Origin of the sequence: Bacillus cereus group sp. BfR-BA-01349 (genome assembly GCF_022663795.1) — a bacterium.
GTDB classification, from domain to species: domain Bacteria; phylum Bacillota; class Bacilli; order Bacillales; family Bacillaceae_G; genus Bacillus_A; species Bacillus_A cereus.
The window spans coordinates 56,895-114,565 of record NZ_JAKUGE010000002.1 but is presented as its reverse complement, the minus strand read 5'-3'; the positions used below and the strand labels follow the sequence as shown (position 1 = coordinate 114,565).

The window sequence follows — 57,671 nt, the reverse complement described above, 5'->3', positions numbered from 1 at the left end:
GGAGTGCGAAAGTTGCTTGTCAAAAAATCGTCCATCCATATGTATCTCCGCGTATTTTTCCTTATCGAGAAGGAGCGAAAACATTACCGTGCGATTATATAGTAGATCAGGGAATGATAACAAAGTTATTTCCGCATTTTTCGATAGAGAAAAGCTCAAATAATCAGTTATGGAAGGAAGGTATAAACACTATTTCAGAGAATAGTTTTCAGCAAATAGTAAATGAATTTCTTCTTTGGTGTTATGAACTGGGTGCTGAAAGAATTTGCATTGTATCTCACGATGGAACAATTACAGCATATAGGCAATATTTACAGAAAGTCGTTTTAACTAGATCAGATTTTTTGAAAGAAACGGGCATATATGAAATGGATTTATCCCATAAAATTCTGATTGATAAGGGCTGATTATAGGATGGGGGTTGTATGTTGAATATTGCATTAGTAGTTGGTTTTAATTCGGATTTAGAGGCGCAATCAATCCGAGCATCTCTTGAATATTTTGGTGCAAGGGTTGTGACATATTGGATTGGTAGACCGAAAGATTTTGTGGAAGTTCTTTCTGGAAAGAACTTATTTAACGATATTAATTATATTATTTTTTGCTTTCATGGTGAAGAAGGGAAGTTTGTCATGGAAGAGTTAGGCGAAGAAGTATATGAACAAGATGAACCGAGAGGGTATTTTGGTACAGAAGAAATTTATAAATATGCAAAATTGCATAATACACATATTGTAAATAGCGGGTGCACGTTAGGGGAGAAAAATCTAGCAAAATCTTTTTTACATAGTGGGGCGAAATCATATATTGGATCGATTGATTATGTAGATGGAAATGCAGCACTTATGTTTACTATACGCTTATTTTATGGGGTTATTAACCATGGGAAAACGTTAGAAGAAGCGTTTCAAGAAGCGAGTTTAATTGATGAGGAGACACATACATTTCGATTCTATAATTAGTGTTTCACATTTAACTCACATTTTTTTACATTTTTTCAATGAAAATGATTATCACTTGTGGTATGATATGTTCAAGTTTTTACAGGTAATAAAAGTTACTATATAAACATTAGTTTTTAATGTTTCATACGCATGTCACAGATTATTCATAATTAACATTTGAAAAATAAGTAACTAATGTTATTATATTATATGTAACTAACTTAATTACAACTTTAGGAGGAAGATATGGTTATTCAATTTTTAAGAGAAAACAAAGCAGTTTCTTTTGTATTAGCAGTAATTCGAGTATATCTTGGTTACACATGGTTAATGGCAGGAATCGGTAAACTACAAGGAAAAGGATTCGATGCAACAGGTTATTTGCAAGGGGCAATTGAAAAATCTAAAGGTGCACAACCGGCTGTTCAATCTTGGTGGGCATCATTCTTACAAGAATTTGCAATTCCAAATGTAGATTTGTTTAATACACTTGTAACATGGGGAGAAATTTTAGTCGGAATTGGTTTAATTGTAGGCTGTTTAACAAAAACAGCGGTCTTTTTTGGCCTTGTAATGAACTTTTCCTATATGTTTAGTGGGTCAATTGGTGTGAACCCTGAGATGGTTATCTTATCTATGTTTGTTCTTGTTTCCGGTATGAACGCTGGGAAATTTGGAATGGATGGCTTCGTTATCCCGAAAGTATTAGGATCAAAAACTCAAAAACGCCAAAAGCAAGCTGCTTAATATATGAAAACGGGTATCTCAAAATGAGATACCCGTTTATGTTATTTTTCAACTTTGATCGGATTGTTCTTAAAGAAATCTTTTACATACCCGACAAATTCTTGTGGTTCTTGGCGAAATGGTGCATGATAACCTTTTTCAATAATATGTAAAGTGCTATTTTTTAAGAAATGATGATACGTTTCTCCTTCTTTCCAGGATACGCTACTATCATTTCTGCCCCATATAATTAAAGTTGGCTGTTTTATTTCATTTGCATTAATTTTAAGACGTCTAGGCCATAATTTCATTTTATTATAATGCTCTTCATTATTACGTTTGAATTTCACTTTGCTTTCATCATAATCTGTAATAGAAGAAACGGCATTTAAATCAGTCGACAATTGTGGTTTTGGTGAGCCTTGTTTATTAACGAATGTATGAGGGCCACCTGTAGCATCAGTTAAAATAAGGTGAGTAACTGCTTCAGGATATAAATATGTTAAATTTAGAGAAATTTCTCCCCCCATGGAATGCCCCAGTATTGCGAATGAATCATACCCAAGTTTTTTCATTAATTTATAATACAAATTTGCATGAGTTGGAAAAGAATAATAAAAATCCATTGGCTTAGATGAGCGCCCGAATCCTAAAGCATCTACAGAAATAATTGTATGATCTTTTGCTAAATCGGAATAAATCTTTTGAAAACCATCTGATGACCCTCCAAAGCCATGAATCATAAGTAAAGGTGGTTTTTCATTACCAATCTTTTTAAAGTAAATGGTTTGACCATCTATTTCTACCATTTTTTCCTCGGTAGCTAGTTTCGCTGTAATTGTATTTTTAACTTGTTTTACTTGTTCTACTGGCTTTTCTGCTGCACTACATCCTACTAATAGTGTAAGAGTAAGACAACCTACCATAAAATAGCTAAATCGCTTCAATTAGGTGTCTCCTTTCTAACATAACGCTGTATCTATCATAGCAAATAGCATATTACGATTTCCAGGAAGTTGGCTACCATTTTTTATCATAAGAGGTGAAAGGAGCGTTTCTTGGAAATTTTCTGTTTGAAGAAATTTACGGAATGTAAATTGTGAGTGTGGGACATCAATTCGTACTATACCATTCCAACATTCACATATCTTTTTTAATAATTGAATAGCATCTTCTTCTTGCTTGGCGATAAGTGGATTGATACATAATATATTGCCCTTTTGTATGCATAATGAAAAAGCTTCTATACAGTTATTTCTTTCAATTTTAAAAGAGTGTACGGCCCTTGGTAATAGCAAAGAGTAAAGTAGAGAACGATTCATACCAGATGCAATTTGATCCAGAGAAGTAAGAGATATAAGGTCTTCTTCTTGTACTTGTTGTAAGTGAGAAGGGTACGTCTTAATAGTTTGCTTTTCAAAACGATGAATCGTTGTTGCTGTTTGAAATCCGCATGATGTGTATAGAGGTTCGCCAGCTTTTGTCGCAATAAGTGCAGTGGGTTGTTTTGGATGAATTTGTTCCAAGCAATGATTTAGCAACATGCGCCCTATTCCGCGTCCTTGAAAATTAGGGTGAACGATTAACATACCAATGGAAGCGAAGTTACTTGTAAAGGGAAATACTCCTCCAGTCGCAATGAGTTTGTTTTCATGAATGTAACCTACAAGTGTGCCGATAGAAAGATACATTTCGAATTGTTTTTTCATAAAAATTTCATCGTGTAACCATCCAACAGATTTGCAAAGATTAAGTAATTCAAAAATAAAAGACTCATTTAGCTTTACTATTTTCATAAAGGCTCACCGCATTTCTATTTATTTTCATAAACATAGAGTCAAAATGTAAAAAAAGAGATTTACGTTAAATGAAATCCAACTTGTTTATATTTAAATTGTAAAGGGCGGAATGATTGATACAAAAAGACAAACTTATACAAATTATAACTGATATTTACATAAGTTAACAAAAAATTTACATACAGCTAATTTTCTCTTAATAGTCTTCCATTAAATTTGATAGTGGGAAATGAATAACCTAATTAGGGGGACAAGACAGTGAAAAAGTTTGTGAAAAAAGCATGGCCATTTGCAGTTGTGGCATCATTAGCAGTTACTTCGGTAGCAACATGGAATTTTACTCGTTCTAGTGAGGTTAATGCAGATGAGAACGGAAGCAATGCAAAGATTAAAAATGTTATCGTATTAATTGGGGATGGTATGGGCCCTTCATATATGACGGCTCACCGTTATATGAAAGATAATCCAAAAACCTTTGAAATGGAATCTACAGAATTTGATAAGCATCTTGTAGGAACACAAAAAACATACCCAGAAGATGAACATGAAAATATTACAGACTCTGCATCGGCAGCAACAGCTATGTCAGCAGGAATTAAAACATATAATGCTGCAATTGCAGTTGATAATGATAAAGCGGAAGTGAAAACAGTTCTTGAGCAAGCGAAAGAAAAAGGGAAATCAACGGGACTCGTTGCAACTTCTGAAATTACACATGCAACACCAGCTGCTTTCGGTGCGCATGACATTAGCCGTAAAAATATGGACGCAATTGCAAATGATTATTTTGATGAGAAAATTAAAGGGAAGCATAAGGTAGATGTTATGCTTGGCGGCGGCGTAAAGAACTTTGTTAGAAAAGATCGTAATCTTACAGAAGAGTTTAAGAAATCTGGTTATAGCTATGTAACGGATCGAGATCAATTGTTAAATGATAAAAATGATCAAATTCTTGGTTTATTTGCACCAGGTGGATTAGATAAAATGATTGACCGCAATGAGAAAACACCTTCATTAGAAGAAATGACTAATGCAGCAATTGAGCGTTTGAACAAAAATAAAAATGGTTTCTTCTTAATGGTGGAAGGAAGTCAAATCGACTGGGCTGGACATGATAATGATATTGTTGGTGCAATGAGTGAAATGGAAGACTTCGAAAAAGCTTTCAAAGCAGCGATTGAGTTTGCGAAAAAAGATAAAAATACGTTAGTTGTTGCAACGGCAGATCACGCTACGGGTGGCTTATCTTTAGGTGCCAATGGCGAGTATAACTTTAAAGTAGATCCAATTAAAGCTGCAAAACGCACACCAGACTTTATGGCAAATGAGATTGCAAAAGGTGCAAATGTAGAAGAAACATTGAAAAAGTATATTGATTTACAATTAACTCCAGAAGAAATTCAAGCTGTAAATGATATAGCTCCGTCAAAAGATGTAACAAAGATTGATAATGCAATTGAAGATATTTTCAATAAGCGCTCGGTTACAGGCTGGACAACAGGTGGACATACAGGGGAAGATGTGAACGTGTATGCATTTGGTCCAGGTAAATACTTGTTCTCTGGTGTTCAAGAGAATACAAATATAGCGAAACGTGTCTTTGATATTGTTGGCGGTGGTGATCCGAATAAAGGAAGACGCTAATTAAGAGCGAAAGTGAGGCGAACTGCCTCGCTTTTCTTTTTAGGAGTTGGAAATATGAAAAAAATATTTGCGAAATTAAGATTCCTTCTAGCATTTGTAGTATTACTAGTTGGATGTCAACAAGAAGAGAATAATGTAGCACAAAAATCTACTACTAAAAAAACTGAGGAAAAGGTACAAATAACAAAAGAAGAAGAGAAATCTATTCAAGATGTTATTCATACATTTGTGCGAACGACCAATGAAAAAAATCTTGCAGAACATATGGAGTTATTTTCAAAGAAGATGCCTAGTGCTGAAGACTTAAAAACACAAAAAGAAGCCGTATTTCAAAAGGGAAATAAGAAAATTGAATTGGAACATATAGATATGAAAGTTAGTAAAGTAGGGTATGTTATTGTTGAAACGAAAGAAAAGGAAGTAGACGACAGTATTACTCTTCAAAAGAAAGTACAGTATGCCCTTGGAAAAGAAGAGGGTAAATGGAAGATTGAAGAGGTTCGAACGATAGAGAAAAAATAACGTGAAACTTTAATAAGTGTGAAGTCGTACTTCCCAAAAATAATAGAAAAAAGGTTCTCATTGGCGAGAACCTTTTTTTATAGTGGTAGCATAATTTGATTTGAACATGCCTCAATATCATCAATATCTTGACGAATTGTGGCCATTTTATTATCCAGATCTTCAGCTTTCATTGCTGCATCATGTAGTTCATCTTTTAAATACTCCGGTATTTTTCCTTCATATTTATAATAAAGTTTGTGTTCTAAACTTGCCCAAAAGTCCATTGCCAGTGTACGTAACTGAATTTCTGCAAATACATCTTTTGTACCAGAATTTAGTGACAAAGGGTATTTAATGATCATGTGTAAACTTTTATATCCGTTTCGTTTTGGGTTAGCGATATAATCTTTTACTTCTATGACTTCCATATCCTCGCGTTTTTGAATGACTTCTTTCAAATGATAGATATCTTCTACGAAGCAACATGTAATACGAATACCAATAATATCTTGTAAATGTGTTTGAGCATTTTCAACTGTTGGTAATAAGCTTTTGCGCTCTAGTTTTTTAATAATACTTTTAGGTTGTTTTAGTCTTGTTTTTATATGTTCAAACGGGTTGTAATCCTCTAGAAATTGAGCTTCCCGGTTCATAATTTCAAATTTAGTTTTTAACTCTTCTAAAGCAAATGTATATGGTAATACAAAAGCTTTCCAGTAGTTAACTGTTGATTGATTATATTCCATTTATATACACACCTTTTCCTATTTGCAAGTGAGGTCGTTATTATACTAAATACCAAATCATATAAGCGCAAGCAGCAAATGATGAGATCATAAAGCGATATTTAGTTTTCATACTTTCAACTCCTTTCGAGTAAGATTTTATATAAATAAACGTGATTGTTAATAAGTTCACTATGTACAGTTTCTATAGTAATAGATTCGTGTGAATTTCGTATGAACTAATTGTTTCAGCTTTTTGTCTTTTTTGCTGTTAATCATAATTATTATTCGGATTTAAAGTGTTTTTATTTGATTTATCTATTTGGATAAATTAATGTATATTTAAATTTACAGTTATCGAGGAGGATATATGGTGAACTTTGAAGAATTAGCAATTGCTAGACGTTCTGCAATGAAATTTATACAAGGTATAGAAATCTCTGATGAGGATTTTAAAAAAATATTTGAGTTAACTAAGCTTTCTCCATCTTGCTATAATTTGCAGCACACACATTATGTTGTAATTCGTGATCAAGAGCGAAAAGAAAGATTAAAAGAATTAGCTTTTGGTCAATATAAAGTATCGAGTGCATCAGCGGTAGTGCTCGTTTGTGGTGATAAAAAAGCATACCAAAATGTTGAAAATATTTACTTCGGTATGAAAGTTTTAAAAATGATTGATGAATGTGAATATGAAGATACAATTAGGCAAACGAAAGGTTTATATGAAGGAAAAGGAGAGCGTTTCATGGAGGATGAAGCGATTAGAAATGCTTCGTTAAGCGCGATGACTTTTATGTACGCAGCTAAATATTATGGCTATGATACATGTCCAATGATTGGTTTCAATGAAAAAGCAGTACAAAGTGAATTGAATATGCCGGAGCATATAGTACCTGTTTTAATGATTACGATAGGAAAAAGTGATACGACTAAAACTCGCCCACGAGGATATCGAAAGCCGATTAGTGAGTTTGTTACATACGAATCGTTTTAATAAAGTGAAACTTTTAATCAGTGGGGGTCTTACTGCTCGTTAATGCGGGAGAAAATTTATTTAACTATAAAAACAAGGGGGTTCTAAATGGAATCTTCTTGTTTTTGCAATTGACAAATAGAATGAAGTTTTATAATATATAAATCGTAATCATTACGTTTTAGTTGCGATCTTTGAAAGAAAGGAGAAATAAATATGCGTGTAAATATTACATTAGCTTGTACGGAGTGCGGCGATCGTAATTACATTTCTAAAAAAAATAAACGAAACAATCCAGAACGCATCGAACTAAAAAAATATTGTCCACGGTTAAAGCGAGTAACGTTACATCGTGAAACGAAGTAGAAGACTAGAGATATCTCTAGTCTTTTTTGTTAATAAATTTTAGTTTTCTTTGTTATAATTACCTTAAATTGTAAGATTGAGGAGGGGAATAATGAATCAAAAAGATAAAGAGAGAAAAGAGCGAGTGGCTCATATTATTGATATTCCAGGTGATTATAGGCTTGTTGTAGATGATCAAGAAGGGGTTGATGACCCGTATCATTTATTGTGGTGGGCACATAAAGATGATGAGGAGAAACAGATACAAATTACATTAAATAGACATACTGGTAATTTAATTGAATTTAGGATAGATGATGAAAATTCTTTTTCAAGTGGCAAGGAAGCGATAGAGGAGAAGAAGGCAAGAGAGATTGCAAATGCGTTCTTGAAAAAATATACAAAAGAAGGATATGAATTCTATACATATGTAACGGTTAAGGACGACGGGCACGGTTGGAAAGAAGTAAATTATATGCAAGAAGTGAATAGCTATCCATTGCCGAATACAGGGTGCGTTGTGCGAGTGCACCCTTCAGGTAATGTTGTGCATTTTCATTACAATGGACAAAAAGCTATAGAGAAAAAAACGTTATGGCCAAGTGAAATTGTTGAGGAGAATATCGTTTTAGAAAATTTGAAAGCTAGACAAGATATGAGACTTGTATTTGTAGATTTAACATACTCTTCATGTGAGTATGAAAGCGGGGAAGAAGTAAAAGGGTACCATCTTGTATATGAACCAGAGCCTAGTCATGCGTTTATTGATGCAAGTACAGGTAAAGATTTATTTGGACCAGATCATTATAGATTACCTTCGGTTGTAGCTGTTGAAAAATCGAAAAAAGGTAACGAACGAGGTGATGTATTCGAATTATTTGACTGGAATAAAGAAGGTTTTACAAAAGTAGATGAGACAGAAAATGATGATGAAATAAGGATGAAATTTGTTCCGAAAGAGGAATTACAAAAACAGAAAGAAGAAAAGGATCCATATTTAATGAATGAATTCTTTAAAAAGCATTTACCGATGTTGAAATATAATAATTTAGTTAGCGTTAAAATTGATAAATTAACCAATGAATTAACTGGTTTTATAAAACTGACAGATGATAAAGAAGTAAAGCAAATACTGTCTAGAGAGGAATGTTTACAAAAAGCACTTCAATTTTTAGAACGAGTTATTCCAGATATCACACAATATCTGCGTCTTTGGGAGGAACGTGAAGAAGCAGAAGATGGGATTGAAAGATTTATCTTTTCTGTATATATAAATGATATTCCGGCAGAGTATAACCAATTTATGATTAACATCAATGCAGAAAATGGTGCTGTTATGCACTACTCGGGGGAGTCTAGCAACTTTATAAAAGAATTGCTCACATATGAAATAACACCAAAAGTAACTAAAGAAAAAGCGTTAGAAATATACAGAGAGGCTATCCGAGTTAAATTAGAATGGTTTTTAGATCATGATGCAGAGGAAACGAAATACAAACTACTTTACAAACAAACGACAGATGAAAAACATAAAGAACCTTTTAATTGTAGGCGGGAAATTCGTTATATTGATGCCCAAGCGGGGAGAAAGATTTGGAGTAAGTAAAATAACTCTTTTTATTTTTATACTTTGCCTGTTCGTTTTTCAAAAGTAAATGTGATAGGAAGATTGGAATGAGAGCTATCACTTTTAAATATTACTTTCCATTCTTTAGTATGGGCTTTAATTTCAAAATTAAGAAGATTCATCGCTCTACGTTTATCTATTTCTAAAAACATATTATGAATTTCTGGTTCTTGCTGTAAATTAAGAGCCTTTAGTGTGACTGTAAATGTGAAAAAATTCTGCCCTTCATATACTATTTTTGATATTTTTGTTTTTTGTTTATTTAACAGCACATAAAAACGGTCTGATGGAGTTAATTGTACAGAGTCATCAGTAATTTCATTTTCGCTATTATGAAGTTCAACTAAGAAAGATGTACTATGGGAAGAATCTTTTTTGCTTGTAATCTGTAATTCAGTAGGAATCATCGGTATTTCATAAAAATCATTCCTTATTATGTTGTTGTAATCCTCTGAAAATTTACGAACTTCTTTTGGAAAAGAGTCTTCTTGTGTACTTAAAAAAGTTTTGTTTTGCTTTGGAATTTTTTTACTAAAGTTTAATGTTTCTTTAAAGTAATAATTGGATCCAGTTAAAAATAAACAACTACAGATTAATAAAAAAATTCGATACGGATTTTGAAAGTGAAAGAATAATAGTATACATGTAATAATTCCAATTACATAGAAAATAAAGATAAGTAGTTCTAGTTTTGAGTGAAAGGAGAAACCATAGTTATGAAAAAATTTTATTCCAGTTATAATTTGAGCTCCAAAAAATAAAGAAATTCCAAATTGAAAAAATAATAAATCAGGCCCTCTTTTAATAACAAAAGTAATGAACGAAATGAAAAGTAAAAATACCCCTAAATAAATTGTTACATTTAATAATCGTTCTAATGTAATCATGAATAGTGTCCCCTTTAATAGCATATTCATATATAAATAACAATTTTATTTAATTATAATATAACGATAAAATATTTTAAATGTTAGAAGTGTTGAGTTTTATAAATAAACTGTACAGACACAAACAACCTCACGCCCACATACACATAATAAAGACCACTATTTTGGCGGAGGTGAAAGGTTTGAGTCTATTCGCCGCAATTGGATATATGGTTCGAGAAGTGTTTGTCTTTGTTTCTTATGTGAAGAACAATGCGTTCCCGCAGCCGTTATCATCAGATGATGAGAGAAAGTACTTAGAGTTAATGGAGCAAGGTGATGCTCAAGCGAGAAATCTTTTAATTGAACATAATTTACGGCTTGTAGCTCATATCGTTAAAAAATTTGAGAACACAGGAGAAGATGCAGAAGATTTAATTTCAATTGGTACGATCGGGCTCATTAAAGCGATCGAGAGCTATTCTGCAGGAAAGGGAACGAAGCTTGCGACGTATGCAGCACGCTGTATTGAAAATGAAATTTTGATGCATTTACGTGTACTAAAGAAAACGAAAAAAGATGTTTCACTTCATGATCCGATCGGGCAAGATAAAGAGGGCAATGAAATATCGCTTATTGATATATTAAAATCAGAGTCTGAAGATGTAATTGATATGATTCAGCTTAGTATGGAGTTAGAAAAAATTAAAGAGTATATCGATATTTTAGACGAAAGAGAAAAAGAAGTGATTGTGAAACGTTTTGGACTTGGGCTAGATAAGGAGAAAACACAGCGGGAAATCGCTAAGGCGCTTGGTATTTCTAGAAGCTACGTATCACGGATTGAAAAGCGTGCTTTAATGAAAATGTTCCACGAGTTTGTAAGGGCAGAGAAAGAGAAAAAAGCGAAAGAGTAAAGTGTATTAGAAGCAGCCATATTTAAAATGGGCTGCTTTTCTTATTGTAAATAAGAAAAGAAAACGCGTTATGCTAAGAAGAAATACATGTTCACTGTTGAAAATGACGGATTCTATCTGTAATATTAGAAGGTGCTAAATAATTTAAGAATAATACCATACTTAGTTTTCTGTATATATAATAAGGCTGCTTTATATGATATGTGGGAATAAGAACCAATTTTACATATGATATAGAAAGAAAAGAAGGGAAAACTAAAGTTATAGACTGATTAGGGGGTTTCGCAATTTGCGACGTACATTATATCGACTTATGATAGAACTTACAAATGGTCGCTTTACTTCTTATATATTACGTAAATTTGCACAATCTCGTTTGAGCTCTATCATTATTCCATCGTACGCGAAAGTTTTTCAAATTAATCAAGATGAGATGGAAAAGGGTTTGAAGGAATATAGAACATTGCATGAATTATTTACGCGTAAGCTAAAAGAAGGAAAGCGTAGTATTGATACAGATGCATCGAGTATCGTTAGTCCTGTTGATGGTGTTTTTGCAGATCATGGTCCTATTGAGGATGCAAAAACATTTGATATTAAAGAAAAGCGCTATTCAATTGTGGATATGCTAGGTAATGAAGAACGTGCAACGCGATATGCAGGCGGTACATATATGGTAATTTATTTGAGTCCAAGTCATTATCATCGCATTCATAGTCCGCTTTCTGGTTCTGTGACTGAAAGATTTGTACTCGGTAGAAAATCATATCCGGTAAATGCAGCTGGTATGGAATACGGGAAAGAACCACTGTCAAAAAATTATCGTTCTGTTACAGAAGTAAGCAGTGATGGCGAGCATATGGCTCTTGTAAAAGTAGGTGCTATGTTTGTTAATAGTATCGAGCTTTTGCATGAGAGAGACACTGTTCAAAAAGGTGAAGAAATGGCATACTTTACATTTGGTTCAACAGTTGTGTTATTGTTTGAAAAAGATATGATAGAAGTAGTGCAGGAATTAAAGAGTGGACAAGAGCTTCGTCTTGGTGAAAAAATAGCTACTCGCTTAGCTCATAAATAAAGAAAAGCTTTTATAACCGTAAGTAAGAGTTATGGGCAAAGATACTTAATGATGAAATCCCCTAGATGGGAGTACTTGTTTATTCGAGAGCCATCGTAGATGGCTCTTTTTACAAGGCATCTAATAATTTATCCTGTAACTGTTTGATTGGTAAGGGCTGATTAAACTTTCACTTTATATGTAATCAAGATGATTTGACAAGCTTGTCCTCTAATGAGCGTCTAATGATTTCTTGTTTTATAAGTAAAATGAAGTCGGGATTTAATTTTAGTTCTTTTGCTTTATAATAAGACTCAGTGAGTAACTCAGTGGATAACTGTTCCATATGTTTTGTTTTCAAGGTGAGTCACCTCCTAATAATATAAGGATTGATTCGTTGATGCATTTAATGTACCAAAAAAATATGACAGTCACAAACGAGTGGTTATCCACATACCTAGGTGGATAAAGTGTGTATAGTTTGTTAGTAAATTCCAAATTAACTGAAAAATTAATGTGGAAAATGTGTACAATTTTATCCACAGGTTATATATCGAAAAATGTTGTCGAAAAATTTTATGAAAAATCCTCAAAGAGGTGAAAGAAATTGAAACTATTTTTACCAAATGAATATGTGAAAAATGTATATCATGTTCAACCAGAAGATTTAAAAAAACGTGGGATTAAAGGCGTTATTACTGACTTAGATAACACTTTAATTGAATGGGATCGTCCCAATGCAACGCCACAACTTGAAAAATGGTTCTTGGAAATGAAAGAGCAAGGCATTCAAGTAACGGTCGTTTCAAATAATAATGAGCAACGTGTGAAAGATTTTGCTGATCCATTAGGTATTCCATTTATTCATAGTGCACGTAAACCATTTGTTCGCGCATTTAAGCGTGCGATACAAGAGATGCGTTTGCAGCCAGATGAAGTTGTAGTAATTGGAGACCAGTTACTGACTGACGTGCTTGGTGGAAACCGAGTAGGCCTTCATACAATTTTAGTTGTACCGGTAGCACAAACGGACGGATTAGTAACGCGCTTTAATCGGAAAATTGAACGAAGAATTATGAAAAATATGAAGAAAAAAGGTTTAATTAACTGGGAGGAATAAAGTTTGACTGAAACAATTAAATGTATTGGTTGCGGTGTAGAAATTCAAACAGAAAATAAAAACGAAGTGGGGTATGCTCCTGCCTCATCTTTAGAGAAAGAACAAGTCATTTGTCAACGGTGTTTTCGCCTGAAGCATTACAATGAAATTCAAGATGTATCGTTAACAGATGATGACTTCCTACGCATTTTAAATGGAATTGGAAAATCAGATGCATTAGTAGTCAAAATTGTAGATATTTTTGATTTTAATGGTAGCTGGTTACCTGGCTTACATCGTTTCGTAGGGAATAATAAAGTATTACTTGTTGGAAATAAAGCTGATTTAATTCCAAAGTCAGTAAAACATGATAAAGTAAAACATTGGATGCGCTATAGTGCAAAGCAGCTAGGATTAAAACCAGAAGATGTCTTTTTAATTAGTGCAGCGAAGGGACAAGGAATTGCTGAACTAGCAGATGCTATTGAGTATTATCGCGGCGGCAAAGATGTTTATGTTGTTGGATGTACGAATGTAGGGAAATCGACATTTATTAATCGTATGATTAAAGAATTTAGTGATGAGACTGAAAATGTAATTACAACATCTCATTTCCCAGGAACAACACTGGATTTAATTGATATTCCATTGGACGAAGAGTCTTCTTTATATGATACGCCAGGTATTATTAACCACCACCAAATGGCTCATTATGTTGGAAAGCAAAGCTTAAAGCTTATTACACCAACAAAAGAAATTAAGCCGATGGTATTCCAATTAAATGAAGAACAAACGTTATTCTTTAGTGGATTGGCACGTTTTGATTATGTAAGTGGTGGTCGTCGTGCATTTACTTGTCACTTCTCGAATCGCTTAACAATCCATCGTACAAAGCTTGAGAAAGCAGATGAATTATATAAAAATCATGCCGGGGATTTACTAAGCCCACCAACGCCAGAAGAATTAGCAAATATGCCTGAGCTAGTGAAATACGAATTTAATATTCGTGAACCTAAAACGGATGTTGTATTCTCTGGATTAGGATGGGTTACTGTGAACGAACCAGGAGCAAAAATTGTTGCACACGTACCAAAAGGAGTAAGTGTTTCACTACGTAAATCTTTAATTTAATATGGAGAGGGATTTATGAAACAATTATATGGTGTAATCGGAAATCCAATTGGACATTCATTATCACCCGTTATGCATAACGATGCATTTGAACACTTGAATATGGATGCCCATTATCATGCGTTCCTTGTTGAAGAGGAATTGCTAGGGGAAGCAGTAAGAGGTTTAAAAGCATTAGGTATTTCAGGATTTAATGTAACAACTCCGCACAAGGTTGCTATTATGGAGTATTTGGATGAGATTGACCCATTGGCAAGGAAAATCGGTGCAGTAAATACAGTGGTTCATAAGGATGGAAGATTAATTGGCTATAACACAGACGGGATTGGTTTTGTTCGAGCGCTGCAGTCAATTAGTAATGAACCACTTCAAGGGAAACGTATTTTGTTACTTGGTTCAGGTGGTGCTAGCCGAGCTATTTATTTTTCTCTTGCTGATGTAGGTGTAAAAGAGATTGATGTAGCCAATCGTACAGTAAATAAGGCGAAGGAACTTATTGCTGCACGTACGGCCGATGTTAATTCTATTGCTTTGTCGTTAGAAAAAGCGACAGAAGAACAAGGAAATTATGATATTATCATTCAGACGACAACGATAGGTATGCATCCGCACGTAGAATATACGCCATTACAAATTTGTTCGTTAAAAAAAGGAACGATTGTATCAGATATAATTTATAATCCATTTCAAACGAAAATTTTATGTGAGGCAAAAGAGCAAGGTGCAATCATTCAAAATGGTATTGATATGTTTGTTTATCAAGGAGCACTTGCATTTGAAATGTGGACAGGACGCACGCCAAATATCGAGAGAATGAAACAATTAGTTATAGAAAAGCTTGGAGGCTAACATATATGTTAACAGGAAAACAAAAAAGATTTTTACGTGCACAAGCACATCATTTAACACCAATTTTTCAAGTAGGAAAAGGCGGAGTAAATGAAAATATGATTAAACAAATTGCAGATACTTTAGAAGCTCGTGAGTTATTTAAAGTAAGTGTATTACAAAACTGTGAATTTGATCGCCGTGAGGTTGCGGAAGAACTTGCAAAAGGTGCACGTGCTGAAATCGTTCAAGTAATTGGAAGCACAATCGTTTTATACAAAGAATCAAGCGAAAATAAACAAATTAAGCTTCCTCGATAAAAAGATTAGCATGCGCTATTTTTATCGCTGATACGTAATGATGTAGAGAGCGAAACCAATTGAACTTTTATTAATAGCAACTCTCTTCATTCCTAACCGAGGAGAGTTGCTGTATATAAAAGGAAGGGGCGTTTCTTTTGAGGAAAATTGGCATCATTGGCGGTACATTTGATCCGCCTCACTATGGACATTTGCTAATTGCAAATGAAGTATATCACGCTTTGAACTTGGAAGAAGTATGGTTCTTGCCAAACCAGATTCCGCCACATAAACAAGGGCGGAATATTACAAGTGTAGAAAGTCGTTTACATATGTTGGAGCTCGCGACTGAGGCAGAAGAACACTTTTCTATTTGTTTAGAAGAGCTAAGTAGGAAGGGCCCATCTTATACGTATGACACTATGTTACAATTGACGAAGAAGTATCCGGATGTGCAGTTTCACTTTATTATTGGTGGGGATATGGTTGAATATTTACCGAAGTGGTATAACATTGAAGCTTTACTTAATCTTGTAACGTTTGTTGGAGTTGCAAGACCTGGGTATACATTGCATACACCATATAAGATTACTACAGTGGAAATTCCGGAATTTGCAGTTTCTTCATCCTTATTACGTGAGAGATATAAAGAGAAGAAAACGTGTAAATATTTACTTCCTGAAAAAGTACAGGTATATATCGAGAGGAATGGGTTGTATGAATCGTGAGAATGCACTGCATATTGTCAAACAACAAATGCATGAAAAACGTTATATACACACGATTGGTGTAATGGAGACAGCGATTGAGCTTGCTAAGTTATACGGTGTGGACGAGAAAAAAGCAGAGATGGCAGCTATATTCCATGATTATGCGAAATGTAGAGCAATTTCAGAAATGGAAGAGATTATTAAACGTGAAGATTTGCCGAAAGATTTACTTTGCTATAACAAAGAGTTATGGCATGCACCTGTTGGGGCATACTTAGTAGAAAAAGAAGTAGGCATTACGGATTCTGAAATTTTGCAAGCTATTACATATCATACAAGTGGTCATGAGAATATGACGATGTTAGATAAAGTGATTTATGTAGCTGATTACATTGAACCTGGGCGAAAGTTTCCAGGAGTGGAAGAGGCTCGTAAACTCGCATATACGGATATAAATCAAGCTTTATTATTTGCGTTAAAGAGAACAATTCAATTTTTAATGGAAAAAGATCAGACGATTTATCCATTAACATTCCAAACATACAATGCAGTTATCAAGGAGGAAATGAGTAAATGAACGATAAAGATTTATTAGTATTAGCGGCAAAGGCAGCTGATGATAAGAGAGCAGAAGATATGGTTGTCCTAAATATGCAAGGTATTTCACCAATTGCAGATTATTTCATTATTTGTCACGGTAATTCAGATAAACAAGTACAAGCAATTGCACGTGAAATTAAATCAAAAGCACATGAGTTCCAAATCGACGTACAACGTATGGAAGGGTTTGACGAAGCACGTTGGGTATTAGTTGATCTTGGAGATGTAGTTGCTCATGTATTCCATAAAGATGAGCGTAATCACTATAATTTAGAGCGTCTATGGGGCGATGTGCCACGTGAAGATATTACAGAAGAGTTAGGCCAATGAAATACGAACAATTTGCATTGTTGTACGACGAACTAATGAATGATGTCCCTTATGATAAATGGGTGGAATTTACAGAGGGAAGTTTACAGCAGGCAGGTATGAAAGAGGCAAAAATTCTTGATGTAGCATGCGGTACAGGTAATGTAACCCTGCCGCTTGTGCAAAAGGGTTACGATTTAATAGGTGTCGATCTTTCAGAAGAAATGTTAACAGTCGCTCAGCAAAAACTAGGCGGAGAAGGGCATTTTATTCCTTTTTACCAACAAGATATGCGCGAGCTTGATGTTCCGGGTGAGTTTGACTGTGTAACGATTTTTTGTGATTCATTAAATTATGTATTGCAAGAAGATGGAGTACAAGAAACATTTAGAAGAGTATTTCACCATTTACGTCAAGATGGTTTGTTTTTATTTGATGTACACTCTTTATATAAAATACATCATGTATTTCAAAATGAAACGTATACAGTGAATGGAGAAGAAATATCTCTTATTTGGAATTGCTTCCCTGGTGAAGAATCAAATAGTGTAGAGCATGATTTAACATTCTTTGTTCAAGATCCAGAAGAAGATGTGTACCATCGGTTTGACGAATGTCACGTGCAACGTGCATATCAAGTGGAAGAGTTAACGAAATGGCTTGAAGAAGCAGGCTTTACAGTGCTTCGTGTAACAGGTGATTTTGAGCGACTTGAAGTTACAGAACAAACAGAGCGTATTTTCTTCATGGCGAAGAAAAACGGATAAAAACAAAAGCAACCGAGAAGGTTGCTTTTGTTTTATAAAGAAGATGTATTTTTAGTTCTAGCATAATCTAAAGATCGTATGCGTAAAGTGTGGGAATAGTAGTTGAAGTGAAAATGTATTGTAAAAAAGTAAGTATTTATAAAAAGGATTTGGAATGAAAATGACGTATTTATTATGTGTGTTTATTGAATTGCTGATCAACGCATTCTAAATCTTCATCAAATTTTTCATGTGTTCGCTCGATTAACTTATGGAACATATCTCCAACGTGTTCTTCTAAAACCCGAATGCCTTCCCCAGTAACGCCGCCTTTCACGCAAACCTTTTCTTGTAAGGTAGGTAATGTGAAGATTTCTTTTTCAAGTAATTTCCCCATCCCCACGACCATTTCACTTACTAAAGTAGTAGCCTCTTCGTGTGTAATATTTGTTTTATCTACAGCAGCGTTAATGAAGCATTGTAGTAAATAACTAAAGAAAGCAGGACCGCAACTTGCTATATCAGATGAAACGCGCGTTATATCTTCTTTTATTACAAGAGGTGTAGAAATGTTTTTAAATAGACGAAGTAGTTTTTGTTGCCATTCTTCAGAGCAATTATCTCCAAATGTAAATAGTGAGGCGCCAGAGAGCGCGCGATTTGTGATACTTGGAATGATACGCGCGACGTGGCAAGGTACGAGAGTCTCTAATTGTGATGGAGATATTGGACTTGTAATAGAAACTAAGCACGTTTCATCAGAAAAATGTTCAGCGTATTTTTTTAGGATAGGGTATATATCTATCGGCTTAACACAAATAAAAATAAGTTGTGATTGTTCGATTACTTCCGGGATTGTTTTTGCTATCTGAACAGAAGGGTATTTTTCTTTTATATGATATGCTTTTGCAGGCGTCCGATTAATGATTGTAAGGCAAGAAGGTTTGACAGCACGGGTTTCTAAAAATGCATCGATTAGTATATTTCCCATGTTTCCTGTCCCTATAATTCCTATGTTCAAAGTTTCATCCCTCCTTCGTAACAGCTTTCTCCTAAACAATATGAATGATGTTATAAATTTATGATTAGAGGTGTAAAATGATGTGGGATTTTCCGAAAAAGTGGTTAGGTTTAGTAGCTATTATTGGAACTTTACTTTTTCTTGTTTTTTGGAAAACGAATCAGAGTGTAGAACGAACGCCTATTACAATGAATGTACAAGAGAAGGAGATAGAAAAAAAGGGTAAACCGAAAATATCGGATACAAAGGAACAGAAAAGAACAATTATAATTGATGTGAAAGGAGCGGTTAGTAAAGAAGGGGTATATGAAATGAAGGAAGGAGATCGCGTAAAGGATGTGGTTCAAAAGGCGGGTGGTTTTTTATCAGAAGTAGATATGAAAAAAGTAAATTTAGCACAAATTGTACAAGATCAAATGCTTCTTTATATACCGAGTAAAAATGAGTCAGAACAAGGGGTGCTTACTTCTTCTAAGGAAGATGGCAAGATTCGAATAAATACAGCGGCGAAAGAACAACTAGAAAAAATTACAGGGATTGGCTCTCGAAAGGCAGAAAGTATTTTGAAATATCGAGAAGAACATGGTCCGTTTCAGAAAATAGAAGATTTATTAGAGATTGATGGGATTGGTGCGAAGTCTCTTGAAAAGATAAAAGATCAAATTATTATTCCGTAAAAGATTGACGAAGTTTTTCTTCTTTCGCTACACTACAAGTAGACAAAAAAGTAGGTGAAAAATATGGAACGAATTTCATGGGATCAATATTTTATGACGCAAAGCCATCTACTATCTTTGCGTAGTACATGTACAAGGCTTGCGGTAGGAGCGACAATCGTTCGCGATAAACGAATTATTGCTGGTGGGTATAATGGTTCAATTAAAGGTGGCGTACATTGTATAGATGATGGTTGTTACGTAATCGATAATCATTGTGTTCGGACAATTCATGCCGAAATGAATGCTTTATTACAATGTGCCAAGTTTGGTGCGAAAACAGAGGAAGCAGAAATTTACGTTACGCATTTCCCTTGTTTACAATGTTGTAAGGCGATTATTCAAAGTGGTATTACAGCGGTTTATTATGCACAGGATTATAAAAATCATCCATACGCCATAGAGTTATTTGAACAAGCGAACGTAACAGTGAAGCACGTTCCGCTAGAATATGATATTGCTGCATTAGAGGAGCAAAAACGTTATACAGAGTTGAAAGAATTATTTGCGTCTTTAGAAAAAGATAATTTATCAATGGAAGAATTACAGCATGTATTCACGAAAGCAAAAATGATGCTATAAGGAGTGAGTATAAGTTGCAGGAACAATGGGGGTATGTTGCAATCTCGTTTATAATAGGGGTTGCAATTGCTTTTTCCTCGTCACTTTTATTGATAGTTTTTTGCCTCTTTTTAAATGTTTTCTTCTGTTTATATCGCACTTCGCGTAAAACCTTCATTTTTTGTATTGTAGCGTGCTTTAGTAGCGCTATATACACTTCCTATGTTCAAACGTGGAATAAGCCTCTAGGGGAGTCCTATGGAGTTACAAGAGGGGTTATACAAAATACACCGCTTGTTAATGGGGATCGCCTATCTTTTCAATTTGAAGATCAGAATAAAAATATAGTGCAGTTAAGTTATAGAATCAAATCAGTCTTGGAAAAGAAAAAAATGCAACAATTATACGCAGGGATATCATGTGTATTCGAGGGTGAGAGGAAAGAACCGGAAACAGCTCGGAATTTTCATGGTTTTAATTACCGTGATTATTTATACAAACAACATATTCATTTCACATTTGAGGCTACATATATTTCTGAATGCTATAAAACATCACTGTCGCTCACGCAATGGATTCTTCTTTTGAGGCAACAAGCAATCTCGAAAGTTACAGAAATGTTTCCAGAGCAATCAGGTGCTTTTATGAATGCATTACTATTTGGTGATAGACAACAAATGACGTTTGAAGTGGAAGAGCAATATCAACAATTTGGTCTTGTACATTTGTTAGCAATTTCAGGTTCGCACATTGTATTGTTAATGGTGATAGTATATTTTATTTTGCTAAGAAGCGGTGTGACAAGGGAGGTAGCAACAATTTGCCTTATCGTTTGTATTCCTTTGTATATGGTTTTAGCAGGGGCGTCACCCTCTGTTATAAGAGCTTCTATAACAGGAGTTTTGATGTTGATTGCTTTTATGTGCTCGATTCGTTTATCTAGTTTAGATGCTTTAAGTGTAACAGCTATATGTATGCTTATATATGACCCTTATCTTGTTTTTAATATTGGATTTCAGTTTTCATTTGTAGGTAGCTTCGCTTTACTTTTGTCTGCTCCGTTATTGTTAGGGGGTAGCAACGGAGTAATCCGAAATTCTATTTATATTTCTATCATTTCACAGCTCGTTAGTACTCCGATTTTGTTATATCACTTTGGTTATTTTTCTCCATATAGCATTCTCCTCAATCTCTTATACGTTCCGTTTTTATCTATCATTGTATTACCATGTAGCATTATTATTTTACTGTGTATGCCAATTGTCCCGTTTCTCGCAAAAGGATTTGCGGATGTATTATCAATAGGCTTGAGTATGTCTAATGATTTTCTGAGTTATTGTGAAAGTTTACCATTTACCCAGCTTATCTTCGGGGAAACGCCCTTCAATCTTGTAGCTGTATATTGCGCGAGTATTGTCAGTATATTGATGGTTTGGGAAAGGAGAGCGCCGAAAAAAATAGTTTGTATAGTTGCGAGTGTATTTCTTTTTATTAGCACATGTCATTATATATATCCATATTTTAGAGGAAGCGGAAGTGTAACATTTATTGATGTTGGACAAGGTGATGCAATATTAATTCGCCTTCCGTATGATAAAGGGATTTATCTTATTGATACAGGTGGAACGCTTCGTGTGAATAAGGAAGAATGGCAACAAAAAAAGCATGAATTTTCTGTTGGAAATGATGTATTAATCCCCTTTTTACAAAAAGAAGGTATTAAAACAATTGATAAATTAATCGTAACGCATGGAGATGCAGATCATATAGGTGCTGCGCAAGAATTATTATCATATATACCTGTAAAAGAAGTGGTATTTGGCCGAAAGGGAAAAGATGCAGTATTAGAAAAAGTAGTAAAGAAACGGGCATTAGAAAAGGAAATGAAAATAACTGAAGTGGGGGAAGGGGAGAGTTGGAGTGTAAATGAAGCGGAATTTTTCGTTTTAGCTCCAAAAGGAAAAGAAAAAAGCGAAAATAACGCTTCAATTGTAATATGGGCAAAATTTGGAGGGTTGAAGTGGCTATTTACAGGCGATTTGGAAGAAGAAGGGGAAAAGGTTTTAGTAGAGGCATATCCAGATTTACAAGTGGATGTTTTAAAAGTTGCTCATCATGGGAGTAATACGTCATCTATAGAGCCTTTTTTGAACGTCATACAGCCTCGTGTAGCGATTATATCTGTTGGTAAGCAGAATAGGTATGGACACCCGCATAAAGAAGTGATAGAGCGTTTTGAGAAGATGGGGAGTGCGATATGGCGCACGGACAAGCAAGGTGCTATTTCCTATGTTTTTAAAGGGGAAAATGGAACCTTTAAAAGTAAAATCACATATGATAAAACACATAATAGATGAAAAAGAGAAGACTGCCATGAAGTGGCAGTCTTTAAGAACCGATAAATTTAATAACAGTTGCAATGATGAAAAGTGTTGCGAAAAAACCAAATGAGACGATAAATCCTACCCCTGAATCAATAGCGTCATTGCGTTTACTTTGAACGTTTTGTTCAAAATCATTCATTTAGAATCCCTCCCCAACATTCCACTTTAGTATAAAATATTGTCAGAAAAAAATCTACAATTTCCATATGAAGAGAAAACGAGCTTTTTTGTTACTTTTAAATCATGAAGTAATGTGAGTTTTTCGTTTCCAAGCATGTTAACAGTTGGCACTTATACTCAAATTTTTATTGCGAATAATAAAGGGAAGGTGATTACCGCACACCAATAAGAAACCCGGGGCTTATTGCGTGGCGTTTAATATAAATAAAGGGACGGGTTATAAAGCCTGTTCCTTTGTACTTGTAAAACAACAGCTAGGGCATTAGTATAAATATATATTGCCAAGTTAGGGAGTAGGAAAAAGTATGAGTGATATACATAAAAAAATTAAAAAGAAACAGTTTGCTCCGTTATATTTAATATATGGAACGGAAGCTTTTTTTATAAATGAAACGATAAAGCTTATTACGACAGAAGCACTTAAAGAAGAAGATCGAGAGTTTAATGTTGTGACATACGATTTAGAAGAAGCGTATTTAGAAGATGTGGTTGAGGATGCGCGTACGCTTCCTTTCTTCGGAGAACGGAAAGTACTGTTAATAAAATCACCGCTATTTTTGACTTCGCAAAAAGAAAAGTTAGAGCAAAATATAAAAATTTTAGAAGAATACATTGGTGAACCTTCTCCATTTTCTATTCTTGTTTTTGTTGCGCCTTACGAAAAACTTGATGAGCGAAAAAAAATTACAAAACTATTAAAGAAAACAGCAGATGTAGTAGAAGCGAATGCGATGCAAGTACAGGATGTTCAGAAGTGGATTGTTGCTCGTGCAGATGAAGTGCATGTGCATATTGATAACGCGGCTGTTAGTTTGTTGCTAGAGCTTGTGGGAAGTAATGTAACGATGTTGGCGAAGGAAATGGACAAGTTAACGTTATACGTTGGTATGGGCGGAGAGATTACGACGAAACTTGTTGCAGAGCTTGTGCCAAAATCAGTTGAGCAAAATGTATTTGCTTTGACAGAAAAAGTGGTGAAAAAAGATATTGCAGGTGCAATGCAAATTTTGGATGGATTATTTACGCAGCAGGAAGAGCCGATTAAATTGCTTGCGTTATTAGTGAGTCAATTCCGCTTGTTGTATCAAGTGAAAGAGCTACAGCAACGTGGTTATGGACAAAATCAAATTGCGTCTCATATTGGTGTACATCCGTATCGTGTAAAGTTAGCAATGAATCAAACGAAGTTTTTCTCTTTTGAAGAATTAAAAAAAGTGATTATAGAATTAGCGGAAGCTGATTATAGTATGAAGACGGGAAAGATGGATAAGAAGCTTGTGCTCGAATTTTTCTTAATGCGATTAAATCATATGTGATGACACAAAAAAGTTCATGTATTTAGTGCATGAACTTTTTTGTATATAAAAAAACGATCCAAATGGATCGTTTTTTAAACGCCTTACGCGTTTACTTGTTTCGCTAAGCGAGATTTTTGACGAGCTGCAGCGTTTTGGTGGATAAGACCTTTACGAGCTGCTTTGTCAAGTTTTTTAGAAGCAGTTTTGAAAGCTTCTTTAGCATTTTCAAGATCGTTATTAGTAACTAAAGCTTCTACAGTTTTAACAGCAGAACGCATGTCAGACTTGATAGAAGCGTTATGTGCACGACGCTCTTCGCTAAGTTTAGCGCGTTTGATAGCAGATTTGATGTTTGCCATACTTTTCACCTCCCTGGTGCAATCGAATGACTCGATTCTTACATAGAACAAGTGATATTCTATCAAACGGTGAAGAGAATTGCAATAGTATATCCATGAAATTTCACGTAAAGAAAAGAATGACCTTATATAACTTTGGGAAATCTAACGATATTTACTATGAATTACGGAGGAGATACGATGAAAGAACCATTAGATTTAAGTAAATATAGCATTAGAACTGACCTTGCTGTAGAAGCTCATCAAATGTTGCAAGAAAGCCAAGAAGAACAAAAAGGGATACAGGGAGTTATTGTAAAAGAGAGAGAAGAAGAAGGTACTATAATTACAAAAGTAACGATTGATGAAGCTGCCTCTGAAGCGATGGGGAAAAAACCTGGAAATTATTTAACACTTGAAGTACAAGGGATACGTCAGCAAGATACAGAACTTCAACAAAAAGTGGAGCGTATTTTTGCAAAAGAATTTTCTTGTTTCTTAGAAGAGGTTGGAGTTACAAAAGAAGCAAGCTGTTTAATTGTAGGTCTTGGGAATTGGAATGTAACACCAGATGCTCTTGGACCGATAGTTGTAGAAAATGTATTAGTAACGAGACATTTGTTTCAATTGCAGCCTGAAAGTGTAGAAGAAGGATTTAGGCCTGTTAGTGCAATTCGGCCGGGGGTAATGGGGATTACAGGAATCGAAACGAGCGATGTTATTTATGGAATTATTGAGAAGACGAACCCGGACTTTGTAATTGCAATTGATGCATTAGCTGCCCGTTCTATTGAACGAGTAAATAGCACGATACAAATTTCTGATACCGGAATCCATCCTGGATCAGGGGTTGGGAATAAACGTAAAGAACTAAGTAAAGACACATTAGGTATCCCTGTTATCGCAATTGGTGTTCCGACTGTGGTCGATGCTGTTTCGATTACAAGTGATACGATTGATTTTATTTTGAAACATTTTGGTCGAGAGATGAAAGAAGGAAATAAACCTTCACGATCTTTGTTACCAGCGGGATTTTCATTTGGAGAAAAGAAAAAATTAACAGAAGAAGATATGCCGGATGAAAAGAGCAGAAATATGTTTTTAGGTGCTGTTGGTACGTTGGAAGAAGAAGAAAAAAGAAGGCTGATTTATGAAGTGCTATCTCCTCTTGGTCATAATTTAATGGTAACCCCAAAAGAAGTAGATACTTTTATTGAGGATATGGCGAATGTAATAGCGAGTGGTTTAAATGCAACGCTACATCATCAAATTGATCAAGATAATACGGGAGCATATACACATTGAGGGGAACGGATGATTATGGTTTGAGTCGCTTTGCGCTTTTGTGTATATGTAGTGTAGCTTTATGTTTACTTATGATGATAGCAGGAGTGGCACTTGCTAATCATGGTTTGAAAAGTATGAAAGGCTATCAGCAATTGTCATATGAACAAATAGCTCATATGACAGGGACAGAAAGTACAGGTGCTGAATCAGAAATTTTGGGTAGCTCGTTTTCGGCCTCAGAAAAACAACAGCAATTAGAACGTTTAAGAAGTTTTAATGTTGTAGAAGGAATTGGGATGGCGGTAGCAAGTGTAGCTTATGAAATGACGAAGTTCGGGACGGATATAGTTGTTGGGAAAATAAAAGGAATTTTTAGCTAAGAGTAACATGGGAGGCGGTTGTTTTACTGATTTGTAGGACAGCCGTTTTAAAATTTGAAAAGGGTTTGTCTCTTATGGTTTATTCGCATAAGATATAGATAGAATGATTTGTATCGTAAGCAGCACGAGTTTTCATTGAATCTTTGTTGCTCTATTGATATAATCAGTGCTAGTGTATATTGGCGAGACTATTAGGAGTTGAGAACATAGATGAATAAAGAAGAAAGAGCAAAAAGACAGTCCAAAATTCGTAATTTCTCTATTATTGCTCATATTGACCACGGAAAATCAACGTTAGCAGACCGTATTTTAGAGAAAACAAACGCGTTAACACAACGCGAAATGAAAGCTCAGTTGCTTGACTCTATGGATTTAGAGCGTGAGCGTGGTATTACAATCAAATTAAACGCAGTACAATTAAACTATAAAGCAAAAGATGGTGAAGAGTATATTCTTCATTTAATTGATACACCAGGACATGTCGACTTTACGTACGAAGTATCTCGTAGTTTAGCGGCTTGTGAAGGCGCGATTCTTGTAGTAGATGCAGCGCAAGGTATTGAAGCGCAAACGTTAGCAAACGTATACTTAGCGCTTGATAACAATTTGGAAATTTTACCAGTTATTAATAAAATCGACTTACCAAGTGCGGATCCAGAACGTGTACGTCAAGAGGTAGAAGATGTAATTGGTTTAGATGCATCAGAAGCGGTACTTGCTTCTGCGAAAGCTGGAATTGGTATTGAAGAAATTTTAGAACAAATTGTTGAAAAAGTACCAGCTCCGTCGGGTGATTCAGAAGAGCCATTACAATGTATGATTTTCGACTCTTTATATGATCCGTACCGCGGTGTAATTGCTTATATCCGTGTTGTAAATGGAACAGTAAAAGTTGGCGATAAAGTACGTATGATGGCAACGGGTAAAGAATTTGAAGTAACAGAAGTAGGTGTATTTACACCGAAAACTACGCAACGTGACGAGTTAACAGTAGGTGATGTAGGTTTCTTAGCAGCATCGATTAAAAATGTTGGTGACACACGTGTTGGTGATACGATTACACATGCGAAACGTCCAGCTGCAGAGCCGTTAGCAGGTTACCGTAAGTTAAACCCGATGGTATTCTGTGGTCTGTATCCAATTGACTCTGCTCGTTATAACGATTTACGTGATGCATTAGAAAAATTAGAGTTAAACGATTCTGCTCTTGAGTTTGAACCAGAAACATCTCAAGCGCTAGGATTTGGTTTCCGTTGTGGTTTCTTAGGGCTTCTTCACATGGAAATCATTCAAGAACGTATTGAACGTGAATTTAAGATTGACTTAATTACAACAGCGCCAAGCGTTATTTATAAAGTTTATTTAACTAACGGTGAAGATGTTATTGTTGATAACCCATCTAATATGCCAGATCCACAGTCTATCGATCGTGTAGAAGAGCCGTTTGTGAAGGCTTCAATTATGGTTCCGAATGACTATGTTGGAGCTGTAATGGAGATTTGCCAAGGTAAACGTGGAACGTTTATTGATATGCAATATTTAGATGAAACGCGTGTTACATTAACATATGAAATCCCGTTATCAGAAATCGTATATGACTTCTTCGATCAATTGAAATCAAATACGAAAGGGTATGCATCATTTGACTACGAGTTAATTGGCTATAAACCATCTAAACTTGTGAAAATGGATATTCTTTTAAATAATGAACAAGTGGATGCTTTATCATTTATCGTACACCGTGATTCAGCGTATGACCGTGGTAAAGTAATCGTAGAGAAATTAAAAGAATTAATTCCGAGACAACAATTTGAAGTGCCAATTCAGGCGACTATCGGAAATAAAGTTGTAGCACGTTCTACAATTAAAGCGATGCGTAAAAACGTACTTGCAAAATGTTACGGTGGTGACATTTCTCGTAAGCGTAAACTTCTTGATAAGCAAAAAGAAGGTAAAAAACGTATGAAGTCTGTTGGTTCTGTAGAAGTACCGCAAGAGGCATTTATGGCTGTACTGAAAATGGATGACAACTAATATTTGAAATAAAAAAGAAGTCGTTTGTGCGGCTTCTTTTTTCTGTATAATTACTTTTTAGACATCTGAGCAGCTCTCATTTACAATAATGAGAGAGCTTTTTAGTTCATATAGAGTTAGGAGATTGTTAATGTCCGAAAATATTCGAAAAGATATTCAAGATAAAATACAAAATGGTAATTTTAATTGTGAAAAGGAATTGACGCTTTCTATTATTAGTGGAAAGTGGAAAGTTGTGATACTGTGGCATCTTGGTGTGGAAGGGCCACATCGTTTCAGTGAATTACAACGGTTATTCCCAAGCATTTCTCATAAAGTTTTGTCGAACCAATTAAAAGAGTTAATGGAAGATGGAATTGTTGATCGGACAGTATATCCCGAAATTCCTCCTCGCGTTGAGTATTATATGACGGAACTAGGCATGTCACTTTTACCGATCGTTGAAATGATGTATGATTGGGGAAAAATGCGAATGGAACAAATTCGTAATACGTTAGAGAAGTAGAGAACCCTCCGGAGTGCGGAGGTTTTCTTTTTAGAAAGGTAGGAGTTATATTTGGTACAAGCTGCATATATTCATATTCCGTTTTGTCAGCACATTTGTCACTATTGTGATTTTAATAAAGTGTTTATTGAACGCCAACCGGTTGATCAATATTTAGATTATTTAGAGAAGGAAATAATAAATACGGTTCAAAAAGTTCCGTTTGATAGTATAAAAACGATTTTTGTGGGCGGGGGAACTCCGACAGCGTTAAATATGGAACAGACAAAAAAATTACTCGAGATTATTAATCGTCATTTGCGTCCGTTCGCCCCAAATTGTGAATTAACATTTGAAGCGAATCCAGGAGATCTGCCGAAAGAGAAGTTGAATGTACTGCTAGAAGGTGGAGTGAATCGAATTAGTTTTGGTGTGCAAACGTTCCGTGATGAACTGCTTGAGAAAATCGGGCGCAAGCATACGAGGGAAGATGCATTCCTCGCGATTCGAGAAGCACAGGAAGTAGGATTTAAAAATATTAATGTAGATATTATTTATGCTTTGCCAGGACAGACGATAGAAGATGTAAAAGAAACATTAGATATTGCTTTTACGCTTGATGTACAACATTTCTCTGCATATTCATTAATTGTGGAACCTAAAACAGTGTTTTATAACTTAATGAACAAAGGGAAATTGCGTCTTCCGGGTGAAGACCATGAAGCGAAAATGTATGAAATAGTAATGGATGAAATGGAGAAACACGGTTATAACCAGTATGAAATTAGTAATTTCTCAAAAGGTGACAATAAAAGTAGACATAATCTCACATACTGGAATAATGAAGAGTATTATGGATTTGGAGCTGGAGCTCATAGTTATGTGAACGGGGAACGTATTCAAAATGTAGGTCCGCTGAAGCAATATTTTAATAAAATTGATGAAACAGGATTTCCGTATTTAGATGTTCACAAAGTGACGGAGAAAGAAAGAATGGAAGAAGAGCTGTTCTTAGGGCTTCGAAAAACAAAAGGTGTTTCTAAAACGGCGTTCCGCAATAAATTTAATGTAGAGATGGATCAAGTTTTCGCGAAGCAGTTACAAAGCAACCAAGAGCAGGGATTGCTTGAAGAGGAAGATGGGCATGTGCGTTTAACGCGAAAAGGAAAATTATTAGGGAATGAAGTATTCCAATCATTTTTGATTGACTAATTAAATGTTCCATAGGCGTGAAAAAGTTTCATTATTTCGTGACGTTTCCGTTGACAATTGAATGTCAATTTTGGTAAGTTATTAATAGATTTAGCACTCAAAGACAAAGAGTGCTAACAGAGGTGATGATGAGATGCTTACGGAACGTCAGCTCTTAATTTTACAAACAATTATTGATGACTTTATTGGATCAGCGCAGCCCGTTGGGTCTAGAACGTTGGCTAAAAAAGATGAAATTACATTTAGTTCAGCTACTATTCGAAATGAAATGGCGGACTTAGAAGAATTAGGTTTTATTGAAAAAACGCACAGTTCTTCTGGACGTGTTCCTTCTGAGAAAGGCTACCGATTTTATGTAGACCATCTTTTAGCACCGCAAAACTTACCGAACGCTGAAATTGTACAAATTAAAGATTTATTTGCTGAAAGAATTTTTGAAGCGGAAAAAATTGCACAACAATCTGCTCAAATTTTATCAGAACTTACGAATTATACGGCCATTGTTCTTGGACCGAAGTTAAGTACAAATAAACTTAAAAATGTACAAATTGTGCCGCTTGATCGTCAAACTGCTGTCGCTATTATTGTAACCGATACAGGGCATGTACAAAGTAAAACGATTACCGTTCCGGAATCTGTTGATTTATCAGATTTAGAAAAAATGGTTAATATTTTAAATGAAAAGCTATCTGGCGTACCGATGGAAGAACTTCATAATAAGATCTTTAAGGAGATTGTTACAGTTTTACGTGGGTATGTTCATAATTACGATAGTGCAATAAAAATGTTGGATGGTACATTTCAAGTTCCGTTATCGGAAAAGATATACTTTGGAGGAAAAGCAAATATGCTTTCGCAGCCAGAGTTCCATGACATTCAAAAGGTTAGATCTTTACTTACCATGATTGATAATGAAGCCGAATTTTATGACATTTTGCGTCATAAACAAGTCGGGATTCAAGTGAAAATTGGTAGGGAAAACTCTTCGACGGCTATGGAGGATTGTAGTTTAATTTCTGCAACATATTCGATCGGCGAAGAGCAACTTGGAACAATTGCTATTTTAGGTCCTACGAGAATGCAATATTCTCGTGTAATTAGTTTGTTACAGTTATTTACGAGACAATTTACTGATGGACTTAAAAAGTAAATGAGAGTAATACATTCGCTCAAGTGATGAAATTTTCATTGCTGTGTGTAATATATAATGCTTAGGTAATCATGCTATGCATGATACCTAATACCTTTTAAGGAGGTGAATATTGTGGAAGAGCGTAACGAACAAGTGGTAGAAGAAGTAAAAGAAGCGCAAGTTGAAGAAGCTGTCACGCCAGAAAACAGTGAAGAAACTGTAGAAGAAAAAAGTGAGGCTGCTCTTTTACAAGAAAAAGTAGATGAGCTACAAGCGAAACTAACGGAAACGGAAGGTCGCACATTACGTCTACAAGCTGATTTTGAAAATTATAAGCGCCGTGTCCAAATGGATAAACAGGCTGCTGAAAAATATAGAGCACAAAGTCTAGTTTCAGACATCTTGCCAGCTCTTGATAATTTTGAAAGAGCAATGCAAGTGGAAGCGACTGATGAGCAAACGAAATCCTTGTTACAAGGTATGGAAATGGTGCATCGTCAATTGTTAGAAGCGCTGACTAAAGAAGGTGTGGAAGTGATTGAAGCTGTTGGTAAACAGTTTGATCCTAATGAACACCAAGCTATTATGCAAGTGGAAGATAGTGAATTTGAATCAAACGCGGTTGTGGAAGAATTCCAAAAAGGTTATAAACTAAAAGACCGTGTGATTCGCCCATCAATGGTAAAAGTAAATCAATAATTTACATAAAACTAGGAGGATTCGCCATGAGTAAAATTATCGGTATTGACTTAGGTACAACAAACTCTTGTGTAGCTGTTATGGAAGGTGGAGAACCAAAGGTTATCCCAAATCCAGAAGGAAACCGTACAACACCTTCTGTTGTAGCTTTCAAAAATGAAGAACGTCAAGTTGGGGAAGTTGCAAAGCGCCAAGCAATTACAAACCCAAATACAATCATGTCTGTTAAACGTCATATGGGTACAGACTACAAAGTAGAAGTTGAAGGTAAAGAGTATACACCTCAAGAAATTTCTGCAATCATTTTACAAAACTTAAAAGCTTCTGCTGAAGCATACTTAGGTGAAACAGTAACGAAAGCTGTTATTACAGTACCTGCATACTTCAACGATGCAGAGCGTCAAGCAACGAAAGATGCTGGTCGTATCGCTGGTTTAGAAGTTGAGCGTATCATTAACGAGCCAACAGCAGCAGCACTTGCTTACGGTTTAGAAAAACAAGACGAAGAACAAAAAATCTTAGTATATGACTTAGGTGGCGGTACATTTGACGTATCTATCCTTGAGTTAGCAGACGGTACATTCGAAGTTATTTCAACTGCTGGTGACAACCGTCTTGGTGGCGATGACTTTGACCAAGTTATCATCGATCACTTAGTAGCTGAGTTCAAAAAAGAAAATAACATTGATTTAAGCCAAGATAAAATGGCGCTTCAACGCTTGAAAGATGCAGCTGAAAAAGCGAAAAAAGATCTTTCTGGTGTAACACAAACTCAAATTTCATTACCATTCATTAGTGCTGGAGCTGCTGGTCCATTACACTTAGAATTAACGTTAACAAGAGCGAAATTCGAAGAGCTTTCAGCAGGTCTTGTTGAAAGAACATTAGAGCCAACTCGTCGTGCATTAAAAGACGCTGGTTTTGCTCCAAGCGAATTAGATAAAGTTATTCTTGTTGGTGGATCTACTCGTATCCCAGCTGTACAAGAAGCTATTAAACGTGAAACTGGTAAAGAGCCATATAAAGGTGTAAACCCTGATGAAGTTGTAGCATTAGGTGCTGCAGTTCAAGGTGGCGTACTTACTGGTGATGTAGAAGGCGTTCTATTATTAGACGTAACTCCACTTTCTTTAGGTATTGAAACTATGGGTGGCGTGTTCACGAAATTAATCGAGCGTAACACTACAATTCCAACAAGTAAGTCACAAGTATTCTCGACAGCTGCTGATAATCAACCAGCAGTAGACATTCACGTATTACAAGGTGAGCGTCCAATGTCGGCTGACAACAAAACGTTAGGTCGTTTCCAATTAACTGACCTTCCACCAGCACCACGTGGTATTCCACAAATCGAAGTAACATTCGATATTGATGCGAACGGTATCGTTAACGTACGTGCGAAAGACTTAGGAACAAGCAAAGAGCAAGCTATTACAATCCAATCTTCTTCAGGTCTTTCTGATGAAGAAGTAGAACGTATGGTACAAGAAGCGGAAGCAAATGCTGACGCTGACCAAAAACGTAAGGAAGAAGTTGAACTTCGTAACGAAGCTGACCAACTTGTATTCCAAACAGACAAAGTTGTAAAAGATTTAGAAGGTAAAGTAGATGCAGCTGAAGTTGCAAAAGCAACAGAAGCGAAAGAAGCATTACAAGCTGCAATTGAGAAAAACGAGCTTGAAGAAATTCGTGCGAAAAAAGATGCTTTACAAGAAATCGTACAACAATTAACTGTTAAATTATACGAGCAAGCTCAAGCAGCTGCTGGTCAAGCAGAAGGTGCGCAAGGTGCACAAGACGCTGGCGCAAAGAAAGACAATGTAGTTGACGCTGAGTTTGAAGAAGTAAAAGAAGACAAGTAATTCAACTGTAAACATAATAAGTAAGATGACAAAAAGTCAAAGTCAAGCGTGCCTTGACTTTGGCTTTTTTCACGAATGAGAAGCGATGTGTGAGGATCTTAAGTTTTTCGCTTTGCATACTGTAAGTGAGGAAACTTTGTTGCAAAGCACTTTCTTTCGGTGTTAAAATTACGTTTATGTGAAAGATTCGGGGGTTGTAAATTTATGAGTAAACGAGACTATTATGAGGTCCTTGGACTTAGCAAGGGCGCTTCAACAGATGAAATTAAAAAAGCGTATCGTCGTTTGGCTAAAAAATACCATCCAGACGTAAGCAAAGAAGAAAATGCAATTGAAAAGTTTAAAGAAGTACAAGAAGCATACGAAGTGTTAAGTGATGATCAAAAGCGTGCACAGTACGATCAATTTGGTCATGCTGGTGCAAATCAAGGATTCGGTGGATTTGGCGGCGGAGGAGACTTCGGCGGTGGCTTCGGTTTTGAAGATATATTTAGTTCTTTCTTCGGCGGTGGCGGTGGCAGACGTCGTGATCCAAATGCTCCGCGCCAAGGTGCTGACTTACAATATCAAGTCACTTTAGATTTTGAAGAAGCTATTTTTGGTAAGGAATTAAATGTGGAAATTCCAGTAGAAGATCCATGTGATACTTGTAAAGGTAGTGGAGCAAAACCAGGAACTTCAAAAGAAACATGTAAACATTGTTCAGGCTCTGGTCAAGTGAGTGTAGAACAAAACACGCCGTTTGGTCGTATCGTAAACCGTCAAGCTTGTGGTCATTGTTCAGGAACTGGACAAATTATTAAAGAAAAATGTACGACATGTCACGGTTCAGGTAAAGTTCGTAAACGTAAAAAAATCAATGTTAAAATTCCAGCGGGTATCGATAATGGTCAACAAATTCGTGTGTCTGGAAAAGGTGAAGCCGGCGTAAATGGCGGACCAGCAGGAGACTTATATGTTGTCGTTCATGTAAGAAATCATGAATTCTTCGAGCGTGAAGGAGATCACATTATTTGCGAAATGCCATTAACATTTGCGCAAATGGCGCTTGGTGATGAAGTGGAAGTTCCTACTGTTCATGGTAAAGTGAAGCTGAAAATTCCAGCAGGAACACAAACTGGAACAGAATTCCGCTTAAAAGGAAAAGGTGCTCCGAACGTACGTGGATACGGCCAAGGAGATCAATATGTAGTCGTTCGTGTTGTTGTACCGACGAAATTGACTTCGCAGCAAAAAGATTTATTACGTGAATTTGCAGGACAAGAAGAGCAGGATGATAGTTTATTCGGAAAGCTTAAACGTGCTTTCAAAGGGGAATAATGGAAATAAAAAATGGAGTTGGTAAATTGTGAAATGGTCAGAAATTAGTATTCATACAACAGAAGAAGCAGTAGAAGCTGTCTCTCATATTTTACATGAAGCTGGTGCTAGCGGAGTTGCGATTGAGGATCCAGCGGAGTTAACGAAAGAGCGCGAGCAACAATATGGTGAAATTTATGCATTGAACCCAGATGAATATCCGGCGGAAGGTGTATTAATAAAAGCGTATTTCCCGCAAACGGATTCTTTACATGAAACGATTGCAGGTGTAAAATCATCTATTGATGTGCTTCCATCTTACGACATCGAAATTGGTACTGGAAATATTACCGTTAACGAAGTCAATGAAGAAGATTGGGCTACTGCTTGGAAAAAATATTACCATCCAGTACAAATTTCTGATACATTCACAATCGTACCGACTTGGGAAGAATATACACCATCTTCTCCTGATGAAAAAATCATTGAATTAGATCCGGGTATGGCGTTTGGTACAGGAACTCATCCAACAACAACGATGTGTATCCGTGCTTTAGAAAAAACAGTACAGCCAGGTGACACTATTATTGATGTAGGAACAGGTTCTGGTGTACTTAGTATTGCGGCTGCAAAATTAGGTGCGTCTTCTGTTCAAGCATATGATTTAGATCCGGTTGCGGTTGAAAGTGCAGAAATGAATGTACGTTTAAATAAAACAGATGATATCGTGTCTGTTGGACAAAATAGTCTTTTAGAAGGTATTGAAGGTCCTGTTGATTTAATCGTAGCTAACTTATTAGCAGAGATTATTCTATTATTCCCTGAAGATGCAGCAAGAGTTGTGAAGTCAGGTGGATTATTTATTACATCGGGCATTATTGCTGCGAAGGAAAAAGTAATTTCTGAGGCGTTAGAACAAGCTGGATTTACAATTGAAGAAGTGTTACGAATGGAAGATTGGGTAGCAATTATTGCACGAAATGCGTAATATAGATTTTAGTCTATAATGAAAAGGGGAGTCTCTCACTATAAGGTGAGAGACTTGCCGTTTGTTATATGAAAAATGATAACGTTTCGTTCTTTTCGTAAGTGTTGACTTACGAAAGGAACGAAACTCTACTAAGGTGATTATATGCAACGTTATTTTGTAGAAGAGAAATATGTAAATGAGACAAGTATTCGGATTGTAGGTGATGACGTACATCATATCGCAAGAGTGATGCGTATGTCAGCTGGTGATCATATTTATTGCTGTGTAAACGGAAAAACAGCAGTATGTTCAATTGATGAAATTACCAGTGAATTTATTAATACGGCTATTGTAGAATGGGTAGAGGCGTCAAGTGAACTTCCTGTTTTCGTGACGATTGCAAGTGGACTGCCAAAAGGAGACAAGCTAGAGTTAATTTTTCAAAAAGGAACTGAGCTTGGGGCAGCTGCATTCTTACCATTTCAAGCATCTCGCTCTATCGTAAAATGGGATGCGAAAAAAGCTGATAAAAAAGTTGAGCGTTTAAGAAAAATTGTGAAAGAAGCTGCGGAACAATCACATAGAAGTGAAATTCCAGAAGTACATGCTCCGGCATCATTTAAGCAATTGCTTTCAATGAGTGGTGAGTATGATGTTTGTCTTGTTGCTTACGAAGAGGAAGCAAAACAAGGTGAGAAATCTAATTTTGCGAAAGCTTTAACGACAATGAAACCAGGTCAAAAGCTATTGATTGTATTTGGCCCAGAAGGCGGTTTAGCTGAGGAAGAGATTACAGCGCTTCGTGAACATAAATTTGTACCATGTAGTTTAGGACCAAGAATTTTAAGAACAGAAACGGCGCCGTTATACGCGTTAAGTGCTGCTTCGTATCATTTTGAATTGATGGGGTGATGATCAATGTCAACTGTTGCGTTCCATACGTTAGGTTGTAAAGTAAACCACTATGAAACAGAAGCCATTTGGCAATTGTTTAAACAAGGTGGTTATGAAAGAACAGAATATGAAAAGAAAGCTGATGTATATGTTATTAACACATGTACAGTAACGAATACTGGGGACAAAAAAAGCCGTCAAGTAATCAGACGTGCTGTGCGTCAAAATCCAGATGCAGTTATTTGCGTAACGGGATGTTATGCACAAACATCTCCAGCTGAAATTATGGCGATTCCGGGTGTAGATATTGTAGTTGGTACACAGGATCGTGAAAAGATGTTAGGTTACATCGAAGAATTCCGTAAAGAGCGTCAACCAATTAATGCTGTCCGTAATATTATGAAAACACGTGTGTACGAAGAACTTGATGTACCTTATTTCACGGATCGTACACGTGCGTCTTTAAAAATACAAGAGGGTTGCAATAACTTCTGTACATTCTGTATCATTCCTTGGGCGCGTGGTTTAATGCGTTCTCGTGATGGAAAAGAAGTTATTAAACAAGCACAACAATTAGTGGATGCAGGCTATAAAGAAATCGTATTAACGGGTATTCATACAGGTGGATACGGCGAAGACATAAAAGATTATAACTTAGCTGGATTACTTCGTGATATGGAAGCGGAAGTAGACGGATTAAAACGTCTTCGTATTTCTTCTATTGAAGCGAGTCAAATTTCAGATGAAGTAATTGAAGTGTTAGATAAATCTGAAGTAGTTGTACGCCACTTGCATATTCCGTTGCAATCTGGTTCTAATACTGTATTAAAACGTATGCGTCGTAAATATACGATGGAGTTCTTCCAAGAGCGTTTAGATCGTTTGAAAGAAGCGTTACCAGGCCTTGCGATTACATCTGACGTAATCGTTGGTTTCCCAGGTGAAACAGAAGAAGAATTCATGGAAACATACAATTTCATTAAAGAGAACCGCTTCTCTGAGTTACATGTGTTCCCTTACTCAAAACGTACAGGAACACCTGCAGCACGCATGGAAGATCAAGTTCCTGAAGATGTGAAGAACGATCGTGTTCATCGTTTAATTGAGCTATCTAATCAATTAGCGAAAGAGTACGCATCAGCGTTTGAAGGTGAAGTGCTTGAAATCATTCCGGAAGAGCAATTTAAAGAGGGCGACCGTGAAGGGTTATATGTAGGGTATACAGATAACTACTTAAAAATTGTATTTGAAGGATCAGAAGAATTAATTGGTAAGCTAGTGAAAGTGAAAATTACGAAAGCTGGTTATCCATATAACGAAGCGCAATTTGTTCGTGTTCTTGAAGATGATGTAAAAAAAGAATCAGCTAGCGCATAAAAAGAGCGTGCAACCGGAAACGGTTTGCATGCTTTCTTTATTTGAAGCGCTTAAGTACTATAAGGTGGGGAGGCGTTTCATGCATCCCTGTATGAAAAAAGATGAAATGATAAAAATATAGTTGTCTTCATCAGTAAAGGATACTAGCTATTTGCATAACTTTTGAAAAGGAAATACTTCTATTCTTCTTTTATTCTGCCAAATAGTTGACCTGAAGTGATAAAATGTATTATAATCGTAAAAGACATGCTGAAGAAGTGTTTCTTTTTGCATGCTGAAGTTAGTATGTAAGTGTGATGTTTCGGAGGGAGGGAAAGAGAATGTCAAAAACAGTCGTTCGTAAAAACGAGTCTTTGGAGGATGCACTTCGCCGTTTTAAAAGATCGGTTTCTAAAACTGGTACACTTGCTGAAGCAAGAAAGCGCGAGTTTTATGAAAAACCAAGTGTAAAACGTAAGAAGAAATCTGAAGCGGCAAGAAAGCGTAAATTCTAAGAGAGGGTGTAAGTTATGAGTCTTCTCGGTCGTTTAAACGATGATATGAAACAAGCGATGAAGAATAAACAAAAAGAAAAATTAACCGTTATTCGTATGGTTAAGGCTGCTTTACAAAATGAAGGTATTAAACTGCAACATACTCTTACTGAAGAAGAGGAAATAACAGTTTTAGCTCGTGAAGTAAAACAGTATAAGGACTCCCTCCTTGAATTTAAAAAAGCTGGTCGTGAAGACCTTGTTAATAAACTGCAAAGTGAAATTCAGATTTTAAGCGCATATTTGCCAGAGCAATTAACTGAAGAAGAACTAGTTGATGTAATCAAGCAAGTTATTTCTGAAGTTGGTGCGACTTCTAAAGCAGATATGGGTAAGGTGATGACTGCTGTTATGCCGAAAGTAAAAGGTAAAACAGACGGATCACTTGTGAATAAGCTGGTTATCCAGCTATTAGCGTAAAAAAACGTCTCATTTCGTATGAGACGTTTTTTTATTGTTCTTATTAAGGAAACGCTATATTGCTTAAAAAGGGTTTCTGTAAGTGATAGAAACCCCTCTAGTTAAAGTTTCAATTTATTATTTCCTTGTATAATTCCGATTCTACACCTGTTCTTACTTCCTTGACTAAAACTTCTTTCGCAAATAAAAGCTAAGTACCGAACCTTCTGAAACTCAGATTGAAGTTTTATAGCTTGCTCTTCAGCATAATCCTCAAAGGTAATGAAAGAGATTCTAACTATTTTAGATTTTGCATCAGTTGCATAAAATGGCCGGATATTACTGTCGGTAACTTGTTTTATAACATTCAAAATTTCTTGACCAAAGCCAATTTCCTTTCGTATTTCCTCATTTATTAATTCATTTTTTAATGAACCCTAATATTTTTTGAAATTCATATAACAACCATCTATAAAATATTCTTACTTAAAACGTAACATTCAGAGTGGAGAAATTTTCTTTTTTTGATTTTATCCCTCATTAACGGGCAGCCCGATTGGTGAGGGTTGATTAAAGTTTCACTTTATCTCATTTGTCCAATAAATGACAACTACTTATTCTATGGTCAGTATGTCACGTCCAGAACGAATTGTAACAGTTTTTTTCAAGTTTCCAACTTCTCGCTAGGCTTAATTTCTTAATGTAACTTGTACTGATATCCTGTAGGGGCGCATATTCTTGTATTAATACTTCTATTATTAAAGGTAACATCCTCTAATCCATCATTGTCCTGACAAATATGATTTCATATAGCGACTGTTTTAATTAACATGATATGAACTCTTACAGAATATAGTTATGTTAGTGAAGTCGTTATAACACGATAGGCGCTTGTGAAGAAATACATATATATGGGATGAGAGGGGGTCTTTCGAGATGAAGAAATTAGAACAAATGAAAAATTGGTTGACAAAACAAGTAGACCTACCAGTGGATGTATTAATGGATCTACCTCGGATTACTCTTGTTGGGCAAATACATATTTATATAGAAAATCATCGGGGGTTATTAGTTTTTTCAGATAAAGAAGTGCGATTGCTTTTAAAACACGGTCAATTATTAATTAAAGGACAATCCTTTGTTATTAAAACGATTCTTCCAGAAGAGCTTTTACTCGAAGGGATAATTGAGCAAGTAACATTTTTAGAAAATGAAAAAAAAGGTGATTGAAGTGAAACTTCCATTTGTGAAGTTTTTCTTCTTTATCCTGTAAAAGTTCCGTTGATAGAGACGGATTACAGTTTTACTCGGTTTCATTTTAGTACGAGCTATTTTAATGCTTCAAATAAAAAAGTAGTATATCTACTTTTAGAAAGGTAGTGAAGGTGGTAAATGAAAAATAAATTGTTTATAAAGTGGCTTGGATATGTAAAAGTGCGAATTGAAGGTAGAGGAGCGGAACGGTTTGTTAATGAATGTGTACGGAGGAATTTATTAGTTTGGGATGTTAAAAAGATAGCTGATGAAACGTTAGTTTTTTGTATATTGTTACGCGATGTGAAAAAAATAAAACCAATTTATAGAAAAAATGAATGTAAATTATATTTTATTGGACGTTATGGTTTTCCTTTTTGGAATAAGCGTTTAATTAAAAATAGTGGATTTTTAATTGGTTTTTTAATTTTCTTTTTTGGTGTGATTGCAATGTCAAATATGGTTTGGAAAATTGAAATTACAGGAGCAAAACCTGAAACAGAATATATATTGATGAAAGAATTGGATAAAATGGGTATTAAAAAAGGGAAACTACAATTTCAAATGCCGAATGTAGAAGATGTACAACGCCATTTGACAGATAATATTAATGCCATTACTTGGGCGGGACTAGAAGTAAGAGGAACGACGTATCATTTTAAAATTGTTGAAAAAAACGAACCGAAGAAAGAAAAGGAACAAAGGCCGCAAAATTTAGTAGCAAAAAAAGAAGCGATTATTACAAAGACGTTCGTAGAAGTTGGAAAGCCGGTTGTACTGAAAAATGATCATGTAGAAAAAGGGCAGATTCTCGTATCAGGAATATATGGTAATGAGGAAAGTCCGACGATTGTTTCAGCGAAAGGTATTGTGTATGGCGAAACGTGGTATACATCTAAGGTGGATGTCCCGTTAAAGACGCAATTCCAAGTGTATACTGGTAACGTATACAATGAACATTTTCTTAAATTTTGGGATACGAAAATAAAAATATGGGGATTTCAGCATGATAAGTATAAACGCTCTCGTACTGAAAGTGTAAAGCATGATGTGAAATTATTTGGTTTTACACTGCCGATTGCATATGAAAAAGATGTTGTGAGAGAAGAGGAAGAAGCGAATCGAGAATATACAGAAAAGCAAGCGCTGAAAGTAGCGAAAGAGATGGCCGAAAAAGAACTAAAGAAAAAATTGGATGAACATGCTATGATTGTAAGTGATAAGATTTTGAGTAAAGAGGTTGAGGCGGGTCAACTAAAGGTCACATTGCATTATACTGTGGTTGAAAATATTGCAGAGCCACAACCAATATCCGAATCCGATATTCAAGGAGACTGAGTAATGGCAGAACAATTAGTAGAAATGAACCAACAATTGGAAAATACTAACGAAGCAATCGCTCTTTTTGGAGTCAATGATGCACATTTAAAAGTAATTGAACGAGAACTGAATGTATCGATCGTAACTAGAGGAGAAACTGTTCATGTATCTGGGGCAGTTGAAACGGTGACACTCGTAGAAAAAATCTTACAGCAATTACTTGTTGTAATTCGTAAAAGTATATCAATTTCAGAGAGAGATGTTGCGTATGCAATTCAGCTTGCACAACAAGGGAAAATTGCTCAATTTGAAGAGTTATATGAAGAAGAAATTTTCAAGACTGCAAAAGGTAAATCCATTCGTGTAAAAACAATGGGGCAAAGACGATATATTCATGCGATGAAGAAGAATGATATTGTCTTTGGGATAGGGCCTGCAGGAACTGGAAAAACATACTTAGCTGTAGTAATGGCTGTGAGGGCTTTAAAACAAGGGTATGTAAAGAAAATTATTTTAACAAGACCTGCTGTAGAAGCTGGAGAAAATTTAGGTTTTTTACCAGGGGATTTGAAAGAGAAGGTAGATCCATACTTACGCCCATTATATGATGCCTTACATGATATTCTTGGACAAGAATATACGCAGCGTATGATGGAGCGAGGAGTAATTGAAATCGCGCCGCTTGCTTATATGAGGGGGCGTACGCTTGATGATTCATTTGTTATTTTAGATGAGGCTCAAAATACAACGGGTGCTCAAATAAAAATGTTTTTAACAAGATTAGGTTTTAGTTCTAAAATGGTTATTACAGGGGACCCTTCACAAGTAGACTTGCCAAAAGGGGTAAAATCAGGGCTATCTATAGCTGCTAATATTTTATCTGGTGTATCAGGTCTGTCATTTATTACATTAGAACAAACGGACGTTGTGAGACATCCATTGGTGCAACGTATTATTGAGGCATATGATAAAATGGAATGATCCTATTTGTCAGGATCATTTCTTTTTGTATGATAAGGTTGGCGAACGTCATATTTTTTACTATCATGAAAGATAAGGAAAATAAACTATAGGTACTAGTGTATAAAATGTTGCCTCAAAGTATCGTTTGGTAGAAGAAATGAAAGCTATAAATAGTTTCACTTTATTTCTGGAGAGGAGAAGGTATTGAAATCATGTCAAGATCTCAAGAAATTTCTAAGTGGTTTCGTAATTTACAACATTCGAAAAAACTAAGTTGGATTTCTTACGTTGTATTAGGAGCGGTGCTGTTTTTTGCGCTTATGAATAATGTAAAACCAGAGCAATTAGATGTTAATATGTATTCTATTGCGAAAAAGACAATCCATTCTCCTATAAAAATTGAAGATAAAGTTACAACGGATAAAAAGAAAAAAGAAGCCGCTACAAAAGTTGAAGATCAATATACATATAAAAGTGAGTATAAACAAAACAAAGTTGATATTGTGAATGACGTCTTTGCTAAAGTGGATGAAGTGGTGCAAGAGATTAAAGCTGTTGGACCGGATGATCAAAAAAAGATGACTGATGCTGAGAAAGTGGAGAAGTTAAAAAAGAAACTACCCGCTGACTTAACGAAAGAATTATCTGATTCAAACTTACTAAGTTTGATTAATGCAGATTCGAGCCAATTAGTATTAGCGAAAGATGCTGCGGTCACAGCAATTAATAGTATCATGACTGAGCATATTAAAATGGACGAATTGAAAGATGCGAAAGAACGATATGTAAGTGAGATGAATAGTGTTAATGTTGATAATGGTTTAAAAGAGTCGATTAAGGCGCTAGGAAGATATGCAATTTCAGCGAACTATTTTTATGACCCGATCTTAACGAAAGAGAAGAGAAAAGCAGAGGAAGATTTAGTTCCACCTGTTTATATTCTTCAAGGACAAGTTCTTGTTAGAGAAGGTGAAACAATTTCAAGTGATGTGTATAATCAGTTGAAATTAGTTGGTTTGTTAGAAAAAGGGAACGGCTTTCAACCTTATGTTGGATTAGCGGTACTCATTGGTGTGTTACTATACTTTATGCATAAACAATTTGAATTATTTTTAAAGAGAAAAAGAGAAGATAGACCGTATGTTTTAGCGTATATTACAATTTTGTCTATCACAATTGTCTTAATGAAAATCATTAGTTTGTTTCAAAAACTTGAATACGCGGGGATTGCATATGTTGTCCCAGTTGCGATGGGAACAATACTTGTAAAACTAATGATTGGTGATCGATTTGTCTTTTTAACGAGTATGATTTTTTCTGTATGCGGAAGTATTATGTTTAATGAAGGAGTAACGAGTACATTAAATTATAGTGTAGGGATTTACGTATTGTTAAGTTCATTATCGGTTAGTATTTTCTTGCGAGAAAAAAATCGTCGTACAATGATTTTACAAGCTGGTATACTCGTTTCTGTATTAAATGTAGTCGTATTGGCGGCGCTCTTATTATTACGTAATGGGAATTTTTCGCCTCTTGAAATTGGTACGCAATTATTAATGGCTTCGCTTTCAGGGATTATATCATCCGTTTTGGCTATGGGGATTTTACCATATTTAGAAAGTGGACTTGGAATCGTATCAAGTATGAAGCTTATGGAACTATCAAGCCCAAATCATCCGCTTTTACGCAGAATTTTGTTAGAAGCGCCAGGGACATATCATCATAGTGTAATGGTAGCGAATCTTTCTGAGGCTGCTTGTGAAGCAGTCGGGGCAAATGGTGTATTAGCGCGTGTAGGGGCATATTATCATGATGTAGGAAAAACAGTACAACCGCAATTTTTTATTGAAAATCAAATGGGAATTGAAAATCCGCATGATAAATTAGATCCTGTAACGAGTAAAGATATTATAATTGCTCACGTAACGGATGGAGTAAGAATGCTCGAAGAATATCATATTCCACAAGAAATTATTGATATCGCTGGGCAACATCACGGTACAACGTTACTGAAATATTTTTATTATAAAGCTATTAAAGAAGATAAAGAAAAATATACAGAAGAGATGTTCCGTTATCCAGGTTCAAAAGCAACTTCGAAAGAATCGGCAATTGTTGGTATTGCTGATAGTGTAGAAGCTGCGGTACGTTCTATGAATCACCCAACGCCAGAACAAATTAATAATTTGGTGCAAAGTATTATTAAAGATCGACTACAAGACGGTCAATTTAGTGAATGTGATTTGACGTTTAAGGAACTACAAATCGTTGGAAAAACGTTGTGTGAAACGTTAAATGGTATTTTCCATTCGCGTATTACATATCCGGAACTTCCGGAAGAAAAGGAGAAAGAATGAGTTTGTTAATTGATTTTATTGATGAAACAGAAGAAGTAAAAGAAGCGTATATGAGTTTAATTCGTGAAGTGTTAGAAAAAGCAGCTCAAATGGAAAATATCGAGGATGGTGCGGAGGTATCGGTGACATTTGTAGATAATGAGCGCATTAGAGAAATTAATCGTGATTACCGAGATAAAGATCAACCTACAGATGTAATATCCTTTGCCATGGAAGAAATGGGAGAAGGAGAAATGGAGATTGTTGGTGCAGAGATGCCGCGCATGTTAGGTGATCTTATTATCTCTATTCCAAGGGCGAAAGAGCAAGCTGAAGAGTACGGACATTCTTTCGATCGTGAACTTGGATTTTTGGCGTTACATGGCTTTTTACATTTACTTGGTTATGATCACATGACAGAAGAAGATGAAAAAGAAATGTTCGGAAGACAAAAAGAAATTTTAGAAGCTTTTGGATTAGGACGATGAAAAAAGGAAAACTTATAGATAGTTTTGGATATGCTATAGCTGGTATATTCTTTTGTTTTCGTCATGAACGAAATATGAAAATCCATTATTTAGCCGCAGTCATTGTTATATGCTGCGGCTTTTATTTCCATATTACGAGAACAGAGTGGATGATATTACTTATTGTAATAGGTAGTGTAATGAGTTTAGAAATGGTAAATACGGCTGTGGAAAAAACAGTAGATTTAGCGACTGCCGATATTCATCCATTTGCAAAAATTGCAAAGGATGTTGCGGCAGGAGCGGTTTTATTGTTTGCAATTATAGCTGTTATAATTGGTGCTATTATCTTTTTACCGTATATGGTATAGTTGCATTCCGAAGCTTTTATTAAGCTTTGGAAGTGCCGTAAGGGCCTTTAATGAGAGAGTGTACCTCTTCATAGCTGTGAACAGGAAGGATGCGGGAATATGAATAGTAAACAATTAATTCTAGAAGCAATCGAAGCACGTAAACAAGCGTACGTACCATATTCTAAATTTCAAGTAGGTGCAGCATTATTAACGCGCGGTGGAAAAGTATATCGTGGATGTAATGTTGAGAATGCATCATATGGCTTATGTAATTGTGCTGAAAGAACAGCTTTATTTAAGGCGGTTTCTGAAGGAGATAAAGAATTTGTAGCCATTGCGGTTGTAGCAGATACAAAGCGCCCAGTACCTCCTTGTGGAGCATGTCGACAAGTTATGGTAGAATTATGTAAACAGGATACGAAAGTATACTTAACAAATTTACATGGTGACGTTCAGGAGACGACAGTCGGAGAATTGTTACCAGGAGCATTTTTAGCGGAGGATTTACATGAATAGAAAAGGTTATAAATCAGGTTTTGTCTCTATTATTGGCAGACCGAATGTTGGAAAATCTACATTTTTAAACCGTATTATCGGTCAAAAAATTGCTATTATGAGTGACAAGCCACAAACGACTCGTAATAAAATTCAAGGCGTATATACAGAAAATGATTCACAAGTAATTTTCATTGATACACCAGGAATACATAAACCTAAACATAAACTAGGTGACTTCATGGTGAAGATGGCGCAAACGACATTAAAAGAAGTTGATATCGTTCTGTTTATGGTTAATGCTGTCGAAGGCTTTGGTCGTGGTGAAGAATTCATCATCGAGAAGTTAAAAGAAACGAAACAACCAGTATTTTTAGTTATTAATAAAATTGACCAACTTCATCCAGAGCAATTACTAGAGTTAATTGATCAATATCGTAAACTACATGAGTTTGCAGAAATTGTACCAATTTCTGCGTTAGACGGTAATAATGTGGACGCTTTAATTGGAACAATTAAAAAGTATTTACCAGAAGGACCACAATACTATCCAGATAATCAAGTAACGGATCATCCGGAGAGATTTATTATTGCAGAGCTTATTCGTGAGAAAGTACTACATTTAACACGTGAAGAAGTGCCGCATTCTGTGGCTGTTGTTATCGATGCGATTCAAAAGCGTGAGGGCGGGGCAGTTTATATAAATGCAACGATTGTTGTTGAACGTGCATCACAAAAAGGGATCATCATCGGAAAACAAGGGAAAATGTTAAAAGAAGTTGGTAAGCGAGCTCGTTTTGATATTGAAGCGCTACTTGGTTCTAAAGTATTTTTAGAAGTATGGGTAAAAGTGCAAAAAGATTGGCGTAATAAAATGTCTCAGCTTCGTGACCTAGGTTTCCGCGAGGATGAGTACTAAAATAGAGTCAAGCTGTAATCAGTGGATGGTTGGTTCATCCACTGATTATTGGTTTTTATGAACTTTGATAAATTAGGAAAAATTTTTCTCACATGAAAATGGACAAAATGGGTCAATTTAATAACAACAAAGGAAATTGGTTTATAGGCTACGCTTATTGAGAAAGGTGGATTCTTATGCTAGATTTTACCTGGAAGTTTTTCTCCAAAACAGGAAGCATTGAAACGTACTTGCTTTTGAAAGAAATGGAAAAAGACGTAAACGATGAGATGGATCAACATGAAGAGGAGCTAGCGCATCTAGACTCTCCAATTTCTTGACCCGTTTTGTTCAAACCTTGGATGGTGACGAACATGTTTCAAAAAGTTGAGGGCATCGTTATCCGTACGACAGATTACGGAGAAACGAACAAGATTGTTACAATATTCTCAAGAGAACTTGGTAAGGTAAGTGCAATGGCAAGAGGGGCAAAAAAACCGAAAAGCCGATTAGCATCTGTGTCGCAATTAATGACACATGGCCAGTTTCTTATTCAAATGGGATCTGGGCTTGGAACATTGCAACAAGGCGAGATTATTTCAACTATGAAAGAAATTCGCGAGGATATATTTTTAACTGCTTATGCATCATTTATTGTTGAATTAACTGATAAAGCAACAGAAGATAAAAAACATAATCCGTATTTATTTGAAATGTTATATCAAACGTTGCATTATATGTGTGAGGGTGTTGATCCAGAAGTATTATCATTAATTTATCAAACGAAAATGCTTCCGGTATTAGGGATGCGCCCGTACTTTGATACATGTGCGATTTGTCATCAAGAAACAGACTTTGTCGCCTTCTCCGTTAGGGAAGGCGGTTTTCTGTGCTCACGTCATGCGGAGCAAGACCCGTATCGTATACCGGTAGGAGAAGCTGTTCATAAATTATTACGTCTTTTCTTCCATTTCGATTTACATAGGCTCGGAAATGTATCGGTAAAGGATAGCACAAAAAAACAAATGCGTTTAGTATTGAATACATATTATGATGAATATTGCGGAATTTATTTGAAATCAAGACGTTTTTTAGAACAACTTGATAAGTTTCAAATATAATTTTGGGCCGTATACGGTCCTTTTTACATACTTTCTTTTTCGAATAGCATATTTAGTATATAATATTTAAGAGATAGTATAACTTTTTTCGTTGTGCATTAAAGGTGGTGATTATCATAGAGCTGAATAAACGGCAAGAACATATAATTCAGATTGTAAAAGATCACGGTCCTATTACAGGGGAATCAATTGCAGCGCAATTGGGTCTAACACGTGCGACGCTAAGACCAGACTTAGCAATTTTAACGATGGCTGGTTATTTAGAAGCACGTCCACGCGTAGGTTATTTTTATACGGGTAAAACTGGGGGGCAGTTATTATCTGAAGCTGTTAAGAAAATTAAAGTACAAGATTATCAATCTAGACCGGTTGTAATTGATAAAAATGTTTCCGTATACGATGCAATTTGTACGATGTTTTTAGAGGACGTTGGTACATTGTTCGTTGTAGATCAGATGACTCTATTAGTTGGTGTTGTGTCTCGTAAAGATTTATTAAGAGCGAGCTTAGGAAAGCAGGATTTAACCTCTCTTCCGGTTAATATTATCATGACAAGGATGCCAAACATTGCGATGTGTCGTAGAGAGGATTCTTTATATGATATTGCGATGGAATTAATAGAAAGACAGATTGATGCAATGCCAGTTGTAAAAGATACGAAACAAGGTTTAGAAGTGATTGGGCGAATTACAAAAACAAATATTACACGTGCGTTTGTAAATTTAGTAAATAACGAATAAGTGTAATTTGTTTAAAGTGAGGTAATGTAATGGATAATAAAATCGTATATGTCGTATCTGACTCTGTAGGGGAAACGGCTGATTTGGTTGTTCGAGCAGCAATGGGGCAATTCCCGTTTGCTCCTGATATTAGACGTGTACCGTATGTAGAAGATACAGGGACATTAAAAGAAGTGATTTCGATTGCTAAGAGTAATCAAGCACTTATATGTTTTACGTTAGTTAAGCCTGATATGCGCAAATATTTAGTAACAGAGGCTGCAAAAGAAGGGGTAGAGGCATACGATATTATCGGCCCTCTTATTGATCAAATTGAAGAAATTACGGGGCAAGTGCCGAGATGTGAGCCAGGCGTTGTCCGTAGGTTAGATGAAGAATACTTTAAAAAGATTGAAGCGATTGAGTTTGCTGTGAAGTATGATGACGGCAGAGATGCACGAGGTATTTTAAAAGCGGATATCGTGTTGATTGGTGTTTCGCGTACATCAAAAACACCACTTTCCCAATATTTAGCTCATAACAAACGCTTGAAAGTTGCGAATGTACCACTCGTGCCAGAAGTTGACCCACCTGAAGAACTATATCAAGTGGCAAAAGAAAAATGTTTCGGTTTGAAAATTACGCCAGATAAGTTAAATCATATTCGAAAAGAACGATTAAAATCACTTGGATTAAGTGATGGAGCAACATATGCAAATATTAATCGTATTCAAGAAGAAATTGATCACTTTGAGGAAGTAATTAGTAAAATAAATTGTCAAGTAATCGATGTATCGAATAAAGCAATTGAAGAAACAGCAAATATTATTGTGAATGCAGTGCAAAACCAAAAAATGTTTTAGCACATTTACCAAAGGTGAATGTGCTTTTTTCGCTCGTGTGAAATATGATACCTATGGATTTTGTAATAGATTGTAGTGTAATGGTTATACTTATACTCCTTTGTCTTTTAGTATATTCAAGGTGTGAGTTTGTCATCCTGAAATGTAAGATGAAAAAATAAAGGGATATGTAGCGTAGTTGAAGAAAATATATTATAATAAAAAATTGTGATAAAAACCTATATTTTACGTTTAGACTTTAATTTTTCAGAATAAACTAGGGATAGGATTTACGAAAAAGACATGTAATTACGTTAAATCGACAAAATCTATACAAGAAAACGCACATTATGGAAGGATTCACAGAAGGGATGTAGAATACAGAAATATGCAAAGCATCGACAACATATTAGTTGGTGTAGATGTATATCCCGTGAAGGCTGAAATTGTGCAAGTTGGGGCGGAATTTCATGTCGGAATTTTGTTTGTCGCATCATATGCTCATCCTTTAAGGAAATAGCAAGGCCATTGGATCTTTGTAGATACTGAACAAAATGGAGTTGATCGTTATATGGATCAACATGAAAAAGTTACAAATCTCAAGATCAAACAGTATATGTGGCTTGCTACTCTTCTTATAAAAAGGTGTATATGTATTGTTTCTAAGAGATACATTTGTAACAGATGAGCAAATGTATACAATTTTATATAGCAAGTATGTATATGCGATTTATGCAGATAAAGGACCTATGGGAAAGGTTTAAAATGGTTTATACAATGTAATCGGCAACACTTTCTAACAAGTTTAGAAAAATATTGTCGAATTATAAAGGAATTTTTTAATTTATATCGAATACAAAATACGACACGGAGATGGAGTTATGGGGAACAGAATTCCCGAAGAAGTTGTTGAACAGATTCGGACATCATCCGATATTGTAGAAGTCATTGGTGAATACGTTCAACTTAGAAAACAGGGGCGTAACTATTTCGGCCTTTGTCCATTTCATGGTGAGAATTCTCCTTCATTCTCTGTTTCATCTGATAAGCAAATTTTTCATTGCTTCGGATGTGGAGAAGGTGGAAATGTATTTTCCTTTCTAATGAAAATGGAAGGACTGGCTTTTACCGAGGCTGTTCAAAAGCTAGGCGAAAGAAATGGAATTGCGGTTGCAGAGTATACATCAGGGCAAGGACAACAAGAAGACATATCTGATGACACTGTCATCATGCAACAAGCTCATGAATTATTGAAAAAGTATTATCATCATTTATTAGTAAATACGGAAGAGGGAAATGAAGCACTTTCATATTTATTAAACCGTGGTATTACGAAAGAGATGATTGAGAAGTTTGAAATTGGTTATGCATCACCTGCCTGGGATGCAGCGACGAAAATTTTACAAAAAAGAGGTTTATCGCTGTCTAGTATGGAACAAGCTGGCCTTCTAATAAGAAGTGAGAAGGATGGTAGTCATTATGATCGCTTCCGTGGAAGAGTTATGTTCCCGATTTATACGTTACAAGGTAAGGTGATAGCGTTTAGTGGAAGGGCGTTAGGAGATGACACGCCGAAATATTTAAATAGCCCTGAAACACCGATTTTTCACAAAAGTAAATTGTTGTATAACTTCCACCAAGCAAGACCGTTTATTAGAAAACGTGGGCAAGTGGTTCTTTTTGAAGGATATGCCGATGTACTAGCTGCGGTAAAAAGTGGTGTGGAAGAAGCTGTTGCGACAATGGGAACAGCTTTAACTGAAGAACAAGCAAAACTTCTGCGACGTAACGTTGAAACTGTTGTTCTTTGCTATGATGGTGATAAAGCAGGGCGAGAAGCGACGATGAAAGCAGGGCAATTATTGCTAAAATTTGGTTGCCAAGTGAAAGTCACATCCTTGCCAGATAAGCTTGATCCTGATGAATATGTGCAACAATATGGGACTACTGCTTTTGAAAATCTTGTGAAATCAAGTGTGAGTTTTGTTGGTTTTAAAATAAATTATTTGCGTTTAGGGAAAAATTTGCAAGATGAGTCTGGCAAAGAAGAATATGTGAAAAGTGTTTTAAAAGAGTTATCGTTGTTACAAGATGCGATGCAGGCAGAGTCATATTTGAAGTCATTATCGCAAGAATTTTCGTATTCAATGGAAACACTTTTGAATCAATTGCACCAATATCGCAAAGAACAAAAGGTACAGCAAAAACAAATAAAGCAGGTTGCTAAACCGTCTCAAGTCGTTCAAACAAAACCGAAGTTAACAGGTTTTGAAAGAGCGGAAAGAGAAATTATTTACCATATGTTGCAAAGTGCAGAAGTAGCTGTTCGTATGGAATCCCATATAGAAGATTTTCATACAGAAGAACATAAAGGGATTTTATATGAACTATACGCATATTATGAAAAGGGAAATGAACCTTCAGTCGGAACATTTTTAAGTTGGCTCTCTGATGAAAAGTTGAAAAATATTATCACTGATATTTCGACGGATGAATTTATTAATCCAGAATACACAGAAGAAGTGTTGCAAGGCCATTTGGAGACGCTTAGACGGCATCAGGAAAAACTTGAAAAGATGGAGATCATCTTTAAAGTGAAACAAATGGAAAAAACAGATCCTGTAGAGGCTGCTAAATATTATGTAGCATATTTACAAAATCAAAAAGCGAGAAAATAGCTTTTTTGATAAAGTTTTAGTATAATGAATGTTTGTATCTCGCGTAAGGAGGGGAACAGATGGCTGACAAACCAGCTCGTTCTAAACAAATTGAAACTGAAATGACCCTTGAGCAAGTGAAAGAACAACTCACTGAGCTCGGAAAAAAACGTGGCGTTCTTACATATGAAGAGATTGCAGAACGCATGAATGGATTTGAAATTGAATCCGATCAAATGGATGAATACTATGAATATTTAGGTGAACAAGGCATTGACTTAGTTGGTGATAATGACAACGAAGAAGGCCCTAATAATCGCCAAATTACAAAAACAGAAGAAGAGTTTGACCTCAATGATTTAAGTGTACCACCTGGGGTTAAAATCAACGATCCTGTTCGTATGTATTTAAAAGAAATTGGTCGTGTAGACTTACTATCTGCAGAAGAAGAAATTCGACTTGCAACGCGTATTGAAGAAGGCGATGAAGAAGCTAAACGTCGTCTTGCAGAAGCAAACTTACGTCTTGTAGTAAGTATTGCAAAGCGCTATGTAGGCCGTGGCATGCTTTTCCTAGACTTAATTCAAGAAGGTAATATGGGTCTAATTAAAGCTGTTGAAAAGTTCGATTATCGTAAAGGTTTCAAATTTAGTACGTATGCAACTTGGTGGATTCGCCAAGCTATTACACGTGCCATTGCAGACCAAGCACGAACAATTCGTATTCCAGTTCATATGGTTGAAACGATTAATAAGTTAATTCGTGTACAACGTCAATTATTACAAGATTTAGGTCGTGAACCATCTCCTGAAGAGATTGGTGAAGAAATGGATCTTGCTCCAGAAAAAGTACGTGAAATCTTAAAAATTGCACAGGAGCCAGTTTCTCTTGAAACACCAATTGGTGAAGAAGATGACTCCCATTTAGGTGACTTTATTGAAGACCAAGAAGCAACATCGCCTGCGGACCATGCGGCCTATGAATTGCTAAAAGAACAATTAGAAGATGTGTTAGATACGCTAACAGATCGTGAAGAAAATGTTCTACGTCTTCGTTTCGGTTTAGATGATGGACGAACTCGTACGCTTGAAGAAGTTGGGAAAGTATTCGGCGTAACGAGAGAGCGTATTCGTCAAATTGAAGCAAAAGCACTTCGCAAATTAAGACATCCAAGCCGTAGTAAGCGTCTTAAGGATTTCTTAGAATAGGTTATTTTTTAAGTTTACTTCACCTTTGTGAAGTAAACTTTTTTATTTTGTTAATTTTTGTTAAAATTTAGCTATCGGCAACGATTACAATTTCTTGTAATTTATTTTACAGAATTGTCTTTTGATTTGCAAATGCTCATTTTTCGATTTTTCGATTAATTTTGTTTATTATATACAAAAATATATGTAGAAAAGCGAAAAATATGATGAGAAACGTTAATAATTATCGAAATAATAAGCGATATGACAATAAAAAACAATAAACTGAATTTATGGAATATTTTTAACAAGTGGTAGTTTACTCTTTTCTGATAGAGCGTTTTCAAGTACAATGGAAATGACTGAATCATCTAACTATTTAGGGGTATAGAGGGGGGAGAAGAGATATGAAACGTAATCCGCTGATTCCGTTCGCTCTTATTGCAGCATTGGGTATTATCGTTATGTTTGTATTTTCATTTCAGGGGCTAAATAAATCTAAAGAGTTAGCTGATGCAAAAAATGGCGGGAAGCCAGCACAAACAGCATCAAAGCCAGAGGATATTGTGAAGCAAAGCTGTACGAGCTGCCATGGTGATCAGTTACAAGGGGCAGTTGGACCTAACTTACAAAAAATTGGTGGGAAACTTTCAAAGGATGAAATTAAAGAAATTCTTTCGAAAGGAAAAGGCAATATGCCTGCCAATATAGTTCCAGCTGATCAAGCCGCTAAAGTAGCTGATTGGTTATCGAAGAAAAAATAAAGTTCCGTATGACAAGCCTTTTGCTTATGCAAAGGGCTTGTTTTTCTATATTTTCTAAAATACGATGAATGATAGAGCGGTGAATTGTTGTTATGGGCTTGCAACAACTACTATAAATTCATTATCATGGAAACAGACTGACAAGAGAAGGAGTAATGGAAATACATGAATGAAGTAAAGCTTTCAAAACGATTAGAAGAAGTTGTACGTGAAATACCAGTAGGGTCTACAGTTGCTGATATTGGATCGGATCATGCGTATTTACCGTGTTATACAATTATAAATAATATTGCTACAAAAGCAGTTGCAGGAGAGGTTGTAGATGGACCATTTCGCTCTGCACAAGCAACTGTAGCTGAAAGTGGTTTACAAGATAAAGTAGATGTGCGTAAAGGGAATGGATTAGCTGTTATCGCACCAGGAGAAGTAGATGTAATTACGGTTGCTGGAATGGGCGGAGCGTTAATTCGTGACATTTTAGAAAGTGGTAAAGAAAAATTAGAAGGTGTAACACGTTTAATTTTACAGCCGAATATTGCAGCGCATCATATTCGTGAATGGTTTATTGAGAATGGTTGGGAGCTTATCCATGAAAAAATCGTAAAAGAAGATGGGAAAATTTACGAAATTTTAGTAGGGGAGCGAGGAAATGTTGTAGCGCCTTACTCTGAAAATAAACAAGCTGAATTGTTTATGGGACCATTTTTAATAAAAGAAAAAAGTGAGGCTTTCGTTGAAAAATGGGAAGGAGAATTAAAAAACTTCCAAAATATTTTAAAACAGTTGGAACGTGCGGCTGATTCTGAAGAAACAAAAGCGAAGCGTGGGGAAGTAGAAGCGAAAATGAAAATGATAGGGGAGGTTTTATCATGAGTAAAATTCCAAACGGTCATGAAATTATTTCTTTATTTGAAAGTATGTATCCGAAGCATTTGGCGATGGAAGGAGATAAGATTGGCCTGCAGATTGGAGCGCTTAATAAACCCGTGCAGCACGTATTGATTGCGTTAGATGTAACGGAAGAAGTTGTGGATGAAGCAATTCAATTAGGGGCAAATGTCATTATTGCTCATCATCCTTTAATTTTTAACCCGTTAAAAGCGATTCATACAGATAAGGCGTATGGGAAAATTATTGAAAAGTGTATTAAAAATGATATTGCAATCTATGCAGCGCATACAAATGTGGATGTTGCTAAGGGCGGGGTAAATGATTTACTTGCTGAGGCGTTAGGGTTGCAAAATACAGAAGTTCTAGCACCGACATATGCAGAAGAAATGAAAAAAGTTGTTGTGTTTGTGCCAGTCACTCATGCAGAAGAAGTAAGGAAAGCATTAGGAGACGCAGGTGCTGGTCATATCGGCAATTATAGCCACTGTACGTTTAGTAGCGAGGGTACAGGCACATTTGTACCTCAAGAGGGGACAAATCCTTATATCGGGGAAACTGGACAGTTAGAACGTGTAGAAGAAGTGCGAATCGAAACGATTATTCCAGCTTCATTACAGCGGAAAGTGATTAAAGCAATGGTAACGGCGCATCCGTATGAAGAAGTAGCATACGATGTGTATCCGCTTGATAATAAAGGTGAAACGTTAGGCCTAGGAAAAATAGGATACTTACAAGAAGAAATGACGCTTGGTCAATTTGCAGAACATGTGAAACAATCATTAGACGTGAATGGCGCAAGAGTTGTTGGTAAGTTAGATGATAAAGTGCGTAAAGTAGCTGTACTTGGTGGAGATGGTAATAAATATATAAACCAAGCGAAATTTAAAGGAGCAGATGTATATGTAACTGGTGACATGTACTATCATGTTGCTCATGATGCGATGATGCTCGGTTTAAATATAGTTGACCCAGGACATAATGTTGAAAAAGTAATGAAACAAGGTGTACAAAAGCAACTGCAAGAAAAAGTGGATGCAAAGAAATTAAATGTTCAAATTCATGCTTCGCAGTCACATACAGATCCATTCACATTTGTATAAGAAAAATAAAAACCGTTGCTCCATTAGGGCAACGGTTTTTATTATTGTTCTTTCTTCACCTTTACGCGAGGTAATATCTTTTGAAGTGGTACTTTTCTAACTCTCTCCCACGTTGTTGGATTCATTGGGTCATATTGCTCTAAGAACGCGATAACTTCTTTTGTAATCGGCGTTGGAGTAGAAGCACCTGCTGTAACAGCTACGTTTTCTACACCTTGTAGCCACTCTAATTGAATTTCGCTTACATCAGCAACTCGATATGCTTTTGTACCGGCGATTTCTTGTGATACTTGTGCTAAGCGATTTGAATTGTTACTTTTCGGATCACCAACAACAATTGTTAAGTCTGCAACATCAGCTTGTTTAGCGACAGCTTCTTGGCGAACTTGAGTAGCTAAACAAATTTCTTTATGGAACTCTGCTGTTGGGAATTTTTTTTGAATGTCCTCCATTAAATGTTGAACATCCCATTGACTCATCGTTGTTTGATTTGTTACTAAAATTTTATCTGTTGGGATTTCTAATGTTTTTAAATCATCGGCTCTTTCGATAAGGTGAACGATGTCAGGTGCAATACCAACTGCGCCTTCGGGCTCTGGATGATTTTTTTTACCGATATAAATGACATGATACCCTTCCGCTTTCTTAGCTTCGATAAGGTCATGCGTCTTGGTAACATCTGGGCAAGTGGCATCGATTGTTGTTAAACCTTTTTCTTTTGCGCGTTGTTTAACTTCTGGAGAAACACCGTGTGCTGTGAAAATAACAGTACCAGAATCAATTTTATCTAAAATTTCTAAGCGACTTGGACCGTCTAATGTGATGATTCCATCTTCTTCAAAAGCGTCTGTAACATGTTTATTGTGAACAATCATACCTAAAATATAAATGGGTCTCGGTAATGATTTATCTAATGCAGCGTTACGTGCAATTACCATTGCATCGACAACACCGTAGCAATAACCACGAGGGGAAATTTTAACAATTTTCATATGAGTAATCCTCTCCTTCTAAACAAGGGATACTTTTGTGCATAGTCTTTTACATTATAAAGGAGGAGTGGATAGAAAACAAAGGATTGTTACACATATAGTTTTGGTTTTGTTGCTGTTTGTTGAACTGGTTCTTTCGGTAACTCTTTTTCTATTACAGGTTCAATTACTATTTTCTTTCGTTTTCGTTTCTTTTTTTGAGGTGTAGGAGGCGGACTTTCTACCTCAACTGGCTCTGTTACATTTTCCGTTTGATTTTCTTCCGTACTTTTTCCAGAGGTGAGGATTTTAACAATGCTTGGTAGACTACGCATAATAGGACCATACTGTTCGACGACAGGACCTACAGATTGAACGACTTGGGATACTTTTTCGATGTTGTTTATCATATTAGTAGGAT

Annotated in this window: 63 protein-coding genes (2 of these 63 cut by a window edge); 53 read left to right on the top strand and 10 right to left on the bottom strand. The window is 35.7% G+C overall.

The window, feature by feature from the left end; genetic code table 11:
- The 3 genes from MR169_RS01910 to MR169_RS01900 form a co-directional block, all read left to right on the top strand.
- Positions 1-407, top strand: partial view of a histidine phosphatase family protein gene (locus MR169_RS01910; RefSeq protein WP_044795872.1) — the 3' portion only. 196 nt of this gene lie to the left of the window's left edge; 407 of the gene's 603 nt are visible here — the last part of the coding sequence; its start codon lies beyond the left edge, outside the window; its stop codon occupies positions 405-407.
- 18 nt (positions 408-425) lie between these two features.
- Positions 426-962 (top strand): hypothetical protein, encoded by a 537-nt coding sequence (locus MR169_RS01905; RefSeq protein ID WP_000931924.1) that lies wholly within the window; start codon positions 426-428, stop codon positions 960-962.
- A 228-nt stretch (positions 963-1,190) separates the two neighbouring features.
- Positions 1,191-1,691 carry a DoxX family protein gene (locus MR169_RS01900; RefSeq protein WP_000236612.1) on the top strand — a complete coding sequence of 167 codons (501 nt, stop codon included), beginning with the start codon at positions 1,191-1,193 and terminating at the stop codon, positions 1,689-1,691.
- Positions 1,692-1,732: 41 nt separating this feature from the next.
- On the opposite strand, the gene MR169_RS01895 is transcribed toward MR169_RS01900, so the two are convergent.
- Together MR169_RS01895 and MR169_RS01890 are read right to left on the bottom strand one after the other, a co-directional pair.
- Positions 1,733-2,617, bottom strand: coding sequence for an alpha/beta fold hydrolase (locus MR169_RS01895; RefSeq protein ID WP_242318807.1), 885 nt, complete (start codon positions 2,615-2,617; stop codon positions 1,733-1,735).
- 15 nt (positions 2,618-2,632) lie between these two features.
- On the bottom strand, positions 2,633-3,466 hold the full coding sequence (locus tag MR169_RS01890; protein WP_242318806.1) for a GNAT family N-acetyltransferase: 834 nt from the start codon (positions 3,464-3,466) through the stop codon (positions 2,633-2,635).
- 261 nt (positions 3,467-3,727) lie between these two features.
- Between MR169_RS01890 and MR169_RS01885 the strand changes: the two genes are divergently transcribed.
- Both MR169_RS01885 and MR169_RS01880 read left to right on the top strand, forming a co-directional pair.
- The gene (locus MR169_RS01885) at positions 3,728-5,113 is read left to right on the top strand and encodes an alkaline phosphatase (protein ID WP_000714912.1); all 1,386 of its coding nucleotides are present in this window, start codon (positions 3,728-3,730) and stop codon (positions 5,111-5,113) included.
- Positions 5,114-5,167: 54 nt separating this feature from the next.
- Positions 5,168-5,635, top strand: a complete 468-nt coding sequence (locus MR169_RS01880; protein ID WP_242318805.1) for a hypothetical protein — start codon at positions 5,168-5,170, stop codon at positions 5,633-5,635.
- A 77-nt stretch (positions 5,636-5,712) separates the two neighbouring features.
- On the opposite strand, the gene MR169_RS01875 is transcribed toward MR169_RS01880, so the two are convergent.
- Positions 5,713-6,363, bottom strand: coding sequence for a GTP pyrophosphokinase (locus MR169_RS01875; protein WP_242318804.1), 651 nt, complete (start codon positions 6,361-6,363; stop codon positions 5,713-5,715).
- Positions 6,364-6,712: 349 nt separating this feature from the next.
- On the opposite strand from MR169_RS01875, the gene MR169_RS01870 reads away from it, so the two are divergent.
- The 3 genes from MR169_RS01870 to MR169_RS01860 all read left to right on the top strand — a co-directional run bounded on the left by MR169_RS01870 (position 6,713) and on the right by MR169_RS01860 (position 9,269).
- Positions 6,713-7,339: a nitroreductase family protein gene (locus tag MR169_RS01870; RefSeq protein ID WP_242318803.1), complete on the top strand. Its 627-nt coding sequence runs from the start codon at positions 6,713-6,715 to the stop codon at positions 7,337-7,339.
- 195 nt (positions 7,340-7,534) lie between these two features.
- Positions 7,535-7,684, top strand: coding sequence for a 50S ribosomal protein L33 (rpmG, locus tag MR169_RS01865; protein ID WP_001265617.1), 150 nt, complete (start codon positions 7,535-7,537; stop codon positions 7,682-7,684).
- 91 nt (positions 7,685-7,775) lie between these two features.
- Positions 7,776-9,269, top strand: coding sequence for a YcdB/YcdC domain-containing protein (locus tag MR169_RS01860; RefSeq protein WP_242318802.1), 1,494 nt, complete (start codon positions 7,776-7,778; stop codon positions 9,267-9,269).
- A gap of 17 nt (positions 9,270-9,286) precedes the next feature.
- Here MR169_RS01860 and MR169_RS01855 read toward each other — a convergent pair whose 3' ends face one another.
- A complete protein-coding gene (locus MR169_RS01855) occupies positions 9,287-10,207 on the bottom strand; it encodes a hypothetical protein (protein WP_002000984.1) in 921 nt (306 codons plus the stop codon).
- Between the two features lie 152 nt (positions 10,208-10,359).
- On the opposite strand from MR169_RS01855, the gene sigK reads away from it, so the two are divergent.
- Both sigK and MR169_RS01845 read left to right on the top strand, forming a co-directional pair.
- A complete protein-coding gene (sigK, locus tag MR169_RS01850) occupies positions 10,360-11,073 on the top strand; it encodes an RNA polymerase sporulation sigma factor SigK (protein WP_000051382.1) in 714 nt (237 codons plus the stop codon).
- A gap of 289 nt (positions 11,074-11,362) precedes the next feature.
- Positions 11,363-12,151, top strand: coding sequence for a phosphatidylserine decarboxylase (locus MR169_RS01845; protein WP_242318801.1), 789 nt, complete (start codon positions 11,363-11,365; stop codon positions 12,149-12,151).
- 184 nt (positions 12,152-12,335) lie between these two features.
- Here the strand turns inward: MR169_RS01845 and sda are convergent, their stop codons facing one another.
- Positions 12,336-12,491: a sporulation histidine kinase inhibitor Sda gene (gene sda / locus MR169_RS01840; protein WP_000850094.1), complete on the bottom strand. Its 156-nt coding sequence runs from the start codon at positions 12,489-12,491 to the stop codon at positions 12,336-12,338.
- Positions 12,492-12,737: 246 nt separating this feature from the next.
- Here sda and MR169_RS01835 point away from each other — a divergent pair, with 246 nt between their 5' ends.
- The 8 genes from MR169_RS01835 to MR169_RS01800 all read left to right on the top strand — a co-directional run bounded on the left by MR169_RS01835 (position 12,738) and on the right by MR169_RS01800 (position 17,873).
- Positions 12,738-13,250 carry a YqeG family HAD IIIA-type phosphatase gene (locus MR169_RS01835; protein ID WP_000765314.1) on the top strand — a complete coding sequence of 171 codons (513 nt, stop codon included), beginning with the start codon at positions 12,738-12,740 and terminating at the stop codon, positions 13,248-13,250.
- 3 nt (positions 13,251-13,253) lie between these two features.
- Entirely contained in the window at positions 13,254-14,360 is a 1,107-nt protein-coding gene (gene yqeH / locus MR169_RS01830; RefSeq protein WP_000140799.1) for a ribosome biogenesis GTPase YqeH, read from the top strand.
- A gap of 15 nt (positions 14,361-14,375) precedes the next feature.
- Positions 14,376-15,209: a shikimate dehydrogenase gene (aroE, locus tag MR169_RS01825; protein ID WP_044795880.1), complete on the top strand. Its 834-nt coding sequence runs from the start codon at positions 14,376-14,378 to the stop codon at positions 15,207-15,209.
- Positions 15,210-15,214: 5 nt separating this feature from the next.
- Complete coding sequence (yhbY, locus tag MR169_RS01820) at positions 15,215-15,508, top strand: ribosome assembly RNA-binding protein YhbY (protein ID WP_242318800.1); 294 nt, start codon at positions 15,215-15,217, stop codon at positions 15,506-15,508.
- A gap of 137 nt (positions 15,509-15,645) precedes the next feature.
- Complete coding sequence (nadD, locus tag MR169_RS01815) at positions 15,646-16,215, top strand: nicotinate-nucleotide adenylyltransferase (protein ID WP_001226048.1); 570 nt, start codon at positions 15,646-15,648, stop codon at positions 16,213-16,215.
- Entirely contained in the window at positions 16,205-16,774 is a 570-nt protein-coding gene (yqeK, locus tag MR169_RS01810) for a bis(5'-nucleosyl)-tetraphosphatase (symmetrical) YqeK (RefSeq protein WP_001078477.1), read from the top strand. The genes nadD and yqeK overlap by 11 nt, the downstream gene beginning before the upstream one ends.
- Positions 16,771-17,127, top strand: a complete 357-nt coding sequence (gene rsfS, locus MR169_RS01805; RefSeq protein ID WP_000998173.1) for a ribosome silencing factor — start codon at positions 16,771-16,773, stop codon at positions 17,125-17,127. Before yqeK ends, rsfS begins: the two co-directional genes overlap by 4 nt.
- Positions 17,124-17,873 (top strand): class I SAM-dependent methyltransferase, encoded by a 750-nt coding sequence (locus MR169_RS01800; RefSeq protein WP_000873080.1) that lies wholly within the window; start codon positions 17,124-17,126, stop codon positions 17,871-17,873. Before rsfS ends, MR169_RS01800 begins: the two co-directional genes overlap by 4 nt.
- 172 nt (positions 17,874-18,045) lie before the next feature.
- On the opposite strand, the gene comER is transcribed toward MR169_RS01800, so the two are convergent.
- Entirely contained in the window at positions 18,046-18,873 is an 828-nt protein-coding gene (gene comER, locus MR169_RS01795; RefSeq protein ID WP_001020560.1) for a late competence protein ComER, read from the bottom strand.
- A 77-nt stretch (positions 18,874-18,950) separates the two neighbouring features.
- Between comER and MR169_RS01790 the strand changes: the two genes are divergently transcribed.
- The 3 genes from MR169_RS01790 to MR169_RS01780 all read left to right on the top strand — a co-directional run bounded on the left by MR169_RS01790 (position 18,951) and on the right by MR169_RS01780 (position 22,507).
- Positions 18,951-19,550 (top strand): helix-hairpin-helix domain-containing protein, encoded by a 600-nt coding sequence (locus MR169_RS01790; RefSeq protein ID WP_242318799.1) that lies wholly within the window; start codon positions 18,951-18,953, stop codon positions 19,548-19,550.
- Positions 19,551-19,613: 63 nt separating this feature from the next.
- Positions 19,614-20,171, top strand: a complete 558-nt coding sequence (locus MR169_RS01785; protein ID WP_000439773.1) for a ComE operon protein 2 — start codon at positions 19,614-19,616, stop codon at positions 20,169-20,171.
- 14 nt (positions 20,172-20,185) lie between these two features.
- Positions 20,186-22,507 (top strand): DNA internalization-related competence protein ComEC/Rec2, encoded by a 2,322-nt coding sequence (locus MR169_RS01780; protein ID WP_061663045.1) that lies wholly within the window; start codon positions 20,186-20,188, stop codon positions 22,505-22,507.
- A gap of 31 nt (positions 22,508-22,538) precedes the next feature.
- Here the strand turns inward: MR169_RS01780 and MR169_RS01775 are convergent, their stop codons facing one another.
- Positions 22,539-22,673: a YqzM family protein gene (locus MR169_RS01775; RefSeq protein WP_000997609.1), complete on the bottom strand. Its 135-nt coding sequence runs from the start codon at positions 22,671-22,673 to the stop codon at positions 22,539-22,541.
- 346 nt (positions 22,674-23,019) lie between these two features.
- On the opposite strand from MR169_RS01775, the gene holA reads away from it, so the two are divergent.
- A complete protein-coding gene (holA, locus tag MR169_RS01770; RefSeq protein ID WP_242318798.1) occupies positions 23,020-24,030 on the top strand; it encodes a DNA polymerase III subunit delta in 1,011 nt (336 codons plus the stop codon).
- A gap of 83 nt (positions 24,031-24,113) precedes the next feature.
- Here the strand turns inward: holA and rpsT are convergent, their stop codons facing one another.
- Positions 24,114-24,371 (bottom strand): 30S ribosomal protein S20, encoded by a 258-nt coding sequence (rpsT, locus tag MR169_RS01765; RefSeq protein ID WP_001274011.1) that lies wholly within the window; start codon positions 24,369-24,371, stop codon positions 24,114-24,116.
- A gap of 180 nt (positions 24,372-24,551) precedes the next feature.
- Between rpsT and gpr the strand changes: the two genes are divergently transcribed.
- The 31 genes from gpr to MR169_RS01610 all read left to right on the top strand — a co-directional run bounded on the left by gpr (position 24,552) and on the right by MR169_RS01610 (position 56,279).
- Positions 24,552-25,655 carry a GPR endopeptidase gene (gpr, locus tag MR169_RS01760; RefSeq protein ID WP_242318797.1) on the top strand — a complete coding sequence of 368 codons (1,104 nt, stop codon included), beginning with the start codon at positions 24,552-24,554 and terminating at the stop codon, positions 25,653-25,655.
- Positions 25,652-26,017, top strand: coding sequence for a YqxA family protein (locus MR169_RS01755; RefSeq protein ID WP_001215034.1), 366 nt, complete (start codon positions 25,652-25,654; stop codon positions 26,015-26,017). Before gpr ends, MR169_RS01755 begins: the two co-directional genes overlap by 4 nt.
- 210 nt (positions 26,018-26,227) lie before the next feature.
- Entirely contained in the window at positions 26,228-28,051 is a 1,824-nt protein-coding gene (lepA, locus tag MR169_RS01750; RefSeq protein ID WP_001030951.1) for an elongation factor 4, read from the top strand.
- Between the two features lie 130 nt (positions 28,052-28,181).
- A complete protein-coding gene (locus tag MR169_RS01745; protein WP_001293539.1) occupies positions 28,182-28,556 on the top strand; it encodes a winged helix-turn-helix transcriptional regulator in 375 nt (124 codons plus the stop codon).
- Between the two features lie 51 nt (positions 28,557-28,607).
- Positions 28,608-29,747: a radical SAM family heme chaperone HemW gene (gene hemW / locus MR169_RS01740; RefSeq protein WP_044795883.1), complete on the top strand. Its 1,140-nt coding sequence runs from the start codon at positions 28,608-28,610 to the stop codon at positions 29,745-29,747.
- 133 nt (positions 29,748-29,880) lie between these two features.
- The gene (gene hrcA, locus MR169_RS01735) at positions 29,881-30,897 is read left to right on the top strand and encodes a heat-inducible transcriptional repressor HrcA (RefSeq protein ID WP_000954941.1); all 1,017 of its coding nucleotides are present in this window, start codon (positions 29,881-29,883) and stop codon (positions 30,895-30,897) included.
- Positions 30,898-31,011: 114 nt separating this feature from the next.
- Positions 31,012-31,578, top strand: coding sequence for a nucleotide exchange factor GrpE (gene grpE / locus MR169_RS01730; RefSeq protein WP_000392711.1), 567 nt, complete (start codon positions 31,012-31,014; stop codon positions 31,576-31,578).
- A gap of 26 nt (positions 31,579-31,604) precedes the next feature.
- On the top strand, positions 31,605-33,440 hold the full coding sequence (gene dnaK / locus MR169_RS01725) for a chaperone protein DnaK (RefSeq protein ID WP_000034706.1): 1,836 nt from the start codon (positions 31,605-31,607) through the stop codon (positions 33,438-33,440).
- 204 nt (positions 33,441-33,644) lie between these two features.
- A complete protein-coding gene (gene dnaJ / locus MR169_RS01720) occupies positions 33,645-34,760 on the top strand; it encodes a chaperone protein DnaJ (RefSeq protein ID WP_000043947.1) in 1,116 nt (371 codons plus the stop codon).
- A gap of 28 nt (positions 34,761-34,788) precedes the next feature.
- The gene (prmA, locus tag MR169_RS01715; protein ID WP_000872103.1) at positions 34,789-35,727 is read left to right on the top strand and encodes a 50S ribosomal protein L11 methyltransferase; all 939 of its coding nucleotides are present in this window, start codon (positions 34,789-34,791) and stop codon (positions 35,725-35,727) included.
- 144 nt (positions 35,728-35,871) lie between these two features.
- A complete protein-coding gene (locus MR169_RS01710; RefSeq protein WP_001190159.1) occupies positions 35,872-36,621 on the top strand; it encodes a 16S rRNA (uracil(1498)-N(3))-methyltransferase in 750 nt (249 codons plus the stop codon).
- A gap of 6 nt (positions 36,622-36,627) precedes the next feature.
- Entirely contained in the window at positions 36,628-37,980 is a 1,353-nt protein-coding gene (mtaB, locus tag MR169_RS01705) for a tRNA (N(6)-L-threonylcarbamoyladenosine(37)-C(2))-methylthiotransferase MtaB (protein WP_000108676.1), read from the top strand.
- Between the two features lie 320 nt (positions 37,981-38,300).
- Positions 38,301-38,474 (top strand): 30S ribosomal protein S21, encoded by a 174-nt coding sequence (rpsU, locus tag MR169_RS01700; RefSeq protein ID WP_000048061.1) that lies wholly within the window; start codon positions 38,301-38,303, stop codon positions 38,472-38,474.
- 15 nt (positions 38,475-38,489) lie between these two features.
- Positions 38,490-38,933, top strand: a complete 444-nt coding sequence (locus MR169_RS01695; RefSeq protein ID WP_000054562.1) for a GatB/YqeY domain-containing protein — start codon at positions 38,490-38,492, stop codon at positions 38,931-38,933.
- Between the two features lie 915 nt (positions 38,934-39,848).
- A complete protein-coding gene (yqfC, locus tag MR169_RS01690) occupies positions 39,849-40,142 on the top strand; it encodes a sporulation protein YqfC (protein WP_000732269.1) in 294 nt (97 codons plus the stop codon).
- A 162-nt stretch (positions 40,143-40,304) separates the two neighbouring features.
- Positions 40,305-41,504 (top strand): sporulation protein YqfD, encoded by a 1,200-nt coding sequence (gene yqfD, locus MR169_RS01685; RefSeq protein ID WP_242318796.1) that lies wholly within the window; start codon positions 40,305-40,307, stop codon positions 41,502-41,504.
- Between the two features lie 3 nt (positions 41,505-41,507).
- Complete coding sequence (locus MR169_RS01680; RefSeq protein ID WP_000840520.1) at positions 41,508-42,467, top strand: PhoH family protein; 960 nt, start codon at positions 41,508-41,510, stop codon at positions 42,465-42,467.
- A gap of 194 nt (positions 42,468-42,661) precedes the next feature.
- The gene (locus MR169_RS01675) at positions 42,662-44,806 is read left to right on the top strand and encodes an HD family phosphohydrolase (RefSeq protein WP_000091514.1); all 2,145 of its coding nucleotides are present in this window, start codon (positions 42,662-42,664) and stop codon (positions 44,804-44,806) included.
- Positions 44,803-45,273, top strand: coding sequence for an rRNA maturation RNase YbeY (gene ybeY / locus MR169_RS01670; protein ID WP_000054679.1), 471 nt, complete (start codon positions 44,803-44,805; stop codon positions 45,271-45,273). Before MR169_RS01675 ends, ybeY begins: the two co-directional genes overlap by 4 nt.
- A complete protein-coding gene (locus MR169_RS01665; protein WP_000715469.1) occupies positions 45,270-45,623 on the top strand; it encodes a diacylglycerol kinase family protein in 354 nt (117 codons plus the stop codon). Before ybeY ends, MR169_RS01665 begins: the two co-directional genes overlap by 4 nt.
- A gap of 99 nt (positions 45,624-45,722) precedes the next feature.
- Complete coding sequence (locus MR169_RS01660; protein WP_001086286.1) at positions 45,723-46,121, top strand: cytidine deaminase; 399 nt, start codon at positions 45,723-45,725, stop codon at positions 46,119-46,121.
- Positions 46,114-47,019 carry a GTPase Era gene (gene era / locus MR169_RS01655; protein WP_001080237.1) on the top strand — a complete coding sequence of 302 codons (906 nt, stop codon included), beginning with the start codon at positions 46,114-46,116 and terminating at the stop codon, positions 47,017-47,019. The genes MR169_RS01660 and era overlap by 8 nt, the downstream gene beginning before the upstream one ends.
- 176 nt (positions 47,020-47,195) lie before the next feature.
- Positions 47,196-47,339, top strand: coding sequence for a YqzL family protein (locus MR169_RS01650; RefSeq protein WP_000883924.1), 144 nt, complete (start codon positions 47,196-47,198; stop codon positions 47,337-47,339).
- A 33-nt stretch (positions 47,340-47,372) separates the two neighbouring features.
- Positions 47,373-48,119 (top strand): DNA repair protein RecO, encoded by a 747-nt coding sequence (gene recO, locus MR169_RS01645; protein ID WP_000487013.1) that lies wholly within the window; start codon positions 47,373-47,375, stop codon positions 48,117-48,119.
- Between the two features lie 107 nt (positions 48,120-48,226).
- Positions 48,227-48,859, top strand: a complete 633-nt coding sequence (ccpN, locus tag MR169_RS01640; RefSeq protein WP_000583756.1) for a transcriptional regulator CcpN — start codon at positions 48,227-48,229, stop codon at positions 48,857-48,859.
- 29 nt (positions 48,860-48,888) lie between these two features.
- Positions 48,889-49,701, top strand: coding sequence for a pyruvate, water dikinase regulatory protein (locus MR169_RS01635; RefSeq protein ID WP_000368935.1), 813 nt, complete (start codon positions 48,889-48,891; stop codon positions 49,699-49,701).
- Positions 49,702-50,561: 860 nt separating this feature from the next.
- A complete protein-coding gene (gene dnaG / locus MR169_RS01630; RefSeq protein ID WP_086424082.1) occupies positions 50,562-52,358 on the top strand; it encodes a DNA primase in 1,797 nt (598 codons plus the stop codon).
- Between the two features lie 59 nt (positions 52,359-52,417).
- On the top strand, positions 52,418-53,545 hold the full coding sequence (rpoD, locus tag MR169_RS01625; protein ID WP_000764066.1) for an RNA polymerase sigma factor RpoD: 1,128 nt from the start codon (positions 52,418-52,420) through the stop codon (positions 53,543-53,545).
- Positions 53,546-53,931: 386 nt separating this feature from the next.
- Positions 53,932-54,288 (top strand): cytochrome c550, encoded by a 357-nt coding sequence (gene cccA, locus MR169_RS01620; protein ID WP_000828141.1) that lies wholly within the window; start codon positions 53,932-53,934, stop codon positions 54,286-54,288.
- Between the two features lie 165 nt (positions 54,289-54,453).
- Entirely contained in the window at positions 54,454-55,161 is a 708-nt protein-coding gene (locus MR169_RS01615; RefSeq protein ID WP_001006544.1) for a tRNA (adenine(22)-N(1))-methyltransferase, read from the top strand.
- Entirely contained in the window at positions 55,158-56,279 is a 1,122-nt protein-coding gene (locus MR169_RS01610) for a Nif3-like dinuclear metal center hexameric protein (RefSeq protein WP_242318795.1), read from the top strand. The genes MR169_RS01615 and MR169_RS01610 overlap by 4 nt, the downstream gene beginning before the upstream one ends.
- A 41-nt stretch (positions 56,280-56,320) precedes the next feature.
- Here the strand turns inward: MR169_RS01610 and MR169_RS01605 are convergent, their stop codons facing one another.
- Both MR169_RS01605 and MR169_RS01600 read right to left on the bottom strand, forming a co-directional pair.
- The gene (locus tag MR169_RS01605) at positions 56,321-57,271 is read right to left on the bottom strand and encodes a 4-hydroxy-3-methylbut-2-enyl diphosphate reductase (RefSeq protein WP_000706660.1); all 951 of its coding nucleotides are present in this window, start codon (positions 57,269-57,271) and stop codon (positions 56,321-56,323) included.
- An 89-nt stretch (positions 57,272-57,360) separates the two neighbouring features.
- Positions 57,361-57,671 carry the final stretch of a YqfQ family protein gene (locus tag MR169_RS01600; protein ID WP_242318794.1) on the bottom strand. It continues 370 nt past the right edge of the window, so the window shows 311 of its 681 coding nt (coding positions 371-681); the start codon falls outside the window, past its right edge; the stop codon is at positions 57,361-57,363.

What these genes read in the sequence shown, in the direction of transcription:
- yqfD (WP_242318796.1), top strand. Translation starts at nt 40,305, where the DNA reads ATGAAAAATAAATTGTTTATAAAGTGGCTTGGATATGTAAAAGTGCGA.
- yqeK (WP_001078477.1), top strand. Translation starts at nt 16,205, where the DNA reads ATGAATCGTGAGAATGCACTGCATATTGTCAAACAACAAATGCATGAA.
- MR169_RS01790 (WP_242318799.1), top strand. Translation starts at nt 18,951, where the DNA reads ATGATGTGGGATTTTCCGAAAAAGTGGTTAGGTTTAGTAGCTATTATT.
- MR169_RS01660 (WP_001086286.1), top strand. Translation starts at nt 45,723, where the DNA reads ATGAATAGTAAACAATTAATTCTAGAAGCAATCGAAGCACGTAAACAA.
- mtaB (WP_000108676.1), top strand. Translation starts at nt 36,628, where the DNA reads ATGTCAACTGTTGCGTTCCATACGTTAGGTTGTAAAGTAAACCACTAT.
- MR169_RS01860 (WP_242318802.1), top strand. Translation starts at nt 7,776, where the DNA reads ATGAATCAAAAAGATAAAGAGAGAAAAGAGCGAGTGGCTCATATTATT.
- dnaK (WP_000034706.1), top strand. Translation starts at nt 31,605, where the DNA reads ATGAGTAAAATTATCGGTATTGACTTAGGTACAACAAACTCTTGTGTA.
- MR169_RS01880 (WP_242318805.1), top strand. Translation starts at nt 5,168, where the DNA reads ATGAAAAAAATATTTGCGAAATTAAGATTCCTTCTAGCATTTGTAGTA.
- MR169_RS01855 (WP_002000984.1), bottom strand. Translation starts at nt 10,207, where the DNA reads ATGAATATGCTATTAAAGGGGACACTATTCATGATTACATTAGAACGA.
- MR169_RS01695 (WP_000054562.1), top strand. Translation starts at nt 38,490, where the DNA reads ATGAGTCTTCTCGGTCGTTTAAACGATGATATGAAACAAGCGATGAAG.
- yqfC (WP_000732269.1), top strand. Translation starts at nt 39,849, where the DNA reads ATGAAGAAATTAGAACAAATGAAAAATTGGTTGACAAAACAAGTAGAC.
- yhbY (WP_242318800.1), top strand. Translation starts at nt 15,215, where the DNA reads ATGTTAACAGGAAAACAAAAAAGATTTTTACGTGCACAAGCACATCAT.
- rpmG (WP_001265617.1), top strand. Translation starts at nt 7,535, where the DNA reads ATGCGTGTAAATATTACATTAGCTTGTACGGAGTGCGGCGATCGTAAT.
- rpsU (WP_000048061.1), top strand. Translation starts at nt 38,301, where the DNA reads ATGTCAAAAACAGTCGTTCGTAAAAACGAGTCTTTGGAGGATGCACTT.
- MR169_RS01900 (WP_000236612.1), top strand. Translation starts at nt 1,191, where the DNA reads ATGGTTATTCAATTTTTAAGAGAAAACAAAGCAGTTTCTTTTGTATTA.
- MR169_RS01610 (WP_242318795.1), top strand. Translation starts at nt 55,158, where the DNA reads ATGAGTAAAATTCCAAACGGTCATGAAATTATTTCTTTATTTGAAAGT.
- MR169_RS01680 (WP_000840520.1), top strand. Translation starts at nt 41,508, where the DNA reads ATGGCAGAACAATTAGTAGAAATGAACCAACAATTGGAAAATACTAAC.
- MR169_RS01890 (WP_242318806.1), bottom strand. Translation starts at nt 3,466, where the DNA reads ATGAAAATAGTAAAGCTAAATGAGTCTTTTATTTTTGAATTACTTAAT.
- hrcA (WP_000954941.1), top strand. Translation starts at nt 29,881, where the DNA reads ATGCTTACGGAACGTCAGCTCTTAATTTTACAAACAATTATTGATGAC.
- MR169_RS01875 (WP_242318804.1), bottom strand. Translation starts at nt 6,363, where the DNA reads ATGGAATATAATCAATCAACAGTTAACTACTGGAAAGCTTTTGTATTA.
- MR169_RS01665 (WP_000715469.1), top strand. Translation starts at nt 45,270, where the DNA reads ATGAAAAAAGGAAAACTTATAGATAGTTTTGGATATGCTATAGCTGGT.
- aroE (WP_044795880.1), top strand. Translation starts at nt 14,376, where the DNA reads ATGAAACAATTATATGGTGTAATCGGAAATCCAATTGGACATTCATTA.
- gpr (WP_242318797.1), top strand. Translation starts at nt 24,552, where the DNA reads ATGAAAGAACCATTAGATTTAAGTAAATATAGCATTAGAACTGACCTT.
- MR169_RS01785 (WP_000439773.1), top strand. Translation starts at nt 19,614, where the DNA reads ATGGAACGAATTTCATGGGATCAATATTTTATGACGCAAAGCCATCTA.
- MR169_RS01605 (WP_000706660.1), bottom strand. Translation starts at nt 57,271, where the DNA reads ATGAAAATTGTTAAAATTTCCCCTCGTGGTTATTGCTACGGTGTTGTC.
- rpoD (WP_000764066.1), top strand. Translation starts at nt 52,418, where the DNA reads ATGGCTGACAAACCAGCTCGTTCTAAACAAATTGAAACTGAAATGACC.
- MR169_RS01710 (WP_001190159.1), top strand. Translation starts at nt 35,872, where the DNA reads ATGCAACGTTATTTTGTAGAAGAGAAATATGTAAATGAGACAAGTATT.
- dnaJ (WP_000043947.1), top strand. Translation starts at nt 33,645, where the DNA reads ATGAGTAAACGAGACTATTATGAGGTCCTTGGACTTAGCAAGGGCGCT.
- MR169_RS01675 (WP_000091514.1), top strand. Translation starts at nt 42,662, where the DNA reads ATGTCAAGATCTCAAGAAATTTCTAAGTGGTTTCGTAATTTACAACAT.
- MR169_RS01745 (WP_001293539.1), top strand. Translation starts at nt 28,182, where the DNA reads ATGTCCGAAAATATTCGAAAAGATATTCAAGATAAAATACAAAATGGT.
- dnaG (WP_086424082.1), top strand. Translation starts at nt 50,562, where the DNA reads ATGGGGAACAGAATTCCCGAAGAAGTTGTTGAACAGATTCGGACATCA.
- MR169_RS01775 (WP_000997609.1), bottom strand. Translation starts at nt 22,673, where the DNA reads ATGAATGATTTTGAACAAAACGTTCAAAGTAAACGCAATGACGCTATT.
- ybeY (WP_000054679.1), top strand. Translation starts at nt 44,803, where the DNA reads ATGAGTTTGTTAATTGATTTTATTGATGAAACAGAAGAAGTAAAAGAA.
- MR169_RS01800 (WP_000873080.1), top strand. Translation starts at nt 17,124, where the DNA reads ATGAAATACGAACAATTTGCATTGTTGTACGACGAACTAATGAATGAT.
- MR169_RS01905 (WP_000931924.1), top strand. Translation starts at nt 426, where the DNA reads ATGTTGAATATTGCATTAGTAGTTGGTTTTAATTCGGATTTAGAGGCG.
- MR169_RS01870 (WP_242318803.1), top strand. Translation starts at nt 6,713, where the DNA reads ATGGTGAACTTTGAAGAATTAGCAATTGCTAGACGTTCTGCAATGAAA.
- rpsT (WP_001274011.1), bottom strand. Translation starts at nt 24,371, where the DNA reads ATGGCAAACATCAAATCTGCTATCAAACGCGCTAAACTTAGCGAAGAG.
- lepA (WP_001030951.1), top strand. Translation starts at nt 26,228, where the DNA reads ATGAATAAAGAAGAAAGAGCAAAAAGACAGTCCAAAATTCGTAATTTC.
- MR169_RS01650 (WP_000883924.1), top strand. Translation starts at nt 47,196, where the DNA reads ATGCTAGATTTTACCTGGAAGTTTTTCTCCAAAACAGGAAGCATTGAA.
- recO (WP_000487013.1), top strand. Translation starts at nt 47,373, where the DNA reads ATGTTTCAAAAAGTTGAGGGCATCGTTATCCGTACGACAGATTACGGA.
- rsfS (WP_000998173.1), top strand. Translation starts at nt 16,771, where the DNA reads ATGAACGATAAAGATTTATTAGTATTAGCGGCAAAGGCAGCTGATGAT.
- MR169_RS01635 (WP_000368935.1), top strand. Translation starts at nt 48,889, where the DNA reads ATGGATAATAAAATCGTATATGTCGTATCTGACTCTGTAGGGGAAACG.
- holA (WP_242318798.1), top strand. Translation starts at nt 23,020, where the DNA reads ATGAGTGATATACATAAAAAAATTAAAAAGAAACAGTTTGCTCCGTTA.
- era (WP_001080237.1), top strand. Translation starts at nt 46,114, where the DNA reads ATGAATAGAAAAGGTTATAAATCAGGTTTTGTCTCTATTATTGGCAGA.
- cccA (WP_000828141.1), top strand. Translation starts at nt 53,932, where the DNA reads ATGAAACGTAATCCGCTGATTCCGTTCGCTCTTATTGCAGCATTGGGT.
- MR169_RS01615 (WP_001006544.1), top strand. Translation starts at nt 54,454, where the DNA reads ATGAATGAAGTAAAGCTTTCAAAACGATTAGAAGAAGTTGTACGTGAA.